General features: G+C 69.4%; 36 protein-coding genes and 4 pseudogenes. 29 read left to right on the top strand and 11 right to left on the bottom strand.

Annotated features, from left to right (window positions below; all coding sequences use genetic code 11):
* The 3 genes and pseudogenes from ACIRF9_RS48885 to ACIRF9_RS48875 form a co-directional block, all read right to left on the bottom strand.
* Positions 1–192: pseudogene (locus tag ACIRF9_RS48885) on the bottom strand (hypothetical protein); the annotation flags it as partial.
* Between the two features lie 11 nt (positions 193–203).
* Positions 204–3,605 (bottom strand): AMP-binding protein, encoded by a 3,402-nt coding sequence (locus ACIRF9_RS48880; RefSeq protein WP_403836766.1) that lies wholly within the window; start codon positions 3,603–3,605, stop codon positions 204–206.
* On the bottom strand, positions 3,602–5,890 hold the full coding sequence (locus ACIRF9_RS48875) for a pyridoxal-phosphate dependent enzyme (RefSeq protein ID WP_403836764.1): 2,289 nt from the start codon (positions 5,888–5,890) through the stop codon (positions 3,602–3,604). The genes ACIRF9_RS48880 and ACIRF9_RS48875 overlap by 4 nt, the downstream gene beginning before the upstream one ends.
* A 217-nt stretch (positions 5,891–6,107) precedes the next feature.
* On the opposite strand from ACIRF9_RS48875, the gene ACIRF9_RS48870 reads away from it, so the two are divergent.
* The gene (locus ACIRF9_RS48870) at positions 6,108–7,055 is read left to right on the top strand and encodes a kinase (RefSeq protein WP_403836762.1); all 948 of its coding nucleotides are present in this window, start codon (positions 6,108–6,110) and stop codon (positions 7,053–7,055) included.
* Here the strand turns inward: ACIRF9_RS48870 and ACIRF9_RS48865 are convergent.
* Together ACIRF9_RS48865 and ACIRF9_RS48860 are read right to left on the bottom strand one after the other, a co-directional pair.
* Positions 6,995–8,527: an argininosuccinate lyase gene (locus tag ACIRF9_RS48865; RefSeq protein WP_403836760.1), complete on the bottom strand. Its 1,533-nt coding sequence runs from the start codon at positions 8,525–8,527 to the stop codon at positions 6,995–6,997. The two genes, ACIRF9_RS48870 and ACIRF9_RS48865, sit on opposite strands and share 61 nt — an antisense overlap.
* Before the next feature lie 13 nt (positions 8,528–8,540).
* On the bottom strand, positions 8,541–9,107 hold the full coding sequence (locus tag ACIRF9_RS48860; RefSeq protein WP_403836758.1) for a helix-turn-helix domain-containing protein: 567 nt from the start codon (positions 9,105–9,107) through the stop codon (positions 8,541–8,543).
* Positions 9,108–9,956: 849 nt separating this feature from the next.
* On the opposite strand from ACIRF9_RS48860, the gene ACIRF9_RS48855 reads away from it, so the two are divergent.
* The 7 genes from ACIRF9_RS48855 to ACIRF9_RS48825 all read left to right on the top strand — a co-directional run bounded on the left by ACIRF9_RS48855 (position 9,957) and on the right by ACIRF9_RS48825 (position 16,765).
* Positions 9,957–10,904 carry a chlorinating enzyme gene (locus tag ACIRF9_RS48855; protein ID WP_403836756.1) on the top strand — a complete coding sequence of 316 codons (948 nt, stop codon included), beginning with the start codon at positions 9,957–9,959 and terminating at the stop codon, positions 10,902–10,904.
* Between the two features lie 12 nt (positions 10,905–10,916).
* Positions 10,917–11,186, top strand: a complete 270-nt coding sequence (locus tag ACIRF9_RS48850) for a phosphopantetheine-binding protein (protein ID WP_403836754.1) — start codon at positions 10,917–10,919, stop codon at positions 11,184–11,186.
* Between the two features lie 13 nt (positions 11,187–11,199).
* Positions 11,200–11,961 carry a thioesterase II family protein gene (locus tag ACIRF9_RS48845; RefSeq protein ID WP_403836752.1) on the top strand — a complete coding sequence of 254 codons (762 nt, stop codon included), beginning with the start codon at positions 11,200–11,202 and terminating at the stop codon, positions 11,959–11,961.
* Positions 11,954–13,540: an amino acid adenylation domain-containing protein gene (locus tag ACIRF9_RS48840; protein ID WP_403836750.1), complete on the top strand. Its 1,587-nt coding sequence runs from the start codon at positions 11,954–11,956 to the stop codon at positions 13,538–13,540. The genes ACIRF9_RS48845 and ACIRF9_RS48840 overlap by 8 nt, the downstream gene beginning before the upstream one ends.
* Positions 13,537–14,010, top strand: coding sequence for a YbaK/EbsC family protein (locus tag ACIRF9_RS48835; RefSeq protein WP_403836748.1), 474 nt, complete (start codon positions 13,537–13,539; stop codon positions 14,008–14,010). The genes ACIRF9_RS48840 and ACIRF9_RS48835 overlap by 4 nt, the downstream gene beginning before the upstream one ends.
* A complete protein-coding gene (locus tag ACIRF9_RS48830; protein WP_403836746.1) occupies positions 14,007–15,188 on the top strand; it encodes an acyl-CoA dehydrogenase family protein in 1,182 nt (393 codons plus the stop codon). The genes ACIRF9_RS48835 and ACIRF9_RS48830 overlap by 4 nt, the downstream gene beginning before the upstream one ends.
* A 77-nt stretch (positions 15,189–15,265) precedes the next feature.
* The gene (locus tag ACIRF9_RS48825; RefSeq protein WP_403836744.1) at positions 15,266–16,765 is read left to right on the top strand and encodes a cation:proton antiporter; all 1,500 of its coding nucleotides are present in this window, start codon (positions 15,266–15,268) and stop codon (positions 16,763–16,765) included.
* Here ACIRF9_RS48825 and ACIRF9_RS48820 read toward each other — a convergent pair.
* Both ACIRF9_RS48820 and ACIRF9_RS48815 read right to left on the bottom strand, forming a co-directional pair.
* Entirely contained in the window at positions 16,750–17,337 is a 588-nt protein-coding gene (locus tag ACIRF9_RS48820; RefSeq protein ID WP_403836742.1) for a tyrosine protein phosphatase, read from the bottom strand. The genes ACIRF9_RS48825 and ACIRF9_RS48820 overlap by 16 nt on opposite strands.
* The gene (locus ACIRF9_RS48815) at positions 17,337–17,933 is read right to left on the bottom strand and encodes an MBL fold metallo-hydrolase (RefSeq protein ID WP_403836740.1); all 597 of its coding nucleotides are present in this window, start codon (positions 17,931–17,933) and stop codon (positions 17,337–17,339) included. Before ACIRF9_RS48815 ends, ACIRF9_RS48820 begins: the two co-directional genes overlap by 1 nt.
* A gap of 203 nt (positions 17,934–18,136) precedes the next feature.
* Here ACIRF9_RS48815 and ACIRF9_RS48810 point away from each other — a divergent pair, with 203 nt between their 5' ends.
* From ACIRF9_RS48810 to ACIRF9_RS48775, 8 genes are all read left to right on the top strand, one after another.
* Positions 18,137–18,277, top strand: a complete 141-nt coding sequence (locus tag ACIRF9_RS48810) for a hypothetical protein (RefSeq protein ID WP_403836738.1) — start codon at positions 18,137–18,139, stop codon at positions 18,275–18,277.
* A 302-nt stretch (positions 18,278–18,579) separates the two neighbouring features.
* Positions 18,580–20,700, top strand: a complete 2,121-nt coding sequence (locus ACIRF9_RS48805) for a putative PEP-binding protein (RefSeq protein ID WP_403836736.1) — start codon at positions 18,580–18,582, stop codon at positions 20,698–20,700.
* Positions 20,697–21,677 carry an ABC transporter ATP-binding protein gene (locus tag ACIRF9_RS48800; RefSeq protein ID WP_403836734.1) on the top strand — a complete coding sequence of 327 codons (981 nt, stop codon included), beginning with the start codon at positions 20,697–20,699 and terminating at the stop codon, positions 21,675–21,677. The genes ACIRF9_RS48805 and ACIRF9_RS48800 overlap by 4 nt, the downstream gene beginning before the upstream one ends.
* Complete coding sequence (locus ACIRF9_RS48795; RefSeq protein WP_403836732.1) at positions 21,674–22,441, top strand: ABC transporter permease; 768 nt, start codon at positions 21,674–21,676, stop codon at positions 22,439–22,441. The genes ACIRF9_RS48800 and ACIRF9_RS48795 overlap by 4 nt, the downstream gene beginning before the upstream one ends.
* Complete coding sequence (locus tag ACIRF9_RS48790) at positions 22,428–23,252, top strand: ABC transporter permease (RefSeq protein ID WP_403836730.1); 825 nt, start codon at positions 22,428–22,430, stop codon at positions 23,250–23,252. The genes ACIRF9_RS48795 and ACIRF9_RS48790 overlap by 14 nt, the downstream gene beginning before the upstream one ends.
* 29 nt (positions 23,253–23,281) lie before the next feature.
* Entirely contained in the window at positions 23,282–25,201 is a 1,920-nt protein-coding gene (locus ACIRF9_RS48785; protein WP_403836728.1) for a RiPP maturation radical SAM C-methyltransferase, read from the top strand.
* 33 nt (positions 25,202–25,234) lie between these two features.
* Positions 25,235–26,326: a hypothetical protein gene (locus ACIRF9_RS48780; protein ID WP_403836726.1), complete on the top strand. Its 1,092-nt coding sequence runs from the start codon at positions 25,235–25,237 to the stop codon at positions 26,324–26,326.
* Positions 26,323–28,536, top strand: a complete 2,214-nt coding sequence (locus ACIRF9_RS48775; protein ID WP_403836724.1) for a peptidylprolyl isomerase — start codon at positions 26,323–26,325, stop codon at positions 28,534–28,536. Before ACIRF9_RS48780 ends, ACIRF9_RS48775 begins: the two co-directional genes overlap by 4 nt.
* Positions 28,537–29,474: 938 nt before the next feature.
* Here ACIRF9_RS48775 and ACIRF9_RS48770 read toward each other — a convergent pair.
* A complete protein-coding gene (locus ACIRF9_RS48770) occupies positions 29,475–30,089 on the bottom strand; it encodes a hypothetical protein (RefSeq protein WP_403836723.1) in 615 nt (204 codons plus the stop codon).
* Between the two features lie 136 nt (positions 30,090–30,225).
* Positions 30,226–30,351, bottom strand: a complete 126-nt coding sequence (locus tag ACIRF9_RS48765; protein WP_403836770.1) for a WYL domain-containing protein — start codon at positions 30,349–30,351, stop codon at positions 30,226–30,228.
* Positions 30,352–30,432: 81 nt separating this feature from the next.
* On the opposite strand from ACIRF9_RS48765, the pseudogene ACIRF9_RS48760 reads away from it, so the two are divergent.
* From ACIRF9_RS48760 to ACIRF9_RS48745, 4 genes and pseudogenes are all read left to right on the top strand, one after another.
* Positions 30,433–31,298 (top strand): annotated as a pseudogene (locus ACIRF9_RS48760) (aldehyde dehydrogenase family protein).
* A 219-nt stretch (positions 31,299–31,517) separates the two neighbouring features.
* Positions 31,518–32,051: a 2,4'-dihydroxyacetophenone dioxygenase family protein gene (locus tag ACIRF9_RS48755; RefSeq protein ID WP_403836721.1), complete on the top strand. Its 534-nt coding sequence runs from the start codon at positions 31,518–31,520 to the stop codon at positions 32,049–32,051.
* Between the two features lie 74 nt (positions 32,052–32,125).
* Positions 32,126–33,097, top strand: a complete 972-nt coding sequence (locus tag ACIRF9_RS48750; protein ID WP_403836719.1) for a helix-turn-helix domain-containing protein — start codon at positions 32,126–32,128, stop codon at positions 33,095–33,097.
* Between the two features lie 103 nt (positions 33,098–33,200).
* Positions 33,201–33,473 (top strand): LacI family DNA-binding transcriptional regulator, encoded by a 273-nt coding sequence (locus tag ACIRF9_RS48745; protein WP_403836717.1) that lies wholly within the window; start codon positions 33,201–33,203, stop codon positions 33,471–33,473.
* Here ACIRF9_RS48745 and ACIRF9_RS48740 read toward each other — a convergent pair.
* Positions 33,383–35,809 carry a SpoIIE family protein phosphatase gene (locus tag ACIRF9_RS48740; RefSeq protein WP_403836715.1) on the bottom strand — a complete coding sequence of 809 codons (2,427 nt, stop codon included), beginning with the start codon at positions 35,807–35,809 and terminating at the stop codon, positions 33,383–33,385. The two genes, ACIRF9_RS48745 and ACIRF9_RS48740, sit on opposite strands and share 91 nt — an antisense overlap.
* A 179-nt stretch (positions 35,810–35,988) precedes the next feature.
* On the opposite strand from ACIRF9_RS48740, the pseudogene ACIRF9_RS48735 reads away from it, so the two are divergent.
* From ACIRF9_RS48735 to ACIRF9_RS48715, 5 genes and pseudogenes are all read left to right on the top strand, one after another.
* Positions 35,989–36,467, top strand: a pseudogene (locus ACIRF9_RS48735) (LacI family transcriptional regulator); the annotation flags it as partial.
* Between the two features lie 469 nt (positions 36,468–36,936).
* Positions 36,937–37,848 (top strand): HAD family hydrolase, encoded by a 912-nt coding sequence (locus ACIRF9_RS48730; RefSeq protein WP_403836713.1) that lies wholly within the window; start codon positions 36,937–36,939, stop codon positions 37,846–37,848.
* A gap of 130 nt (positions 37,849–37,978) precedes the next feature.
* Positions 37,979–38,878: a hypothetical protein gene (locus tag ACIRF9_RS48725; RefSeq protein ID WP_403836711.1), complete on the top strand. Its 900-nt coding sequence runs from the start codon at positions 37,979–37,981 to the stop codon at positions 38,876–38,878.
* Between the two features lie 473 nt (positions 38,879–39,351).
* Positions 39,352–40,005, top strand: coding sequence for a transposase (locus ACIRF9_RS48720; RefSeq protein WP_403836709.1), 654 nt, complete (start codon positions 39,352–39,354; stop codon positions 40,003–40,005).
* Complete coding sequence (locus ACIRF9_RS48715; protein ID WP_403836707.1) at positions 40,002–40,799, top strand: transposase; 798 nt, start codon at positions 40,002–40,004, stop codon at positions 40,797–40,799. The genes ACIRF9_RS48720 and ACIRF9_RS48715 overlap by 4 nt, the downstream gene beginning before the upstream one ends.
* A 113-nt stretch (positions 40,800–40,912) precedes the next feature.
* On the opposite strand, the gene ACIRF9_RS48710 is transcribed toward ACIRF9_RS48715, so the two are convergent.
* Entirely contained in the window at positions 40,913–43,180 is a 2,268-nt protein-coding gene (locus ACIRF9_RS48710; protein ID WP_403836705.1) for a PQQ-binding-like beta-propeller repeat protein, read from the bottom strand.
* 249 nt (positions 43,181–43,429) lie between these two features.
* On the opposite strand from ACIRF9_RS48710, the pseudogene ACIRF9_RS48705 reads away from it, so the two are divergent.
* From ACIRF9_RS48705 to ACIRF9_RS48690, 4 genes and pseudogenes are all read left to right on the top strand, one after another.
* Positions 43,430–43,721 (top strand): annotated as a pseudogene (locus tag ACIRF9_RS48705) (transposase); the annotation flags it as partial.
* A gap of 26 nt (positions 43,722–43,747) precedes the next feature.
* Positions 43,748–44,101 carry a group II intron maturase-specific domain-containing protein gene (locus tag ACIRF9_RS48700; RefSeq protein WP_403836768.1) on the top strand — a complete coding sequence of 118 codons (354 nt, stop codon included), beginning with the start codon at positions 43,748–43,750 and terminating at the stop codon, positions 44,099–44,101.
* 82 nt (positions 44,102–44,183) lie between these two features.
* Positions 44,184–45,464 carry an IS701 family transposase gene (locus tag ACIRF9_RS48695; RefSeq protein WP_403836703.1) on the top strand — a complete coding sequence of 427 codons (1,281 nt, stop codon included), beginning with the start codon at positions 44,184–44,186 and terminating at the stop codon, positions 45,462–45,464.
* Between the two features lie 262 nt (positions 45,465–45,726).
* Positions 45,727–46,116: a hypothetical protein gene (locus ACIRF9_RS48690; protein ID WP_403836701.1), complete on the top strand. Its 390-nt coding sequence runs from the start codon at positions 45,727–45,729 to the stop codon at positions 46,114–46,116.
* The last annotated feature ends 252 nt before the right edge of the window (positions 46,117–46,368 follow it).

Below are 46,368 nucleotides of genomic sequence, written 5' to 3'. Positions count from 1 at the left end.
GATCCCCACCGGCCGGCCGGCGCACCCCGACTCCCGCAGAGCGGCAGCCCACTGCGACGACCACGAGTCCAGCTCGGCATAGGTCACCTCACGCCGGCCGCACCGCAACGCAACGCGGTCACCACACCGCACCGCCACAACCGAGAACGCATCAACCAGGGTGCCCGCTTGAGTGGTGCTGGAAGTCGACATGGGGCGTCCTTTCATGAAATCCACGTCAGGAGACTGTCTTGGAACGCGTCGCAGATCTGCCGGGCTGTGTCCGGGGCGACGAGCGCGCGCTGGCGGACCAGCCGGAACACCAGACGGTCGCCGTCGCGGGCGCCGTAGAGGCTGAGGGCGAACCCCACGTCCCGCGGGGGGATGTCGATGGCCGACACCTCTACCCCGCCGATGGTCTGCCGGCAGCCGCTCCAGGGAACGGAGAAGCCGTCCGGCAGCAGGTCGTCCGCGGACTGCTGGAAGGTCAGGGTGCTCTGGAAGAGCGGGTTCTGGCCGTGCCTGCCCGGGCCCAGCGCCCGCACCAGTCTGGCGAAGGGAACGTCCGCAGCCGCCATCGACGTGCGCAGCTCCCGCCAGGTGCGCTCCTCCAGTCCTTTCGGCCCGTCGCCGTCGGTGAAGTCGCCCAGGACGGGGATCAGATTCACCAGATAGCCGACGGTGCCGGCGAAGCGTGCCTCGGTCCGTCCGTGGTGCGGGGTGCCGATGACCACCCTGGGGTGGCCGGTGGTCAGGTGGAGGGCGCGCAGGTAGGCCGCTGCAATGCTGGTGAAGGGGGTGATGCCGCGGGCCCGGGCGTGTCCGTACAGAGCGGCGGTGAGCTCGGGGCCGAGCTCGAAATCGGTGAGGCCGGCCGGGTTGCGGCGGCGGACGGTGGGGAGGGGCCCCGGGAACAGCACGTGGTCGCTCAGGGGGTGCCACTTCTCGGCGAGCTCCCGGAGCTTGGCTTCGGCGCGAGGGTCGGCTGCCGTGCGTGCCTCGACGCGCGCCCAGTCGGCCGCCGTGGCCCCCTCGGACGCCGGGGACGGAAGGCAGCCGGGGCCCAGCAGTTCGGTCATGATGCGCGCCGCGACGATCCGCAGCGACCAGTAGTCGACGACAGCGTGGTGGCAGACGAGGAGCAACGTGGTGGTGTGCGGGGTCAACGCGACGATGGCGCGGACGAGAGGACCCTCCGTCAGGTCGAACCGCTGGAAGGCGGACTTCTCCAGGTAGTCGCGGACCTGCTTCGGATCGTCGTCTGAGAACTCCTGCACGAGCCAGTCGAAGCGTGCCCCCGCGCTGATGACGGCCGAGCCCGTCCCCATGGGGCCGAATGCGGCGCGCAGTGACGGGTACGCGGAGACGACGTCGGCGACGGCGTGGCGTATCTGCTCCGGTGCGATGCGACGCGCGAAGCGCACGGCGAAGGGGAGGTTATTGGCGACGTCCTCGGTGTGCAGGCGGTCGTAGAACTGGAGTTGGATCTGCCCCTGCGAGAGCGGGCCGCTCGCGTTGCCGGCCTCGATGGGGGCGGCCGTGGTGACCGGGCCGGCTGTCTCGCCCGTCTCCGCCGGACCGGTCGACGCCGGTGCGAGTGGCTCGGAGACAGCCGTGGTGATCTCGTCCAGGGACAGATGGCCGAAGAACAGCGAGGCTTCCACCGGGCGCCCCAGCTCTCGCTCGACGGCGCCCTTCAGGGCGACCAGGGCGAGGGAGTCGTATCCCAGGGCGGCCAGCGGCAGCCGGCAGTCCGTCTCGTCGGGCAGGTGCCCGAGCCGCCGGGAGACCTGGGCCCGCAGCACCTCCCGTACGGTGCCGGTCCCGCTGGGCGGTGCGTCGGACGGTCGGCCGGACGCGGAGCCGGCGGAGTCGGCCGACGAGCGTCCGAAGGTCCTGAGCATGCCGTCGAGCAGGAGTCGTCGCGTCTCCGACCGGCGGATCTTGCCGCTGGATGTCCGGGCCACCGCGCCCGGCGGCACGAGCACGACGTCGGCGACGTCCAGGCCACATTCGGCGGCGACGGCCCGGCGCACGGCGGTGGCGAGGGCTTCGACGAGCACGGCGGCGGTGTCCCCGCCCTTCCTGAGGCGGGCGACGGCCTGCCGTCCGACTTCCAGGACGACGACCACCGTGCGTAGCTCATCGTCGAGTTGGAAGGCGGCGGCACCTCCCGCGCGCAGATCGTCCCCGGCGGCCCAGGCCGCTGCCTCGATGTCGTGTGCGTGGTGGTTGCGGCCGGCGACGATGATGACGTCTTTGGCCCGGCCTACGACGTACAACTCGCCGTCGACCAGCGCTCCGAGGTCACCCGTGCGCAAGAAGGCGCCAGGGCGTCCGGGGATCTCGGTGTGGAAGACCTCGGCAGTGGCGTCGGGGGCGCCCCAGTAGCCGAGGGTGACGCTCGGTCCGCTGAGGCAGATCTCGCCCACCGTGCCGTCTGTCGCGGGGAGGCCTTTGTCATCACGGACGACGAGGTTCGTCCCGGGTTCCGGTCTGCCACAGGAGACCAGGGTGATGACACTGCTCCCGGTGGCCGGATCCCCGGAGGGGACCAAAAGCCCCTGCTCGATCACTCGCCGGTCGAAGGCGACGGTGGCAGGCGCGGCCGAGGACGGGCGGCCGGTGACGAACAGGGTCGCCTCGGCCAGCCCGTAGCAGGGCAGAAACGCCCGGGGGGAGAAGCCGTGCCGGCCGTACAGGCCCGCGAAGCGGTCCAGGGTCCGGTGGTCGATGGGCTCGGCCCCGTTGAACGCGACCCGCCAGGCACTCAGGTCGGTTCCGTCGAGCGCCTCGGGGTCGTAGCGGTCGGCCAGCAGCCGGTAGCCGAAGTCGGGGCCTCCGGAGCAGGTGCCCCTGTAGGCCGCGATCGCCCGGGGCCAGGCGAGCGGGTCGTGCAGGAAGGAGAACGTGTCAAGGAAGACCGCTTCCAGCCCGAGGTACAGCGGGACCAGCGCCGTGCCGATCAGGCCCATGTCGTGGTACATCGGCAGCCAGCTGACGACGATGTCCGTCGGCCGCAGCGCGAAGCCGGCGGCGATGGCCCGTTGGTTCTCGACCAAGTTGCGGTGACCGACCATCACCCCCTTCGGGCGGCCGGTCGATCCGGAGGTGTACTGGAGAAAGGCGAAGCCGTCGGCCGGGGGAGCGGGCAGCGTGCGCGGCCGGTCGTGCGCGGCCGCTCTCAGACTGTCGACGGTGTGGAGCGCGGCCGTCGGCGGCGCGGCGCCCGACGGGTCGGCCAGCCGATCCATCAGTTCCGGGACGGTGAGCACATGTGTCGCCCCGCAGTCCCTGACCACGGAGTCGATACGGTCGGTCCGCGCCCCCGGCCGGGGCGGATACAGCGGTACCGCCACTACGCCGATGCGCAGACAGCCGAGCAGCGACACCAGGTAGTCAGGACCCGGCGGCAGGAGCAGGACGACTCGGTCGCCGGGGCCGGCCACGGACGCCAGACCGGCTGCGATCTCCAGCACTGCCTGCCGCAAATCCGCGTAGCGCAGCTCGCGTTCGACCGTGAGGTCCGGGCGGATGAACCGGCAGGCGATTGCTTCTGGCCGCCGCTCGGCCCAGTGCTCCACGGCGTGCGGGACCGACGCGAGGGCGGGATGTTCCCACGTCATGACAGGGCATCCCCTGGACGCGGATCATCGGCCACCACGAGCTCGATCCGGCTGTGGGCCTCGTCGCAGACCTTGGTGGCCTCCTCGTACGAGTCGCCGTGGGCGATCACGTATCCGAGCCGGTCGTAGGCGTCCTGCGCCGGGCGGACCGTCGTGCCGGGGCTGGCGGTGACGGTGACCTGGGCGACTCCCTCGACGACCGAGGCCTCCGCTACGCCGCGTACCTCCACCAGCCGGCCGGCGCGTGGGGCCAGCAGGAAACGGATGGCTGCGCAGCGCACTGCTTCGGCGTCTGTCCGCTGCGGCAGCCCGGTAGCGGCTCTGAGCTGCTGTTCCAGCAGTTCCACGCCGGTGGCCAGCCGGATCGCCTCGGTGATCATGCCGCCGGCCGGGCGGGGGTTGATCTCGATGACGGCGGGACCGCGCTCGGTCAGCCGTATCTCGGTGTGCGCGGCCCCGTGGCCGAGGCCCACCGCCGCGATGGCCTGCCGGACCGTCGCCTCGATGGCGGCGGCGACCGGGGCGGACAGCTGCGCGGGAAAGACATGCCCGCACTCGACGAAGTGGGGGAGGCCGCCGACCCTCTTCTCGGTGATGCCGACGCAGTGGACGCGGCCCTGTGCGCTGAAGGTCTCGACGCTGTACTCGGGTCCTTCGAGGTACTGCTCGACCAGCCCGGTGCGCGCGGTGGGCAGGCCGCGGACGTTGAGACGGGCGTCGAGCACATGCCGTACGTGGGCTGTCAGTTCGTCCTCGGTCCGGCACAGCAGCACGTCGTGCGAGCCGGTGTCGTCGACCGGCTTGACCACGCAGGGCAGCCCGATCTTGTCGCGGGCAGCGGCCAGTTGCGCGATGTCGGTCACCGCCGCGTGCCGCGGCTGCGGGACTCCGGCCTCGTCCAGCCGGCGGCGCAGCACGGCCTTGTTCCGGCAGGCGGCCACCGCGTCCGGCGCGTTGCCGGGCAGCCCCAGCCAGCGAGCGAGATCGGCCACGGCCTCGGCGTAGAACTCGCTGGTGGTGGTGACCCCCGCGAGTTCCTCACGGCGGAACGCATCACGCACGGCCAGGCGCAGGGCGAGAGGCGAGCCCGTGTCGCACGGCAGTACTTCGCATTCCGTGTCGTCCAGCCCCACGTACCTCTCGGGGGCGGCGGTGAGCAGGACGGGGGAGAAGCCCAGTTCGTGCGCGACGCTCAGCGCGAGCATGCCGCTGCCCGTGGTGTTGGACTCCACGAACAGCAGACGCCGCCGCTTCTCTGCGCTCTCCGCCATCGGCCCGCTGGTCCTGGACCAGCCCTGGACCACCTGGCCGGGCGCGGTGGCCTCCGGGACGGTGGCCAGGTCGAGGGCGGCGAGGTCGTGCTCGGACCAGTAGCCGTCGTCGTAGACGGTGTCCGTGTAGCGGTCGCCCCGGTCGGGGAGGATGCCGACGATGCGCGTCCCGGCGGGTGCCCGCCGGGCCAGGAACTTCAGGACCTGATAGACGGAGCCCGAGGTGTTGCCGGCGAACAGGCCCTGTTCGCTGACCAGATCGCGGGTGGCCTGGAAGGCCTCGCGGTCGTTGAGCCAGTGCACCTCGTCGATGAGCGAGCGGTCCAGGTTCTTGGGATGCAGGCTGTTGCCCAGGCCGCTCTGCAGGCGGCCGGGCCGGTCGGGTTGGCCGAACAGGACGCTGCCTGTGCTGTCCGCGCCCACCACCCGCAGATGCGGCAGCTCGGCGCGCAGCGCGCGGGCCGATCCGCACAGCGAGCCGCCGCTGCCCACCGAGCCGACCAGGATGTCGAAGGCGCCCAGATCCTCGATCAGCTCCGTGGCGAGCGCCCGGTATCCGGCGGGGTTGTCGGGGTTGTCGTACTGATCGGGCCAGAAGGCGCCGGGGAGTCCGGCCCTCAGTTCCGCCAGCCGTTCCAGTCGCGCGCTCTGCCAGCCGCCCCGGGTCATCGCCTCGACCACGTGCACCTCGCAGCCCAGCGCGCGCAGCTTGGCCAGCGTGATCCGGTCGATCCTCGGGTCGGTGACGATGTGCACGGGATGCCCCAGGGCGGTGCCGACCAGAGCCACGCCGAGTGCCATCGTCCCCGAGGAACTCTCGATGATGGGCGCGCCCTCGGTCAACGCGCCCAGCCGCTTGGCCTCCAGGAGGATGCTGCGCGCGACCCGGTCCTTCATCCCGTACAGGTTCTGTAACTCGAGCTTCGCGTACGCCTCGACCTGCGGTGAGTCCTCCAGCCGAAGGCGCACCACCGGGGTGTGTCCTATGGCCTCCACAACGTTGTCGAACAGCACGTGCTCACCACTCCAGGTCGTGGGGGGTCAAGGGCATGGCACCTGTTCGTCGCACGGCCGACTCGGCCGACCGCGGTGGATCCGTACGACAGCGTCTGCTCGCCGCACCGACCACGCTCGTACCATCATGGCAGACTGATCGTTCAGTAAACCAGACCGTGCGGACGTGTGATCCGCCTCTGGAGGTCCCGATCGGCGCGCAGTGAGGAGTCGGCACGTGGACGAGACCGTGGGAACAGCCGAGCATCCGGACCTCGGTAAGGGGCGCGCCGGAGTGGGCACGGCCTTCGGAACCTTCGGCGAACTGCTTCAGGGAGTCCTGTATGAGAACGGCCTCGACTTCCTGGTGACCTTCCCCATCTCCCGGTTTTCGACCGCCACTTTCCGGCCAGGGTCGGAGAGCGAGGAAGTGCAGGTCGTTCCCGCGGGCAAGCACAAGTCGCGGTTACTGGCCTCGCGTCTGCTGCGGGCGTTCGGCCATCACGGCGGCGGGCTGTTGGAGGTGGCCAGCGACCTGCCCGTGGGCAAGGGGTTCGCCAGTTCGTCGGCTGATCTGGTGGCGACGGCCCGCGCCGTGGCGGATGCCTTCGGGACGAGGCTCGAGGAATCCCGGATCGAGGCGCTGCTGCGAGACATCGAGCCATCGGACGGTGTCATGTATCCGGGAGTCGTGACCTACTATCACAAAGAGGTCCGACTGCGAGAACGGCTGGGATTCCTCCCTCCGCTGACGGTCGTCGGGCTCGACGAGGGCGGCATGGTGGACACGGTGAGTTTCAACCGCCGCGTCAAGCCGTTCACCGACGCCGACAGGCGCGAGTACGGCGACCTGCTGAGCACTCTGTCTCAGGCCGTACGGGACGGAGACCTGTACACCGTGGGCGCCGTAGCCACCCGCAGCGCGGAGATGAACGCCAAGCTCCTGCCCAAAAGCCAGTTCGAGGCTCTGCGGGTCATCTGCCGCAAGGTCGGCGGGCTCGGGCTGGTCGCCGCTCACAGTGGCACGACGCTGGGCATCCTGCTCGCCGAGGAGCCGGAGTGCGGCAGTGGCCTCGTCGAGCGCACGCGAGCGCTGTGCGAGGCCCTGCCGGGGACCGTGACCGTCTACCGCTCACTCAGCCCGGACTGGGCCGGCGCCTCCGCCGCGAGCTCGCTGTCCGCCTGAACCGCGGACTCCCGGACCGTGCGGGCGCGGGCCTGCCACTGACGCGTCAGCCGGGCCAGTTGCTCTGCCTGCTCTTCGAGCAGGGCGGAGACGGCGGTCGGCTCCGAGGAACCGGAGGAACGTCGGCGGCCCATCTCCCGGTCCGGGTCGAATGCCTCGCGCAGCATCGGCAGCGGGTCGGCCAGCGCATGGCCGTGCCGTGCGGCCGCCTCGATGAGCAGGTCCGGGCGGTGCTGTGAGGGCAGCAGCCCGGCATCCCGGGCGGCCGTGATGTACTGCCCCGCGACCACCTGGGCGGTACGCCAGGGGATCCTGTGGTCCAGCGTGAGCCGGTTGGCCAGCGAGAATCCGCCCAGGTGCTCGCTCTCGCACGCGGCCCGCATCCGGTCGGTGCGAAATGCCAGCCGGTCGAGCACCACACGCAGCAGCTCCAGCATCGCCCCGAAGCCCGACATGGCCGTCTCCAGCTGGGCGCTGCTCTCCTTGGACACCTCGACGGTGTTGCTGTAGGTCACGGCTCGCTGGGTGGTGGCCACGTCGACGTACCACGACGTCAGATGGGCGGCCTTGCCCCGGATCCGTTCCAACACGGGGTAGTTCTTCTTCTGCGGCATCGCCGAGGAGATGCCGGACAGTTCGTCGGGTAGCTCGCAGAACCCGTAGGCCCCGCTGGCCCAGGCCATCAGGTCCGTGACGAACCGGCTCGTCACGACGCCGGTCGTGGAGCAGGCGGCGGAGAGGTCCAGCAGCCACTCCCGGGAGGCGACGCCGGTCAGCGCGTGCGGCTCGGCACCGGTGAACCCGAGTAGCCGGCTCATGCGCTCCCGATCCCAGTCCAGCTCCTGGCCGGACATGGCCCCGCTGCCCAACGGGCAGGCGTCCAGGCCGTCGTAGACCCGGCCGAGCCGGTCCAGGGCGTGCAGCAGCCGCCCGGTCAGCGCCGACAGCCAGAACGCCGGGGACACCACCTGGGCGGCCTGCAGATGCGTGTAGCCCGGCATCACGTCGTCCACATGCTCGCCGGCCCGCCGGTGCGCGGCCTCGGCGCACCTGAGCAGCCCGCCGGCCGCGTCGATGGTCAGCCTGCGGCCAAACATCAACTGGGCCGTCGCCTGGAGGTCGTTACGGCTTCGGTCCACGTGCCAGGCGGGTACGGGCGCGTCCAGGCGTCCCAGAACGAACCGTTCCAGCGCGAAGGAGATGTCGGACATGCTGGCCCGCAGACCGGCGGCCAGCCGATCCCCGGTGGCCTCCTCCAACGCCCGGCCGAGTTCGGTTACTTCACGGGCGGTGAGCACTCCCATCCGCCGGTACTCCAGTAACAGCACCTTCTCCAGGTGCACATAGTGCGGTAGAAGGCAGCGGGCCTCGAACCTGAACTGCGGTTCGAGCACGGTCCGGTGCAGCACGTCGGCGGGACCGCTCGTGATCCTGCCGGTGAGTTCCGCGGCGGAGTTGTCCTGGTCGTCCATCGGGCTCCTTCGGTCATCGGGCGGGCGGGGGCGACGCGTAGCTCACGATGAGCAGGCAGCGGGCCGGACCTCCCTTGGCTTCGTAGAGATGCCTGGTGTCAGCCGGAAACTGGATGTAATGATGGCGTTCCAGGTCCTCCGGGGCGTCGAGAGGGCCGCAGCGCACCGCACCTTCCAGGACGATCAGGTGTTCGACGACGCCCGCCGCGTGCCGCTCGGACTCATATCTGGCCCCGGCGCCCAGGGACAGCATGTACGTCTCCGTGACGCCGCGCGCGGGCCACCGGCTGCACAGCTCTATCGTCTCCTCGCCGTCGTCCGGCCACTCGTCCTGCGCCGGCTTCAGCACCCGTACCTCGGCTTCGGCCGCGGGCTCCGCCAGGAGATCGCTGAACGACGTCCCCAGCGCGTTGGCGATCAACCACAGTGTCTGGATGGTCGGGTTGCCCACCCCCGCCTCCAGGCTGGAGAGCGTGGCCTTGGCGACTCCGGAGAGGCGGGCGAGTTCGGCCAGGGACAATCGGGCGCGGGCGCGCTGCTGCCGGAGATTGGCGGCGACGATCTGAGCGGCACGGTCCACGGATACTCAACAACCAATCGGTCTGGCCGGACGGCACGACGGCAGAAGCGATGATACGAGCCGCACCACCCCTACGGTCCCCGAAACCACGGGCCACATGGGCTGCACGGCCTGCACTGCTCCGGGCGCATCACTGGCTTCGCTCAGAGTGCCAGGGGCTCATCCCGGCCAACTTCGCGGCCCGAGCGGGTATTTCGAACGCTGCGGGCGTGTTGCGCCGCGTGCGCACCGACCCTGCTTCTGCGCCCCATGCGTCCGCTCCGCTCCGCGATGATCGCGCGGCGCGATGCCGTCTCTCGACTCGCCCCCGGCGAGAGCCCTGTCCCCGGTGGCGCCTTTGCGGCGTCAACGACGCTCGACCAAGGCCCCGGATGCGGATGCCACCTGGCCGAACGGCATCCCGGAGGAAGCCATTCGCCGAGGCCTCGGCACCCGGCTGTCCGCCTCGGGAGCGGCGACGAGCCGGCTGCCGAATTCCCGGGAGGGTGCACACGCCATGTGCTCATCAGGGACGCGTCCGACGTATGTGCGCGGTCCGGTTTCCCGCCACGCAGCCTCGCCCTGGAACGGTCGGCCGAAAAGTCGCTTGACTGGTGGGTGGCGGATGAAAGCGCTTTCGGTATCCAGTTCTCCTGCCGTACTCTCGCCACCGTGTCGATCACTGAGTGAACGTTGCTGCTGGCGTCATTCGTGGATGGTGAAACAGGGTCCTGACATCTCACGGAGAAATACGCAGAAAAGCGAAGACTCACGAGGAAAAGCGCGGTTCGCGCGGGGGACGTACCCAAGTACGCCTTTGCGTGTCTGTACTTGATCATCGCTCATCGGAGCGCCCTCGAAAGGCGGGGTATGGAACAGCAGACCGTCGACTTCACGCTCAGTGCCGGGGAGATCGAGCAGTTTCACCGCGACGGCTTCATCGGGCCGTTCGACCTCTACGGCAAAGAGGAGATGGAGGCCAACCTTCGGGCCTTACGGCCGAAGCTCATCAACACCAAGACCTCCATCTACAGTTCCGACAACGCTGTCTCCGGCAGCACCAATCTCGCGAACTACGACCGTCACCTGGACGTAGACTTCCTGGCGCAGCACATCACCAGGCCGGAGATCACGGACCGGGTGTCCAGCCTCCTCGGCCCCGATGTCCTGTGCTGGCGGACGGAGTTCTTCCCCAAGTACCCGGGCGACGAGGGAACGGACTGGCACCAGGCCGACAACTTCTCCAACGTCGCCGGCACCAAGCACCCGCAGATCGTCTGGCCCGAGGACGCGGCGTTCGGCGGCACCATCACCGTCTGGGCGGCCTTCACCGACGCCACGGTCGAGAACGGCTGTCTGCAGTTCATCCCCGGCTCGCACACGACGATGAACTACGACGAGTCCAAGACCATGGAGTACAACGCGGACTCCATCAACCAGGTGGAAAAGGACGGCGTCCGGCGCGGCTTCTTCGGCTACGACTACCGGCAGCTGCAGAAGGACCCGAACTGGAGCCCCGACGAGTCGAAGGCCGTCTCGCAGGTCATGCGGCAGGGCCAGTTCATCATCTTCTGGTCGACGCTGATGCACGCCTCGCACCCGCACAGCGGTCTGACCAACCAGATGCGCCTCGGCTTCGCCGCCCGTTACCTGCCAACGTCCGTGCGGGTCTACCCCTATTCCACGGAACTGGAGGAGTTCGGCGGAGCGGCCAGCCTGGAGAGGTTCGGCAACGTCCTGGTGTCCGGCGAGGACACCTGTGGTCACAACCGCTTCGTCGAGACCACGGTCAACGGCTACCGCTTCCCCACGCGTTAGGAGGGCCGCACCATGAGCGACACGACACAGCAGGAGGACATCCTGCCCTGGGTGATCGACTCCTGCCGCTCTCTGGGGCTCGAAGTCGGCGGAGCCGATGACGACTTCTTCGACGCCGGCGGCAACTCACTCACGGCGATGCGGCTGATCGCCCGGGCCGAAGAGAAGTTCGGGGAGGACGTGCTTCCCCCCGACGACCTGTTCGAGCACAGCAGTGTCCGCGAAATCGCCTCCTGTCTTGCGAAACACCGGCAGGCGGCGGAAACGGCCGACGAGGCGTAGGAGAACCTGGACGGTGCCATCGCTCGGCGGCGACAGGTGGGTCCTGTCCCTCAAGCGGACGTCCGGCGACCCGGCCGTCAGACTGATCTGCTTCCCGTACGCCGGGGGCAGTCCCGACCTGTTCCGCAGCTGGGCCGGAGCCGTCGGCGATCGGGTGGAGCTGCTCGCCGTCGCGCTGCCCGGCCGTGGCCGCCGTATCAGGGAACCGCTGTACCAGGACTGGGAGACGCTGCTGGCGGACACGTTCGCAGCTCTCTCCCCCTATCTCCAGGAACCCCACGCCTTCTACGGGCACAGCTTCGGCGGACGGCTCGCCTACGAGCTCGCCCACCTGACCGCCGTACGGCATCCGGGACGGACCCGACACCTGTTCGTCTCCGGCTGCCGTAGCCCCGACGTCCCGCAGGCCCGGCCCTATCTCCACCAACTCTCCGAGACCGCCTTCCGCGACGCGCTGCGCGAGATGGGCGGCACCCCGGCGGAGGTGCTGGACAACCGGGTGATGATGCGCCTCCTGCTGCCCACCGTACGCAGCGACATACGGCTGGCAGAGCTGTGGGAGGACCGTCACAGCAAGGGCGTCGACGTGAAGCTCACGGCGATGTACGGCCGTGAGGACCACATCGACGGCCGGGCGAGCATGCGCGGCTGGCGCTCGTACACCAATAGGGAGTGTGAGCTGATCGAGATGCCGGGCGGGCACTTCTTCCTGGAGACGCACCGTCGGACTCTGCTGAACGTCATCAACGAGCGCCTTGGGGTTCAGGATGCATGAGCTGATCGTCACCGAACGCGCGCAGGCGATCCATCGCATGGTCAACAGCACCGACGCGCCGTACCCGGACGATTGCGGCGTGAAGGAGCTGTTCGAGGCATGTGCCGAGGAACACCCCGGCGCCACCGCGGTCGTGCACGCAGGCCGTGCCCTCACCTACCGCCAACTGAACAGCGCGGCCAACGCGTTGGCCGCGCGACTTCGCCAGACGGGCGTGCGGCCCGGGGACACGGTGGCGGTGTGCCTGGTGCGTTCCCCCGAACTGGTTGTCGCTCTGGTCGCGATCATCAAGTGCGCCGCCGTCTATCTCCCACTCGACGCGGCCTGGCCGGACGAACGGCTGCGCACCGTCCTCGGCCAAGCCTCGTGCCGCTGGACGCTGAGCGACGCGCCGCACACCCTGGCCGAGCGGTTCCCCGAGTGCCGCGCCCTCGGCGTGGACGAGGCGGAGGCTGCGGACGGCCACGTCGAGAACCCCGCGCTGAGGGTCGATCCTGACGATATCGCTTACATCAACTTCACCTCCGGCTCCACCGGCGTCCCCAAGGGCGTGCCGGTCCGGCACCGGAGCATCGCCAGGCTGGTGTTCGGCGCCCGTTACGCGCACCTGGGTGAGCGCACGACCCTGCTTCACATGGCGCCGGTCACCTTCGACGCTGCCACCTTCGAGATCTGGGGCGCTCTCCTGCATGGCGGGACCTGCGTCCTGTATCCCTTCTCCTTCGTACGCCTGTCGAAGCTGCGCCAAGTGATCGAGGCGCACGGCGTCACCGTCCTCTTCCTGACCACGGCGCTGTTCAACACCGTGGTGGACGAGGCGCCGGAGACGCTGGATGGCCTGGAGACCGTCCTCACCGGGGGCGAGGCACACTCCCTCACCCATATGAGCCGGGCCGTGCGACGCTACGGCCCCGGCCGCGTGGTCAGCGTCTACGGCCCGACGGAGTGCACCACGTTCGCCACCTACTACCCCGTCCCCGACCCGATCCCCACCCACACAGCGCTGCCGATCGGACTGCCCCTGCAGAACACCCGTCTCTACCTTGTCCACGACGGGCACCTGTGCGAGCCGGGCGAGCTCGGCGAGATCTGCCTGTCCGGCCCGGGACTCTCCCCGGGATACCTCCACGCGTGGGGGGCCACCCGCCGGCAGTTCATCGAATGCGAGATCGACGGAACCGTCGAAATGCTCTACCGAACCGGCGACCGCGGATATTTCCTGGACGACGGCAACGTGGTCTTCAAGGGCAGGCTGGACGACCAGGTGAAGGTGAACGGCTATCGCATCGAGATCGGCGAGGTCTCCCACCACCTCGACAGACACCCGGACATCAAACAGAGTTACGTCACCGTCAGCGGCGATACCGCCGGACAGCGGACCCTGCTGGCATTCATCGTGCCTTGCGGTGAGGACTGTACATCGGATGCCATACGAGAATATCTCGGCGAACACCTTCCCGTGTACATGATTCCGGCCAAGATCCATTTCTGTGGATCTCTGCCGCTTTCCGCCACCGGTAAGGTGGATCGCCACGCTCTCATGTCACTTCACGCACCATCAGGGGTCACCTCTTCATGAGCATCAGTAAGCGCGCCCAGCAATTCCAGGACATTCTCCGCGAGCGCGGCCTCGACCTGACGGTCGTCGAACTGCCCGTGTCCACACGCACGGCTGATGACGCGGCACAGGCCCTGGGATGCGGAAAGAACCAGATCGTGAAGTCGCTCGTCTTCCGTGCCCCCGCGACCGACCAGCCGGTGATGGTCCTGGCGAGCGGCCCGAACCGAGTCAACGAGAAGACCATTTCCGAGCTGGTGGGCAGTGAGATCGGCAAGGCCGACGCCGACTTCGTCAAGCGGGTGACCGGCTTCGCCATCGGCGGCGTCCCCCCGCTGGGACACAAGCAGCCGCTGACCATCTACGTCGACGAGGACCTGATCGGGTTCGACGAGACCTGGGCCGCCGCCGGAGCGCCCAACGCGGTGTTCAGGATCCCCGGCAAGATCACCGACATTCTCCCCGCCCACACCGTGGTCTCGGTGAAATGACCGAGGCTCCCCCGGCGGCGGTCGGAGACAACCGGTCCCCCGACGGACACCGCGCCTTCCGCGCCCGGGTGCGCGAGGTGCTGGACGGCGTCGTCCGGCCGAACGCCCCGGCGTGGGAGGCGCAGGGGCGGATCAGCCGGGAGGGATGGCACTTGCTGGGCAGGGAGGGGCTGCTCCGCCTCGGACACTCGGGCGAGGACTTCCTCTCCAGCGCGGTTTTCCTGGAGGAGTTGGGCGCCACCGGGTACGCAGGGATCCGCGCGGCCGTCGGCGTGCACGCCTACATGGCCGTGTCCTATCTCCGCCTGTGGGGCACCCCCGAACAGCGCAGCGCCTACCTGCCGGCCGTCGAACGGGGGGAGCGGATAGCCGCGCTGGCCATCACCGAGGTGGGCGCCGGTTCCGATCTGCGCCACCTGAACACCCGCGCTGACCCTCGGGACGACGGTGTCCACACCGTCAACGGGGAGAAGTCGTATGTCGCCAACGGTTCCCGGGCCGACTTCTTCGTCACTCTCGCCCGAACCGGCGCCTCTTCCTCCTCCCGGGGGCTGACCGGAGCCAGCCTGTTCCTCGTCGACGCCGACAGCCGCGGAGTGCGCCATGAACCCCAGCCGATGCTGGGCTGGCACGGCGCCGATGTCTGTCGTGTGACGTTCACGGATGTCGAGGTGCCCGCCGACCGACTGCTCGGCCGACGCGACCGCGCCCTGACGTACCTCATGCGCGGGCTGGACTTCGAACGGCTGGTCGCCGGACTGCTCGCGGTGGGAGGCGTCAGGTACACCCTGGAGCTGCTCAACGGCTTCGTGCGGCAACACCGGGTGGGCGATGCTCCGTTGAGCGCAAAGCAGGCCGTCCGGCACCGGATCGCCGAACTCGACGCCGAGTTGGACCTCGTGAGCCAGTACGCCCTGCATGCGGCCCGGCTGCACAGCAGGGGCGCCCTCGACACCCGCACCGCCTCCATTCTCAAACTGAAGTCCACCGAACTCGCCGTGGCCGTGGCGCAGGCGTGCCTCCAGTACCACGGTGCGGCGGGCTACAGCGAGGACTCGGCGCCCGCCCGTCTCTACCGCGACGCGATGGCGGGGACGATCGCCGGCGGAGCCAGCGAACTGATGCGCGACATGATCTTCGAGTCCACGGAGCTGCCGCCTCGCACATCCTCCGTCTGAGAGATCCCGGCAGTCCCCCCGCTTTGTTCTCGTGCCCCGCCCGCCACTCTCGGCCCACGTGAAACGGAGTTGTGGAAGTGTCAGAGACATTCACCGAACGCTCCAAGGCGGGCAAACGGCTGTGGATCGCCGGCGTGACCGTCACGGTCCTTCCGCTCGCCATCATCGGGTTCGTCGCCGCCGGCGTCGGGGGCGGCCAGACGGACGGTCCCGCCGCCCCCGCCCACCGCCTGGACGCCACAGGCCATTTCTTCCTTGCGGCGGCTGTCATCCTGACGGCGACGCATCTGGGAGGCATTCTCCTCTCCGGTCTCGGCCAGCCACGGGTCATCGGCGAGATCTGCGCGGGCCTCGCGCTCGGACCCTCGCTGTTCGGGCACTCCGCCCCGGACGCGGCCCAGTGGCTCTTCCCCGCTCCGTCGGTGCAGTTACTCAACGGGCTGGCTCAACTGGGGCTGGTTCTTTTCGTCTTCGGGGTGGGCCGGGAGATGGCCGGCATGCGCCTGCGCGGCGCCGCTACCCAGGCTGTGTTGGTCAGCCAGGCCTCGCTTTTCATCCCGTTCGCCCTCGGTACAGCGGCCGCCGTGCCGCTTGTGGACGCCTTCGTCGGCCGCAGCGGTTCCCCGCTCGCCTTCGTCCTCTTCCTCGGGTGCGCGCTGAGTATCACCGCTTTCCCGGTGCTCGCCCGGATCCTCGCCGACTTGGACATCATCCACAGCCGTCCCGGTCAGCTCAGCCTCTTTGCCGCAGCGATCGGCGACGGCGGCAGCTGGCTTTTGCTCGCCGCCGTCCTGGCGGCCGCCCATGGTTCCGGTACCGGCGGGCTGTTGTTCAATACGGCCGCCATCGTGGTCGTCGCCGTCGTCTTCCTCGGGCCTGTGCGTCTGCTGCTCGCCCGGTGGTTGGGCAACGGCGCCCGCGCCGGCTCCACCGCGGTCGCCGTCCTCCTCGTCTCCGCCGTCACCGCAGCCGCTGCCATGACCGCGGCCATAGGGGTCCACCAGTTGATCGGCGCCCTGCTGGTCGGCCTCGCGTGGCCGAGAAGCAACGGCAAGGCGGCCGCGGTCGCCGAACGTCTCACGGTGACGGCGAAGACGGTGCTGCTCCCGTTCTTCTTCTTCGGCTTCGGCCTCACCATCGACTTCGGCGCGCTGGGCTGGGACAGGTCGGTGCTGGTGACGCTCCTCATGCTGCTCGCCCTCGCGATCGTCGGCAAGATCGGCGGTCCGTTCCTGTGCGCCTGGATGACGGGGATGGAGTGGCGTCCCGCTCTCGCTCTGGGCTTCCTGCTCAACGCCCGGGGACTCACCGAACTCGTCGTCATCCAGATCGGTTACCAGGCCGGACTCATCGACGAACGGCTGATGGGCATCCTCACCCTCGTTGCCCTGGTCACCACGGCTCTGACGACTCCGTTGCTGCGCGCCATCGGCTTCGCTCGCGTCGGCAGTCGTCCCGCGACCCCGGGCACCGCACAGCAGGACGGTGCACACAGGCCCCTGCTGGCGCCGTCAGGACATGCCCGGGTCACCCCGGGCGACGGCGGTTTCGAGGCCGACGATCATCGGTCCGGCTGATGGTCAACCTGGGACAGCCGGTCCACAGGCCCGGCCCCGCGGTCCCGGCCAGGATGCTGCCCGCCCCGCGAGACCAGGCGGAAGAACTCCAGCGTCCAAGCGCGCTGTTCCTCGGTGTCCGGCACCCTCGTCCCCCGAGCCCGTTCCATGGCCGTCCAAGCAGTCTCCGGCGCCATGCCTTCCAGGATCATCAGGCAGACCGCGATCAGGGAGGACCGTCCGATGGCACAGCGGCAGTGCGCAACGACATGGGCGCCGCCCCGCAGCTCCTCGGCGAGTTCCCGCAGTACCGGCAGCACGACGCGGACCGACGGGACCGTGAAGTCGGGAATGGGCAGCGCGACGAACCGCAGCCCGGCGGCCTCGGCGAGGCGGGGCTCGTCGGCGAGCCCCAGTTCGGTGCGTTCGTCGTCGGGGAGGGCACAGACGACGACGTCGGTGCCGGCGCCACGCAGGGCCACCATGTCGCCGGCCAGACGCCCGTGGCCGCGAGGCCGGGCCATGGTGCTCAGGCGTCCCGGTCCTCGCAGACCGGCGACGGTATAGAGGGTGGGGGTGGACGGCTCGGTCATCAGGCGGACGACCCCGGCGCGAGCCAGCGGTAGCGGCCGCCGCATTGGTCGGCGAGCCAGCCGTTCAGGCTGCCCAGGCCCCGATCGTTGACCTGCCCGTCGTGGATGCCGTAGGCCCGTTCCGGATCGACGGCGCGGACGAAGTCGATGGCCTCGTCCGTCTTCATCCATGACCCCTGCAGGGGGACCAGCAGGGTCTCCACCGGTCGGTCGGGACGGTGAAGGGAGTCCCCAGGATGGTAGAGGTGGTCCTCCACGAGGTAGCCCAGGTTCGCGCAGTCAGGGAGGGCGCCGTAGATGCGGGCGTGCTGCCCGCCCTGGGCGGCCACCCGGAAGCCTGCCGCGGTGAACTCTTCCCCGGCGACGACGCCGGTGAAGTCCAGGCCCGGGATCCGCGCCGACTTGGGGGCGTAGACGGGCACGCCCAGCCCCTTCAGCCGCAGCAGGTCGATGTGATCGTCGTGTTCGTGGGTCACCAGGACCGCGTCTGCGCCCGAGAGTGCCTCGGGCTCGCTCCAGACGCCGGGATCGATGATCAGCGTGCCGCCGTCGTGCTCCAACCGGACACAGGAATGAGCGTACTTGGTAATCCGCACGACATGAGCATAGCCCGCAGGCGTTGTCGGCCTCTGCGGGAATGGCCGGAAAATTTCGGTCGGCCGCTACCCGGGAGTGTTCCCGGTAATCAGCGGCATTTAGATGATGTGTGCTTTTCGGGACAGTCGATATCTAGTCAACTTGCTTATGAACATGCAGAGTTCATCTTGTGGCAAGAGAGGACTGCTGTTAGCGTCGGATCATGGACATATCAAACTCGAACGTCGAGGAGCTCGCCGACCTGGCCGAGCTGGAATTCTCTCCGATCGCCCCGGAGGAGGCCGCCGACCTGGACGACCGTGTGTACCTGCTCGGTGTCCGCCCGGAGTTCGTGAGCCGGTAGCGTCCGCGCGTCGATCCGCCCCCGGCGCTGCGGGGGCCCGTTGACACCAGAGGTTCACCACCGGAAACGGTGCCGGACCTCGCCCTCGGGGGATGGGGATTCAGTACGTGGTCATGGATCATCTGCCGGTCGCTCTTCCCGCTGGTTCAGTACTGCGGCTGCCGGTCGATGCCGTTGACGCCACGCTCCGTGAGGCGATCGCCGAGCTCGATCCCGACGGTCGTCTAGGGAGTGGGGAGCGTCCCGTCTTCCTGACAGCCTGGCTTCCCTGCCTGAAGGGAAGCTGTCTGTCGTTTCTCGGTATGAGCCCTGCCAGTCGACAGTGGCTGGCAGGGCTTGCCGGTGCCGGCTTCGCCGCGCAGCGCAGGGCCGAACTGGTGGCCGCCCTGGCCGTCGCGGATCCCGACGCCGTATTGCCGGACGACCCCGTCGAACAAGTGATCGCTGTGGTGCGGGCGTTGGTCAGAGCCGAGCCCGGTGCGGCCAGGTTGGAGCTCGGACGGCAGCCGCTGTGGTGCGGCCCCGACTCAGGCAGCGGTCTGGCCCACTCCTGCGACCTGTCGACCGGCCGGCCGGTCGTGACCGGCTCCTATCTCGCCGGGGGGTCCGGAGCCCAGCTGCTGACAGCGGGTGGCGTGGATCTCGGCGAACTCATCGATACACAGCCGTGGGGCCCCGAGTTGCGGCAGGCGGTGCACGCCGCCGAGACCGAACTCGGCTGGCCGGTCCGAGTGGAGTTCGTCGTCGAACACGGCAGGGCCCACATCGTCAGCACCACCCGAGCCTCCCTGCACGGCGCCGCTCTCCTGCGCGCCGTGGCCACCCGGTACGAACGCGGCCGGCTGACCCCCGGGCAGGCAGCGTCGCTGGTGGATCCCCTGGACGTCGAGCAGGCGCGTTCCATGACCGGGCCGTCCCTCGACCTGCCCGTGGCGGCGCGCGGTCTCGGAGTGTCTCCCGGCATCGCTTCCGGTGCCGTCGTCTTCAGCGCGGCCGAGGCCGTTGCCGCGCGGGCCGGGGGAGAACAGCCGGTGCTGGTCCTCACCGAGTCGAAGCCGGCGGACCTCCCGGGTCTGCTGGCCGCGACGGCCGTGGTCACCGAGCGAGGCGGACTGACGTCGCACGCCGCGGTCGTGGCGCGCGGCCTCGGGCTGCCGGCCGTCGCGGCCCTCGTCGACGGCGTCCTGGACGCCGACGCCAAGACGCTGCGCACCACGCGGGGCGACACCGTCCGGGCCGGCGATCCGGTCACCGTGGACGGCCGCACCGGAGTGATCCACCTCGGCGGCCGCAAGCAGTCCTCCGCCGAGCGACGGGCTGCCCTGGAACTGCCCGGCTGGCTGGACGACGCGCTGTCCGCGCTGCCCGGCATCGCGGTGCGCGTGAACGCCGACACCGGCGCCGACGCCACCGCTGGACGGGCGCTGGGCGCGAGCGGGGTGGGACTGTGCCGGATCGAGCACATGTTCCTCGGCGAGCGCCACCAGGTGCTCCAACGGGTCCTGATGGCCCGGCCCGGCCCCGACATGACGGAGGACCTCGCCACCCTGCACACCCTCCTGCGGACGGAGATCACGGACGTCCTCGCGGCGATGGACGGACTGCCCGTCACGATCCGCCTGCTTGATCCCCCGCGCCACGAATTCCTCCCCGACCTGACAGAACTCTCCCTGACCGCGCAGGCCACGGGCGCGCAGGCCGACCGGGACCGGCTCGACATCACCCGCCGCCTGCACGAGCACAACCCCATGCTCGGGGTGCGCGGCGTGCGGATGGGCGTCCTGCTCCCGACGCTGACGGCCGTACAGATCAAGGCACTGGCGCAGGCGACGCTCGCGCTGCGCCGCGACGGCCGCGACCCGCGGCCCGAACTCCTGGTCCCCATGGTGAGCGCCCCGGCGGAACTGGACTTCGTCCGGGGCATCCTCGACGACGTCTGTGCCCACCTGGGAACCTCCCCGGCCGAGGCGGGCATCTCGCTGGGCGCCATGATCGAGACCCCGCGGGCCGCGCTGCTGGCCCGGTCGATCGCACGCCGAGCGGACTCCCTGTCCCTGGGCACCAACGACCTCACCGCACTCGTCTGGGGCCTGTCCCGCGACGACGCCGAACAGCATCTGCTGCCCGCCTACCAGGACCTGGGCCTCATCGACGCATCCCCCTTCGCCCGACTGGACGTCGAAGCCGTCGGCACCCTGGCACGCCAGGTCGCCGAGGAGGCACGAGCCGTACGCCCGGACATCACACTCGGCGTCTGCGGCGAACAGGCGGCCGACGCGGCGGCCGTGCGGTTCTTCACCGAGGCGGGCTTCGACCACATCTCGTGCGCGCCGCCACGCGTCCCCCTGGCCAGGCTCGCCGCCGCACATGCCGCCCTCGCCCGAAGAGCGGCAGATGTTCACCCGATGGAGGCAGGACGTTGAGCGAGCCGGCGATCGCCGTGGAACACCTCGGCCGTAGCTTCACCGACCGCGGACGCGAGATCGTGGCCCTGCGGGACGTCAGCTTCCAGGTCGGAGCCGGCGAGATCGTGGGCCTGCTCGGCAGCAACGGAGCCGGCAAGACCACCCTCACCAAGATCCTCGCCACCCTGCTGCTGCCCAGCACCGGCACCGCCCGTATCTTCGGGCACGACGTCACACGCGATCTGCGCACGGTACGCCGGATGACCGGCGTCGTGCTGGGCGGCGACCGCGGCCTCTACGCCAAGCTGAACGGCCGCGACAACCTGCGGTTCTTCGCCATGCTCGCCGGCGTAGGCCGACGCGGCCTGAAAACCAAGCTGGACGCCGCGCTGGAGGAAGTCGGCCTGGGTGCCGCGGCCGACCGCGCGGTGGAGACGTACTCCAAGGGCATGCGCCAGCGACTGCACATCGCCATCGGCATGATCGCCGAGCCGCGCGTGCTGCTGCTCGACGAACCGACTGTGGGTCTCGACCCGGTCGAGGCCGACCGGCTGCGCGGCACCGTCGCAGCACTGCGCGACACCGGAGTGTCCGTTTTGCTCACGAGCCACTATCTGCTCGACATCGAACGCCTCGCCAGCCGGGTGATCATCCTCGCGGACGGCACCCTCGCGGCGGACCTGCCGGTCGAGGAGTTCGCCCGCCAGGCCGGCTATACCGCCACGGTGATCGTGCGCGGCACCGGCAGCCCGCCCGACGGTGGCGCGGTGTCGTCCCGAGACATCGCCGTCGGCGGTGTCGACGTGGCCGACGGGGCGTGGACCCTCAGGCTGCACGTCCGTGACTGGAGCGTCGGTTCGTTCGGTCTGCTGGAGCAGGCGCTGGCGCACGTCAGCGTCATGGACGTGCGGATCGAGCCGGTGCGGCTGGAGGACGTCTACTCCCACGTGGCCGCGCGTCTGGCCGCCGGCAGCCAGGTCGGTGGAGTGCGGTGAGCGGCGCCCTGTGGATGTTCGTGACCGCGTTGCGCATGGAACAGCGGGCCATGCAGCGCAATCCGTTGCTGCTGGTCAACTCCGGCATGCTCCCCGCGGTGTTCCTGATCATCGCGGTGGAGACCGGTCGCCCCGACCCCGACGGCGCGGCCGAGCTCCTTGTGGCCGTGATGCTGACCGCGCTGTGGGGCTCCACGGTGTGGATGAGCGGAGGGGTCCTGCGCCGCGAGCGCAGCTTCGGCACGCTCGCCCGCTGTGTCTCCGGAGTCTGGTCGCCGTACCTGGTGCTGCTGGGCAAGAGCCTGGGCGCGACCGTCACCAGCGTCGGCGCGATCCTCGTCAGCACCGGCGTCACGGCGGTGGCGCTGGGGCTGCCGCTGGGGGTGTCGCACCCGGTGTGGATCGTCGTGTCGCTCATGGTGCTGGTGTGCTCCGCCACCGCTCTCGGGGCGCTGGTGTCCTGCCTCTTCCTGGTGACCCGCAACGGGCTGGTGTGGTCCCACGCGTTGATGTACCCGGTCTTCGCCGTGGGCGGGCTGCTCATCCCCACCCACGCGCTGCCCGCCTGGCTGCGCTGGGCACCCGATCTGCTCAGCCTGCACTGGATCAAGGACTGTCTGGTCGACGCGGCCACCGGCGGCGTCTCGGTCGCCCCGCTGGGTGCGGCGATGCTGCTGACGCTCGCCTACTTCTTTACCGCGGGCCTCGCCTACAGCCGGTCCGTCGAGAGGTCTCGCAGGGAGGGCACACTTGACCTCGCTTGACACCGCCCCGGAGCACGGCGCCGTCCCGGCCCGCGCCTTGCCGGCCTGGCGGGCGGCTGAGGCCGCCCGTATGGGCTGGCTCGAGTACCGCGCGCTCCAGACGCCTGCCGGCCTGCTCGGCGCGACACTGCCGCGCGGGGTTCTGCAGATCCTGTTCTTCACGACGCTCGCAGGCGTCCTCGCCGGTCCCGGACACCGCGAGTACGCCTTTGCCGGTTCGCTCGTGCTGGCGTTGAGCAGCACCAACGTCAACGGTGTGGTCGCCGTGCCCGTCCTGGACAAGCAGTACGCCACCTTCGCGCGGGTGCGCACCGGCGCGCTGTCGCCCACCGTCACCCAGATCGCCCGGGCGCTGCCCTATCCCGTCATGGGCTGGAGCCTGCTCGTCGTTCAGGGCGCGATCGCGGCGCCCCTGCTCGGTATGACGGACTTCGCCCTGCGGTTGCTGCCCTGGGCGTGGGTGTACGCGCTGATCGCGCTGACGCTCAGCGTGCTGGGGCTCGCGGGAGCGACGATGACCGTTGGCAAACGGGCCGACGTGGTGGCCCCGAACGTCCTGTCCTACCTCGTCATGCTGTGCAGTGGCGCGATCGTCCCGCCCGGCCGGGTGGGATGGGTGGACGCGATCGGTCAGGTGCTGCCGGCCCGGCACGGCCTGGACGCCGTCCGCGCGGGGATGGACGGCCGGCCCTGGCTCGGCGACCTGGGCCTCGAGGTCGCCGCCGGCCTCGGGTTCACCGTCCTCGCCGCCTTGTCGATCCTCCACCAGGCCCGGCGCGCGAGCAGACACGGCCACGACGACTTCGAGTGACCGACGTGCCCACACCCGAGGGGAAACCGATGAGCCTCATCCGCCTGCCTCTGGCTGTGCGGACCGAAGCGGACCATGAGGAATCCGCTTCGCCGCCCAGCAGAGCCCTGCGCGTCGCCCTGGTGAACATGCCCTGGGCACGCATTCACGCGCCCTCCATCCAGTGCGGACTGCTGCAGTCGATCACCCGCAGGGCCGGCCACGAGTGCGACAGCCACTACCTCAACATCGAGTTCGCCTCCTTCTTCGGCAGCAAGGCCTACGACGGAATCGCAAACATCGCCTCCGAGCGGCTCCACCTGATGGGGGAATGGCTGTTCTCCTACGCCGCATTCGGCGAAGTGACCCCGGACGACGACTACTTCGCCGCGTACCCGGAGGTGAAGTCCATCTGGGACGAGCTCACCGGCAAAGGCCTCGAGGATCTCGTGGAGTTGCGCCGTGAGAGGCTGCCGGACTGGATCGCCGAATGCGCGGCCAGACCGGTGTGGGGGGAGTACGACGTCATCGGATTCACCTCCACCTTCCTGCAGAACACGGCGTCGCTCGCACTGGGGAGAAAGATCAAGGAATTCCACCCGGGCGTGACGCTGGTGTACGGGGGTGCCAACTTCGACGGGGAGATGGGGGCCGAGTACGCGAGGAAGCTGCCCTGGCTCGACTACGTGGTGGCCGGCGAGGGCGATCTCGTGTTCCCCGCACTGTTGAAGAACGTCGCCGACGGCACGGACACCCCCATCCCCGGAGTCCTGCGGCATGCCGCCACGGACGTACCGCCGACTGCCGACGCCCAGCGCCCGCAGGTCCTCGACGACCTTCCCACTCCGGACTACCGGGACTACTTCGCCTGGGTGGAGCGCTTCGACCGCGCCCGGCTGCTGGGCCGGACCCCCGTACGGCTGCCGGTCGAGTTCTCCCGGGGATGCTGGTGGGGCCAGAAACACCACTGCACCTTCTGCGGCCTCAACGCGCTCGGCATGGCGTACCGCTCCAAGTCCGGTGAGCGCGCGTTCACCGAGCTGAAAGCCCTGCTGCGCGACTACCCGGTGGTGCATGTCGACACCGTCGACAACATCCTCGACATGGGGTACTTCTCCTCGCTGTGCGCGCAGCTTGCCGAGGAGCACTGGGACGTGAACCTCTTCTTCGAGGTGAAGGCCAATCTCACCCGGGAACAGGTCGCGACCCTGAAAAGCGCCGGAATACTGCGCATCCAGCCCGGCATCGAGAGCCTCAGCACCCATGTGCTGCAGCTGATGCGCAAGGGCGCGAGCAAGCTGATCAATATCCGGCTGCTGAAATGGGCTGCTTACTACGGGATCGACGTGGCCTGGAACATCCTGGCGGGATTCCCGGGAGAGACCGAGGAGGACTACACCGAACAACTGCGCCTGCTCCCGCTGCTGCACCATCTCCAGCCGCCCGGAGGCTGTGGCAGGATCTGGCTGGAGCGCTTCAGCCCCTATTTCACCGACCCGTCCTTCCCCATCGACAACCTCCGGCCCCGGGCCAGCTACAGCCACGTCTATCCGGCCTCGCTGGACCTCGAGAAGATCGCGTACTTCTTCGACTACGAAGCGTCCGGCACGGTGTCCCACGAGACGGTGGCCGCGCTGAACGCCGCCGTCTCACACTGGCAGACCCGGTTCACCGAGGCGAAGCCCAGCCTTGTCTACCAGCGGCTGCCCGGGAAGCTGACACTGATCGACCGCCGGACCGACCAGCCCCGTCGGGCTGTCCTCACGGGCTGGAAGGCGGACGTCTACGAGGCCTGCGGCGACGCGCCCCGGGCAGCGGCGGCTGTCTCCCGCCAGGTGGCGGCGCAGGGCCTGGCCGTCACCGATGACGACGTGACGGCCTTCCTCGAACAGTGCTGCCGCGCGGGCGTGATGGTGTCCGACGACGGCAAGTACCTCGGGCTCGCGCTGCCGGAGAACCCCAGCTGGTAGCCGTCGCGGACCCGTGTCAAGGGAGGAGAGCGCATGACAGCAGCGGCATCGGCACGCGACAGAGTGCGCCTGGGCAGGAGCATCGCGTCCCGCCTGGCCGCGTCCACGGAGGCTCCCGCCGCGTTCGTCGCCGGGAGTTCGGTGGTCGGACTGGGCAGCGCCACCAGCGACATCGACGTCTATCTGGTCGGCTCCCCGGCGGAGGAGAAACGGCAGCAGATGTTCGCCGACACCATCCGTGTCGACGTACAGCATGTCCGGCTGGACACCCTGGAGTCGCTCGTCGACCGGGTCCTCGGCACGGACCTGCGCTCGGACCATGCGGGCCGGACACTGTCGGACCGTGAGATCGCGCTGACAGTCCGATTGTTCACGGGTGACATAGCGACCGACTCGGGCGCGCTGGCCGCGCTGCGCAAACGGCTCGACGAACACCCTCTGCGGCTGTCCCGGCTGGTCATGAACGCCTGGATACTCGCCGCGTTCTTCGCGGCCGAGGACTGTCTCGGACTCCAGCGTTCGGACGACCCGAACGACCTCGACGCGGCCGCGCTCGCCGGCCGGCGCGGTCTGGTCTGCGCGGGCAAGGCGCTGGCCGCAGCGGGTGGGGACCTCTACTTCGGCGAGAAATGGGTGTGGCGGCAGCTCGCTCGCAGCGGCCCCGACGGTTTTCCCTTCGCAGAGTTCCAACGGCTTCTGCGGGACGACCCCCTGGCCGTCGACCCGCAGGCCGGCTTGACCGCGCTGACGTCGTTCGCGCAGACCTGTCTGATCGCCACAGCCACCCTCGGCTGGCAGGGCGTCGAGGTCTCCCACTGGCCGGCCTGGCCGGCGGGGAGTGGTCCGCTGCGGAGGTCCCCGACGTTCTTCCCGCGCGCCTACGACGACACGGTGACACTGGTCGAGCCCGCCGGCCGGCACTTCCGCCTGACGCCCGACGTGGCGCTGGTCTGGGGCCTGAGCCACGGGCTTTCCGCCCAGACCGTCACGGAGCATGCGCTGAGTCTGTCGAAGGAGGCGCCGGCGTTCGCAGCGCTGACCGAGAAGCGGTGCCGGCGCATCACCACCGAGTTGCGGGAAGCGGGGCTGCTCACAGAGCAGGGCGGACAGTGGAGAGCGATGTGAAGTTCCGTCAGAAACGCAGCACCACCCTCGACCTCGCCCTCGCGCTGCAGCGCGAGCTGATCGGGCGCACCGGTTCCTGGGAGCCCAACTTCCTGCCCAGACCGGTCACCCCGCAGACGGACCTGTTCCGTGACGGACTGCGGTCATGGGCGAGGGTCGTCGGCTCCGGCCTCCCCGCGTTCCTGGCCGCCGCCCGCCGGCCGGAGGACCTCATCGCCTTCGTCGACGACGACCGCCTTCGCCCCGGCACGGAACTCCTCACCACCGCGCTGACCGCGGCGGCCCCGACCCTCGCCGAGGCGCTCCCCGCGTTCGAGGAGATCCGCAAGCAGGCGGCCGCGGAGATCAACGACTTCCTGGCGCCCGAGCGTTACCTGGCTCCCCTCTGCGCGGCGCTGGGCACGGCCGAGACCGAGCGGACGCTGGACCTCCACCTCGTGCCGCTCGCCCCGGCCCCGCCCGCCACGGGCTTCCTGATCGACGCCGGCAAGGTCACGGGCATCTACGTCGACTGCCGCCGCTTTCGCGGATCGACGCTCGCGGACGCCGTCCTGACCATGCTGGGCTGGGCACAGCTGAAATCGGGGGCCATCCCCGAGGGCCACCTGTCCACCGAGCTGGTCCGTCGCCTGCCCGGCAGCGCTCCCTACCAGCGTCGGCTACGCGTCATCCTCACCAAGATCCTCGTGGAGATGACCGCAGGTCATCTGGTCCGCGCGCTGGACCCCGCGCACCGCCCCTGCGCCGACGTGCTCGGCGCCAAGTGGCGCTACGCGCGGCTGTACTCCGTGGCCGAACGGCACTGGCCCCGCCACCTCGACGGCGACATCGACCGCGACGAAGCCCTGACGCTGATCGCCGCGGAACTTTCCGCCCACAGTCCGCGGTGGTTCGTCGACTCCGTCGACCCGTCCTCGCTTGCCGCGGACTTCTACCTCCTGGAGTGGCTGACCGCGGCGGGCGACCGCACGGCCAGATCACGGCTGTTCCGCTGGCTGCCCCACCTGTGTGCAGAACTGGCAGGACACCTGGACAACGTGATCGGCAACGAGCTCGGGCACTATGAACGAGCCAGGACCCAGCACTATCCGCGGGAACTGGCCGACTTCATCACGGAGATCAACCAGGGCGACAGCCGCGTCACATGGCAGCGGCTGCGCCGCGAGAGGGGCCACGGTCTGGCGCTGCGGCTCGCCACCGAGGCGTTCGCCGGTCCGGGCGTGGAGTTCGGCGGAGAGGCGTGGGCTCCGGTGGCTGCCATGATGCGGCGCTACGTCCAGCACGAGCTGCCCGACCGGGTCTTCGTCGATCAGTGCTTCACCTTGGAGCACAACAACGGCTCGCTCTTCGACAAGTACCACGACACGACGACCACGCGTGTGGTGCTGGACGCCCAGGCGGCGACCGATCTCGACACGCTGCTGACCCATGCCTCGGCCGAAGTCCGGGAGCTGTGGCAGGCACACCGCCTCGACTCGGTGGAGGGCCATCCGGTATGGCTCGGGGCACACCCGGCCTCCCCGGCCGAGATTCCCGTGGATTCGTCGGGATGGAACGCGATGGGCCTGCACACCAGCACGCCCGGTACGGTCGGATGCGGCGACCGCAGCGACCGGAACGCGTTCGACCCCCTGAGCGACCCGCTGCGCGACTCCCCGGTACGAGTCCGCCAGACACCCGCCCGTCGACCCTTCTCCTCCTCCTTGAGGACCTACCGATCCCTGGCCGCAGTCCTGCACACCGAACGTGGCGACATCCACCTCACCCTGCGCCCCGATGAGACTCCCTACACTGCGGACAACTTCGTGGGCCTGGCGACCGGGAGCCGTACCTGGAGCGACCCTTTGACGGGAGCCACCGGGGAGGGGGGTTTCTACGACGGCACGGTCTTCCACCGCCGAGTGCCCGGGTTTGTCGTCCAAGGCGGCGACCGGCTCGGCACCGGGCACGGCAGCGCCGGATACCGGATACCCGACGAAATCCATCCGGACCGGGGATTCGAGCGGCCTTTCCAACTTGCCATGGCGAATCTCGGCAGGGACAGCACCGGCTCGCAGTTCTTCATCACCCTTGCTTCGGCGCCCCATTTGAACGGGCAGTACACGATCTTCGGCGAGGTAGCGGACGACCCCTCCAAGGACGTGGTCAGCGGCATTGCCGTGTCACCGACGGCGGTCCGGCTCGACCGCGTGACGATCTTGGCAACCTGAAAGCCGGGCCCGCTGGTGGAGCGGGGCGGTAGACGGGTGGGTGGCTGTTGATGCGGGAAAGACCGCCGAGTCGAGGTGGTGGCGGGCGCAGGTGACGGCGACGTTGGCGAGGCGGGCGTCGGTGCCGTTGACCGGTTGAGGGATCGGGCGGCGTGGGGGTCGGGCTGCGACGCCGCCGCCCGCGCCGACTGCACTCTCGTCACCTCCCAGCTCAACACGCTGCTGATCGCAGCCCGCCTGCACTCCAGCTCCTCCAGCAGGAGAACAACCTAAGCATTCACGTCGGCTCATGCGGTTCTCGCCAGCCCGCCGTTCTGTGCCAGGTGTCGGCACTTTGTGCTGGTGGCGCAGGCTATGTCTCGTTCTGGCCCACGCCGCTTCCCCCAGCACCAAGGCGAAGACGAGCGCACGGCGCATGAGGAACTCGGCCGGTACGCCGCCGGTCTGGGCCTGGACCAGATCATTCTGGTGGGAGGGGAAGAGGCCGGATGGATGCTGGACGGGGTCACCAGCGCCGACGCGAAGCCTGTCCATCTCCCCGATCAGGAATCCGCCGTGGACCTGCTCCACAGGACACTCCGCTCCGGCGACGTCATTCCACCTCATCGTGGACTGCCGTGGTCTGCCTCTGTCGATCGGCGTCTACGCGGCGAACGTCCACGACAGCCAGGCCACAGCGCGCCTTGGAATAGATCATCTAGACCACCGCCGGGGGCAGGCGGGAACTGCCCGAGTCACCTCGCCGGCCGAAACCGCGCATTCTACGCACCAGTTACGGCAATGTGGCCCTATCTCGGGCCTTGATCCCTCGAACGGGACAGTACTCTCGCCCTCGTTCGGCAGGGCGCGTATCACCCGTATCACCAAGGAAAGGGTCCCGGCTGGTGGTTCTCCACCGGGGTGAGGCCACAGCCCACCCAGCATCTCGGGAGCACTGATCAGGCCGCCCGGCTCCAGTCCGTCCGCCCAGCCCCGTCCGGCAGTGAGTCGGCTGCGCGAGTGTCCGCTGTCCGGCGCACGTTCACCTTCCCCAGCGCCGTCACCGGAGAAAGAGTGACCGTGACCTGCATCCCCGGCTGCACGGTCGACCACGCGAGCTGCCCCTCTTCGGTCCGCTGTGCGACACGGGCGGTCCGGAGGACTTCCGCTTCCTCGGCCGGGAGATCCGGTCCCTCCCTTTCTCGGGACTGCCGGCGAAGCGGCTGCCCTTCGTGGCGATTGAGGCTGTCGACGAGCCCTACATCGATGGTCATCAGCATCGTGCAGAAGCAGGTCGACTCGCTGCGCGAGGCCCACGCCCAGCTCGTCAACGTCCGCACCGCGTACCTCAACCCACCTGAGGTGGCAGCATCAAGACCACGGCCATCACCGAACGTGCCATCGCCGAGGTGGAGACGTTCCGCACCAAGATGCGGGAACTCGGCTCGTGCACCCCGGCCGTGGAGAAGCTCGCCGACGAGTTGATCGTCCCCATCATGGTGTGCGAGAGGCTGGGCAATCAGCGCCTCCACGTCGAACAGGCCCCGCTCGGCCCGGATGAATACCTCACTCACCGGCTCGACAGCCGGCGGATCGTCACGCACAGCGGGTACGCGCCCGCTGGCGATGCCTCGCGAGACAAAGAGAGCCGGGATCGGGAGGGGAGCAGTTCCGCCGCGCGCCCGGTTGGCCGGACCTGCGTCACCAGGTCTACGTCCGCCACTGGCCCCGCGCCACATCCCGGGCGACGAAGTACCAGCGGCGCCAGGTGTGCACGAGACGGTACGGGTCGACGCCCCTGACGCTGGCCTTCTCCGCCCGGGTCGCGTACGTCAGGCGGTTGCGCTCGCCCCCGGCGGCACGCGGTGGCGAGTTCCAGCAGCATGCCGCGCGCGATCTGCGGCTGGTCGAGCCTGGGTGTGTGCACGGACGCGGAGTCCATCCCGGTCAGCCGGTCCGCGATCCGCGGCGGGAGGCCTGCCGCAGTTCAGCAGCTGGCACCGGCCGCGGCCGCGACCGCGACGCGCCTCGCGGAGATCGTCGCGAAGCACCTGTCCGACGGCCTGCGCACGGTCCTTCCCGGCATGGCCCGGGGTTGGAGCGGCCGTCGTGCACGCGGCGGACGTGGTCTCCTTCACCGGTTCCACCGCCAACGGCCGGACCGTCGTCGCCGATGCCGTGGCCGAGGGCTTGCCGGTCCAGGCCGAGATGGGCGGGCTCAGCGCCGCCGTGGGGCTGCCCGACGCCCACGTCGAACGGACCGCGGCGACGATCGCCGCCTCCACCATGGGATACGCCGAGCAGAAGTGCACCGCTACCGGCCGGGTGATCGTGGTCGAGGACGAGGACCGGTTTACCGACGCCCTCGCCGCGGCCGTCCGCTGTCTGGCGGTCGGGGTTCAGACGACCCGCGCACCGCCGTCGGCCCGGTCATCTTCCGGCAGGCGCGCGAGGCCTTGGCCGAGACCCTGGACCGGGCGCGCAAGGCCGGTGGGCAGGTGCTCACCGGCAGGGAGAGCGGCGATCCGGGCTGGCTGATCACACCGTCCGTCGTGACCGGACTGGGTCCGGACGCGCCGCTCAACCAGGAGGAGGTCTTCGGCCCTGTCCTGTCCATCCAGCACACTCCCGACCCGCACGCTGCGGTCGAGCTCCTGAAAGCCACCCGATACAGCCTGGTCACCGGCCTCTACACCGGCGATTTGAGGCCACGCGCTCCGGCTGTCCCCCGCTTCGACAGCGCCATGGTCAAGGTCAACGGCCCCACCACCGGAGCCGGCTGACACGCGTCCTTCGGCGGCGAAAAGGCCTCCGGGTACGATCCCGCCGAGCTGGGCGCGTCCGTACGGGACCTCTACTCGCGGCACCTGGCCGCGACCGGCCTGCCCTGAACGCGGCATGTCCCGAATAGGCAAGGCCCGCTGTCCGCCATGGGAAAGACCTGTCGCTGATCACCGGGGTTCACTTGCGGCCACCCATGCGCGTCAGACAGGGAGCCGATCATGCCCGAAGCCGCCGACGGCGAGTTCTGGAAGAACCTCAAGCCGATCACGAACTCCTTCAAGCCGGACGCCTTGCCCGAGGTCTACCTGTCCCAGGTGGCGACCGACGACGACAAGTACTACGTGCCGTTCACCGAGACCGTCGGCTCGCGCCCGCTGTGGATCAACGTCAAGGACAACTCGTGGGCCGACATCCTGCGCGCCAAGGAAGCGGGACTGGTCAACCGGCATTACCACCCGCACGAGGTGTTCGCGTACACGATCTCCGGGAAGTGGGGCTACCTGGAGCGGCCCTGGACCGCGAGCGCCGGTGACTTCGTCTATGAGGCGCCGGGCGAGGGGCATACCCTGGTCGCCTACGACAGCGACGAGCCGATGAAGGCGTTCTTCATCGTCAAGGGACCCCTGATCTGGCTGGACGAGAACGGCGAACCCGACGGCTACTTCGACGTCCACGACTACATCGAGATGTGCCGCACGCACTACGAAAAGGTCGGCATCGGGGCGGACTACGTCAACTCCCTCTTCCGCTGACACCTCTTCGCCGTCGGGGTGCCGCCCGGCTACGCTCGGATCTCTGACGAGCGCGGCGGGAAAGGAGACCCCTGGTGACCGTACCCCGCGTCTCCCACGTCGTCTCCCGGGTGTCGACGCGGTCCGTCGACCCCGTCGAGCGGATCGCCTTCTGGGAGGAGTACAACGGGCAGGCCCTGGTGGGCCTGACCTGCTCGTCGTACTCGCAGGACGGCCTGTTGGCCACCCAGACGAACTACCGGCTGGGTGGTCTGAGGCTCGCCGAGATCACCGGTAATGAGCACGTCATCCAACGCACCCGGCGCACCTGCGAGGACCTCCCGAAGGACTCGGTCTTCGTCAGCCTGCTCACCGCCGGCCAGGCGGTCTTCTTCCACGAGGGCGGCTGCCTCACCGTCCGGGCCGGCGACCTGGTCCTCTACGACACGCGCCGCTCGTACCTGTTCGGCTTCCCGACCAGCATGCGCCAGCTGCTGGTGGACATCCCCCGCGAGACCTTCGCCGAGCGGTGCGTCTCCGGGGACATCTCCGCGCCCCTGCTGTTCGGACGGGGCGGGGCGGCACGCGCGCTGGAGTCGGTGCTGGCCGACTGGGCCGCCGGGCGTGGGAGCGGGGCTCCCGTGCGGACGGAGGCGACGGTGCTCGACCTGGTCCGCACCCTGGCGGCCCCGCGCCTCGGCGACGATCCCGGCCGTCCCGCGCTGCCCTCCCGGCTGGCCATGGCCCGGGACCACATCGACCGGCACCTGTCCGACCCCGGCCTGAGCGCGGAGCGGGTCGCGGAGGCGCTCGGCGTCTCCCCCCGGCACCTCAGCCGTATTTTCCAGCACAGCGGTGTCACCCCCGCCCGCCATATCCTCGACCGGCGCCTGGCCAGGGCACGCGAGCAGCTCACCGACCCGGTCTCCCGCCACCTCACCATCGCCGCGATCGCCCACCACTGGGGCTTCGCCAGCCAGGCCCACTTCACGCGGGTCTTCCGCGACCACTTCGGCCACACACCCGGCGAGGTCCGCTCCGGTGCGATGGACGGGCTCACGGGCTGAGGTAGCCCCCCACCCGGCCTGGGCACCCTCTGGCCGACGATGCCGGCGTACGCCGCCGGCGCCTTGCGGTCCTGACTCCGACAAGGGCATTCATCCACACGATATGAGGGCGTCTGCGGTCACGATCAAGAATGTCGCGCTCCGCGCCGGAGTGACCCAGCAGACCGTGTCGAACATCGGCACCAAGTGTCCGGTGGTCAGCCCCGAGACCCGCGACCGCGTCGAGCGGGCCGTAGCCGCCCGCTCAAGAGGCCCTCTATCCGGCCGTTTGTTTCCGCCGGACGGTCAATCGGGCAGTGGCTGCTCGGCCCAGATGGTCTTGCCCCGTTCGCCGTACCGCGTCCCCCAGTTCTGGGTGAGCTGGGCGATGAGATAGAGGCCGCGGCCGCCCTCGTCCGTGTCCTGGGCGCGTCGCACATGGGGTGAGGTGCTGCTGCCGTCCGACACCTCGCAGATCAGGCTCTGGTCCCGGATCAGTCGTAGCGTGATCGGCTCGCCGCCGTAGCGCATCGCGTTCGTCACCAGCTCGCTGATGATCAGCTCGGTGGTGAAGGACTGCTCCTCCAGACCCCACAGGGCCATCTGCCGTGCCGCCAGGTCCCTCGCGTGCCCGACCATCCTGTCCTGCTTGTCGATCTCCCAGGTGACATGGGAGTCCGGGGGCAAGCCGGTCGTCCGTGCCACCAGGAGCGCCACGTCATCGCGGTGGTCCGGCGGGAGCAGGTCACGGATCAGGGTGTCGCACACTTCCTCCGGTGTGGCCGACGCGGGGCTGTTGGAGAGGATGTCGTGCATGCGGCGCAGGCCGGTGTCCAGGTCCTGGGTGCGCGACTCGAGCAGTCCGTCGGTGCAGAGGACCAGGAGGTCCCCGTCGCCCAGGGTGATCTCGTGCTCCTCGAACACGACACCGCCGAGGCCCAGCGGTGGGCCGCCGGGCAGGTCGACGAAGACGGCTGAGCCGTTCGCAGACACGACCGCCGGTGGCGGATGTCCGGCGCGCGCCAGCCGGCAGCGGCGCGACACCGGGTCGTAGACCGCGTACAGGCAGGTCGCTCCCGTCACCAGGGACCCTTCGTCACCGCGCTCGTCGAGAAAACGGTTCATCTGGTCGTCCAGATGGGTGAGGAGCTCGACGGGGGAGAGATCGAGATCCGCGAGGGTGCGTGCGGCGCCGCGCAGGCGGCCCATGGTCACGGCGGCCTGTAGATCGTGTCCGACCACGTCGCCCACCACGAGCGCCACCCGCGCGCCGGACAGGGGGATCACATCGAACCAGTCCCCGCCCAGCCCGGTGTGCTCGCTGGCCGGCAGATAGCGGGACGCCGTCCGCACGGTGGACGGCGACGGCAGCCGCTGGGGGAGCAGGCTGTGCCGGAGGGTGCGGGCCGTCGTTCGCTCCCGGTGGTAGCGGCTGGCGTTGTCGACGCACACCGCCGTGCGGGTCACGATCTGCTCGGCCAGCAGCACGTCGTCGGCTTCGAACCGGCGTGGATTGCGAGAGCGCATGAAGACGGCGGTGCCGAGGGCGACACCCCGGGCGAGCATGGGGACGAGAAGCCAGGAGTGGACGGCCGGGCCGCCTTCCGCAGGCGGGTCGTACATCACGACGTCCGGACAGGAGCTCAGCTGCTCGTCCATGAGGAGGACGGACTCGCCTTTCGCCAGGGCGTCGAGGAACAGGGAGCCGGGCGCCGTCGCCGCCGCGTCGAGGTCACCCACCGGCACCGTCCCGGCCCCGCCCGGTCCCGGCTCGTCGGCTGCCCCGACGCGGGCGGCCCGGCGGAGCAGCCGAACGCGCGGCTGCCCGTCGTTGGTGAGCTCCTCGTCGGAGAAGACGGAGTCCAGCAGGTCGACGTGGCACGTGTCGGCCAGCCGCGGCACCGCGACCTCGGCGAGTTCCCGGGCCGTCTGCCAGAGGTCGAGGGTGGTGCCGATCCGGGTGCCGGCCTCGTTCGCCAGGACCAGCCGTTCGCGCGAGCGGACCCGCTGGGTCACGTCGGAGACCACATGGGCCAGCGCGATCACCGTCCCGGACGGATCCTTGAGCGGCAAAAGAGACTCCGACCACACGTACTCGCGCGGCGAACCGGGCACGGCATGCCCGACGACCTCGGTGCCGATGAGGGCCTCGCCGGTCTCCAGCACCTGCCGCTGCCGGGCCTCCAGGGCATCGAAGTCCATCAGGCCGGGCGGGGCCATCTCACGCATCGTGTGCCCGGTGTACGAGGTGTCCCGGAACACCCCGGCGCGCCGCTCCGTGAGGTTCTGGGCGACGAACCGGAAGTCCGTGTCGAAGAGGTCGATGTGGAAGGGGGTCTCGGTGAACAGCGACTTCAGCAGAGCCCGCCCGAACTCGTACGTCCGGAACACCTCCGTGCGCACCGCCTGCACGAGCCACTGGCGCTCACCGGTCACCGAGGTGAGGGGGCGTACGCAGACCTCGGCCTCGACCGGCTCGCCGTCACGCCGCCGCAGCACCAGCACCCCACGGCGAAGACCCTCGTCCCAGCGCCGGAGGACGTCCGCCACGGCCGCCGGGTCATGGAGGAGCATGTCCGCGCGACGGCCGAGAACCTCGCGGCCCGGGTGGCCGAGCATCGCCTGGGCGCCAGGTCCCCAGGCCACCACTCGGCCCAGGGCATCCAGCAGCGTCTCCGCCTCACCCCCGGGATCAGGCAGCTCACCGACGCCGCGGAAGGTGATGTCGCGCATCCTCACCTCGTGCACTCCGTGCCGGACCAGGGGTGTGAGAGTTGTGCGGTGATTATGTAGTAGATCGTACCTACGGCGGTGGCGAGCGTCCTCGGACGTTCCGCCGAAGCAGGTCTCGCTGCGACAGACGCGAGGCCTCTCCGCGATCTCGATGGAAGGGCCGCTGAGGACCACGTAAGATCAAGCGGGTCATCGACGAGCTGGGCTACCGCCAGTACGCGAGCGCACGGGCCCTGGCCACGGCCGCACCAGACCCTCGGCCTGATCTTCCCGCCGGCTGGCAACCACCGTACCGGTATGCAGCTGGACTCCATGGGAAGTGTGGTGGAGACCGCGGCGGCCTTCGGCTGGGACAACGCCGAACTCGCGGCGGCCTGCGTCCACCATCTGGCGGACTTCTGCCATCGCCGGACCGCCTTCGTCAACCGTCCCGAGCAGCCGCTGCGGCGGGCCGGAAGCGAGTCCGTGCAGCGCGGCCTGGGCGACTTTGCCAAGGCCGCGGTCGAGCCCGGGCTGACGGTACGCACGTAGGAGATCCTGCACGACGACCCGCTCTCGGCGGCCCCTACCGCGGGCTCGCCCAGGCGGGCCGCCATGTGCCGCGCGAGTTCTCCGTCACCGGGTGGTCGCGGGCCGCTGTGCGGAGACGGTGACCCCATAGCTCACCGCCCCGGCACCTCTCCTCGCCCCGCCGGTCTGTCGTCCCCGTCATCGCACATCACTTCACCGGAGACCGAACCGCTCCATGATGCGGTTCGCCGTAGCCGCCACTCTCACCCCGTGCCGCGGCACCCACGTGCCCAGACAAAGGAAAAAGCCAGTAGAAGGTCCGCTATTTCCGCCACGGAAGAGACCTGTTGGCCGCACCAGGGATTTACCGGCAGCCAACCACCCGAACCTCAAGCCACTCACGCACTCGTTCAAGTCGGCCGCTCTGCCCGAGGTCTGTTTGTCTCAGGTGGCGACGAGGATCCGTCTGTTGCAGATCACCGACATCGACCCGGCGGCCCAGACGGTCCGGCTCGGCAAACGCCCCCGCCTCGTCTCGCTGGACCCCGCCTCCTGGACCGTGCTGCAACGCTTGCCTGGCCCACCGCGCGGCATGGCCGACGGCCAACCCGCACGTCATGGTTGCCAAAGGAACGAAGGCCGGGCGACGCCCGGCCTCAACTGCCCATCTCTCCCACGCTCTTGACCACTGCGGACACCTGCCCCGGACGATCCGCAGCACCCGCCTCCTCGACCTGGTGAACACCAAGGACCCCAAGCTCGTCGGAGCCGCCTTCGGCATGGCCCCGCAGACCACCCTGATCTACCTCGCCGACCACGCCGACCCTGGACGGGAAACCCACCTGCCCGAGATCACCGCCCGTGATCTACTGCCAATCATGCCGTTGCTGATGCTGGACCTCGACAACACCCTGGTCGACCGCGACGCAGCCTTCCACGACGCCGTCACCGCATTCCTCACAGAGCACCGCCTGCCCGACACGGACCTGACGTGGGTGATGACTGTCGACGCCAGCGGCTATACCGCCCGCCACAAGGTCGCCGCGGCCATGACCGACCGATACCGGAACAACGTGCCCGCCACGGCCATCCATGCCCTGCTTGACCGTGGCGCCGCCGATCGCGTTGTGCTGACCGACTCCTCCCGCGCAGCCCTGGACAAGGCCCAGGCAGACGGCTGGACCTGCGTGATCGTCACCAACGGCCGCACAGCCCAGCAGGAAGCCAAGATCCGCCGTACCGGACTCGACCAGCTCGTCCAGGGCTGGGTGATCTCCGAGGAGGCCGGCCGCAAGAAGCCCGAACCGGAGATCTTCCACGCTGCCGCGGATACCGTCGGAGTGCCCCTCACCGGCGCCTGGGTCATCGGTGATTCCCCGCATGCCGACATCGCCGGCGCCATCGCGCTCGGGCTTCGAAGCATCTGGGTGTCGAACGGGCAGCCATGGGCCCAGGACTCCTATCAGCCCACCCATGTCGCCGAGGACATCGCCACCGCGATCGACTACGTCATCAGCGCGGCGAGATAAGACACGACCAACCCTCTTCGTCCCCGACAGAGCCAAGCTCAGATTGTGGTGATGACGTGGCGTACGTGCTTGGCAGCAGTGTCTGGCCGATGCGGCACGTGGCCGCTCTCCACGCCGATAGAGTGAACTGGTGGACATCCTGGCGCTCGACGCGCTGAAGGGGGTCGTGTCCGCTGCGGTGGCAGGCAGCCCGCAGGAACGCTTTGCGGCCGGACTGTGTCTGGTGTCTTTCGCTGCGATGAGCGGAGGTGGCCTGCTCTGGCTGATGAGAAGGCGTGGCGCCGAGGCGCAGATGCGGGACTGGCTCGTGCAGTTGTGGGACACCGTCCCACACAGGTCGCAGCCGGTTGAACCGGATCTGCTGCAGGGCACACGCGGCCCGGTAACCATCGCCGGTCGTACCACGGCGGGTCCGGCCGGGACGTTGGCTGCTCCGCTGTCGGGCTCCGCATGCGTCTGGTACCGGGTTCGCGTTACCCGCGACGACGAGGAAGGATCGAACAGCGGTATCCGCCACAAGGTTGTCTACGAGGACCGCTGCGACCCCGATCTGGTGGCGGTCGCGGTCGCGGACGCCACCTCGGTCGCGCTGGACCCGGGACTGTGCGCCCGCAGCCTGGTTCCGGGCCGGGAACACGACCTGGTCGAACGCATCATCGAGGAGTGCACGCCGCGGCCCCCGGGCAGGCACCCCCTGACCCCCGGCCCGCACCTGGCGAGCCTGCGCGACACCGGCCGGGTCGACAACGCCGCAATCAAGCGCATGTCGAACACCCTAAGCTTCACCGTCACTGAGGATGTCGTCCGGCCCGACACCGACGTTCTGGTCATCGGGGGCGCCACTGCAGTCGGAAGGACGCTTGCGCTGACCGCCCGTGAAGGGCACCGCGACGGCGTAACCGCAATGACCCCCGTGCAGATCACCGGCCACATCGCCGCACGCCGCCGCCGGCAGAAGTGGCTGGCATTCGCGCTCACCGCCGCAACGTTGTTGTTCTGCACGTTCGGGATGCTTCTGCTGTCCCGGTAACGTTCTGGATCCGCTTCCGACAGGGGCACCGCCCGACCAGCCCCAGGTCGGGCGACACGGACTACGGCACCAGTGGGAGGTTGGCTTGGCGCACGGCGTTGTTGGACGACCGTGTCCCGTCGTATCGCCCTGTATGTCGCCGCGAGTGCCGTCGACCTTGCACGGCACCTGGCATGTTGCTGTCCTTGCCCCGGCCGAGGACCACCACCCGGGACACCAAGGCGGTGGACTTCACCGTCGGCTGATCGGCAGTGGCGCGAGCCGGCTTTGACTGCGCAGATCGCGCGGGCGAGTAATCCGGGCGGTACGACGGCGATGTGGGTGCGTGACCGCCTCGACGGCCTGTGGCGGGACGAGGACTTCGCCGACTGGTGCCCGCGCGACGGGCGTCCGGCGCTCTCGCCCGCGCAGCTGGCCACCGTCAGCGTGCTGCAGTTCTTGTCGGGCCTTTCCGACCGTGATGCCGCTGAGGCGTGCGCTGCCGCATCGACTTCAAGTACGCGCTCGGCCTCGATCTCGACGACCCCGGCTTCCACCACAGCGTGCTGTCCGACTTCCGGGACCGCCTGCTGCTGGAAGGCCGTGCTGACCGCCTGCTTGATCTCGCGTTGGCCCGGTTGAAGGAGGCCGGACTTGTCCGCGAGCGCACCACCCAGCGCACCGACTCCACCCACATCCTGGCCGCCGTGCGCGACCTGACCCGCCTCGAGTTGCTCACCGAGGCCATGCGTGCGGCCCTCGAGGAACTGGCCCGCGCAGCCGACCACGCGCTGGACGGCCTGGTCGATGAGGGCTGGGGCCGCCGCTATGGCCGGCCGGTGCGCCTGGGCAAGAACCCCGCCCGGCCCAAGACCCGGATGAACACCACGGGAGAAGATGCCCGCCGCCTGCTCGAACACCTGAGCCGGAACCATCCCGGCCTGCTCGGCGGCCCCAGGCCCAGGTTTTACGGCAGGTCCTGGTGCAGAACTACTACTGGGACCCTGCGGCCCGCCTGCGCTGGCGCGACGATGACGACAGCGGCCTGCCGCCCTCGGCCAGCCGGATCGTCTCGCGCTACGACCCGGCGGCCCGCTACGCACGCCGCGGGCAGGTCACCCGCTGGACTGGATTCCTCGCGCATGTGACCGAGACCTGCTCCGGCGACGGCCCGAACGTGATCACGGATGTGGCCACCATGCCGGCCACCAGCGCCGACACGGAGGTTCTGCCCAGCATCCATAACCGGCTGGCACACCGGGGCCTGCGGCCCGATCAGCACCTGGTCGACGGCGGCTACACCTCCCTGCCTCACCTGGAACAGGCCGAGCGCGAACACCGGATCACCCTCGTCGGACCGCTGCCGGCCAACTCCACCCGCCAGCACCGCCGGGGCGAGGGCTTCGCCCGCGACGACTTCCGCATCGACTTCGACCGCCGGGAGGTCACCTGCCCGCAGGGCCAGACCAGCGCCGGCCGGCACGGCCCCTACCCGACCTCCTCGCCGACCGCCGCCCCGCTAATCGTGGCCTTCACCAAGAGCCAGTGCCAGCCCTGCCCGGTCCGAGCGAAGTGCACCACCTCCCGCGATTCCGCGCGCACCGTGGGCTTCCCCCCACGCGAGCTGCTCGAACTCCAACTACGCAACCGCGCCGAGCAGCAAGAACCGGATTGGCACAAGCGCTACGCGGTCCGGTCGGGCATCGAGGGCACCATCTGCGAGTTCGCCCACGGCCACGGCCACGGCATGCGCCGCTGCCGCTCCCGCGGGCAGGCCAAAGCCCACCTGCAGCACGTCCTCACCGCCCTCGCCGTCAACATCGAACGCCTCAGTCGACAGTCTTGGGATGGACCAGCACCCCCGCGGCCGCCGACAGCCTTCCAGGACTATCTCGACCAGCACGGCGTCCCACGCCTGCGCTCCTGGCGAGCGGCCAGCTGACACCCGCAGCCACCAAGATCCCCGACAGAGTCAAGCTCACCATCAATCGGTCTGTGGCCGGTCCTGGCGTGCGGACAGGCCGCCGCATGGAATCCGTGCCGTGGCGTCTGCTGTCACGTCCGCACCGCGTACAGGTTGCCGTCGGTGCTGCCGAAATAGACCACCCCGTCGGCCACGGCTGGGGACGAGTACACGCGGCCGCTGGTGGCAAAGGCCCAGCGTTTCTTACCGGTTGCGGCATCCACCGCATACAGGTTGCCGTCCTTGCTGCCGACGTAGACCACGCCGTCGGCCACGGCTGGGGACGAGGTCGCGGCGCTGGCGTCATACGTGACGGCGCCCAGGTCAAAGGTCCAGCGTTTCTTACCGGTTGCGGTGTCCACCGCATACAGCTTGCCGTCGTTGCCGCTGCTGCTGCTGAAGTAGACCACGCCGTCGGCCACGGCCGGGGACGAGTACACGTTGGCGGCAAAGGTCCAGCGTTTCCTACCAGTTGTGGCATCCACCGCATACAGCCCACCGGCGTTGCCGCTGCTGCCGACGTAGACCACCCCGTCGGCCACGGCCGGGGAAGAGTCCACGACGCCGCCGATGGCAAAGGTCCAGCGTTTCCTACCGGTTGTGGCGTCCACCGCGTACAGGTCGTCGTAGCCGTTGGCGATGTAGACCACGCCGTCGGTCGCGGCCGGGGACGCATAGAGGACGGCGGCAAAGGTCCAGCGTTCCTTGCCGGTTGTGGCGTCCACCGCGTACAGCTCACCGGCATTGTCGCTGCTGATGCCGACGACGTAGACCACCCCGTCGGCCACGGTTGGGGATACATATATGGTGCGGCTGGTGGCAAAGGTCCAGCGTTCCTTACCGCTTGTGGCGTCCACCGCGTACAGGTTGCCGTCGGTGCTGCCGACGACGTAGACCACGCCGTCGGCCACGGCTGGGGACAAGTCCACGACGCCGTTGGTGGCAAAGATCCAGCGTTCCTTACCGGTTGCCGTGTCCACTGCGTACAGCTTGTCGTCGTTGCCGACGACGTAGACCACGTCGTCGGCCACGGCTGGCGACGAGTACACGGCGTCGCCGGTGGGGAACTTCCAAGGTGGTTCGGGGCCGTTGTCGGCGAGGATCTTCCAGGAGGTGAGGCCGGCTCCGGCGGTGAGGATGCCTGCCAGGCCGAGCAGGGCGCGCCGGGATATCGGGCCCCGGGGGTTGGGGGAAGGTTCGTGCAGCAGGGGTACGAGGTCCAGCTGTCCTGCGGTCGGGAGGGTACTGGCGGGGGTGGGGCGCGGTGGGGTTGGGGGGATGGGGTGGTGTTGTTCCGCGGTGCGGGGTGGCTGGGCCGGCGGGGGTGGGGGTGCTGCGGACGGGATGGCCGCCGGGGGAGCGGGGTCGGGTCCGGGTATCGCGGGCGGCGGGGTGGACGGTGTCGGTGTCGTACCGGGCGGTGTGGGTGGGGTCCGGGGCAGGGAGGTGGTGGTGTGTGCCTGGACGAGCCGGGCGACCTGGTCGGGCATCCAGCCGGGTTCGCTGAGCAGCAAGGTGGCGGCCGTCTCCCCGCCCCCGTCCTCCGGGCCGTCTGCGGGGGTCAGCCGGTCGAGCAGATGGGCGATGGTGGGGCGCCGGTCGGGGTCTTTGGCCAGGCAGGCGGCCACGATCTCGCGCAGCTCGGGCGGCAGGGGGGCGAGGTCGGGAGGTTCGTGGACGGCGCGGTAGTGCAGGGCGTGGGGGGTGCCGGTGCCGAACGGGCCGACACCGGTGGCGGTGTAGGCCAGCACGGTGCCGAGGGCGAAGACGTCGCTGGCCGGTCCGACCGGGTGGCCGGTGAGCTGCTCGGGGGACATGAAGCCGGGGGTGCCGATCGTCATGCCGGTGTGGGTCAGCGCGCTGGCCTCGCTCGCCACCGAGATGCCGAAGTCGATCACTCTCGGGCCGTCGGCGGCGAGGAGTACGTTGGAGGGTTTCAGGTCGCGGTGGACGATACCGACCGCGTGGATGGCCTCCAGCGCCTCGGCCAGCCCGGCGCCCAGCGCCAGCACCGGCCGGGCCGGCCACGGCCCCTGCCCGGCGATGGCCTCCCCCAGGGAGACGCCGGGCACGTAGACGGTGGCCAGCCAGGGAGGGGAGCCGTCCGGGTCGGCGTCGACCACCCCGGCGGTGAAGGACCCGTTGACCCGCCGGGCCGCGGCCACCTCACGGGCGAAACGGCGCCGGAAGTCACCCTCCCGGGCCAGATCGGGGCGCACCGTCTTCACCGCGACCGGCCGCCCACCGGGCGAGCGCGCCAGATACACCTGCCCCATGCCACCGGCGCCGAGCCGCGCCACGATCCGGTAGCGCCCCACCCGCCGCGGGTCTGTCAGCTCCAGGGCCTCGAACACCGCCACCCCATGCCTCCCTCTTGAACCTGCCCGTGAGTCCAACTCCACTCAACTACACCAAGAGTTAAGGTAGTTCACGCATTCCAGCACACGGCCGATGTCCTCAAGGCTGTCGATGACAGCATGGGCGCCTGCCGCCGCGAGTTCATGTACCTGCCCAAGTCCTGGACCACCGATGGGTGTGGGACTGTAACTGCCTCCAACAAAAGCGGTGTGATCATGTGACTGTCGGCTTGATCGCTCGTTGGTGTGAGCATGGGGGAGCGTCAGTCGCGGCCATGGATCGTGTCGGACGAACTGTGGTCGCTCATCGAGCCGTTGCTGCCGGAGCCGCCGCCGAAGCAGGTCGAGGGACGGCCACGAGTGCCCGATCGGCAGGCCCTGTGCGGCATCCTGTTGGTGTTGCACACCGGCATCCAGTGGGAGTACCTGCCTCAGGAGCTGGGCTTCGGCTCGGGTATGACCTGCTGGCGCCGCCTTGCGGCCTGGAACGGGGCCGGCGTGTGGGACCAGCTGCACCAGCTGCTGCTGGACAGGCTGCGGGCGAGGAACCAGCGGGACTGGTCGCGGGCCGTGATCAGCAACGACGCCCTGAACAAAATCAGTAGACGGGTGAAGTCCTGGCGATTACACCTGCATACCGAGGTCTCCGAAACGGACCTCGCCCGGCTGATCAATCCGGTCGTGCGGGGTTGGATGCAGTATTACGGCGTCTTCTACCGGTCGGCGTTGCATCCCTTCCTGGGGCGCATCAATGCCTACCTGATGCGCTGGATTCGCAAGAAGGACAAGCGGCTGCGGGGCCGAAAGAAGGCACAGGAAGCATGGAACCGGACCGTCATCCAGCGGCCCAGGTTCTTTGCCCACTGGGTCTGGGTATCCACGGTTTCCCGTCGTCTGGTGATCAGGGCAGCAAGAGCCGTATAACGAGAGATCGTTACGTGCGGTTCTGTGAGTAGGACTCCGTTAGGTCTTCCTGTTGGGCCTGTTCGGGAGCATGTTGGGTTGGGTGGATGCACATGAAGTGAATCGTGTTCGGGCGAAGTTGGCGTTGTTCGTGGCGGATGTGTTCGCCTCGGTGCCTCGGAAGGACCAGCGGGCCAAGGGCGACTGCTATCTGCGCGGACTGATGCTGGACGGCCGCCGCAAGTCCATCCAGGCCATGGCCTCGCGATTACCGGACGGCAACGAGCAGAACCTGCAGCAGTTCGTGAACCAGTCCACGTGGGATCCGGTGCCGGTGCAACGGCGGATCGTCGAACGGATGCTGCCGTTGATCGGTCCGACGGCTTGGGTGATCGACGATGTGTCGGTGCCCAAGGACGGCCGGATGTCGGCCGGGGTGGCCCCGCAGTACTGCGGGGCCCTGGGAAAGAGGGCCAACTGCCAGGTCGCGGTCAGCCTCCATGCTGCCACCGACACCGCCTCCTGCCCGCTGCAATGGCGCCTGTTCCTGCCCGAGGAGTGGGCGTCGGACACCGTTCGCCGGGGCCTCGCCCGGATCCCTGCGGGCGTCACGCACCGCGAGAAGTGGCGCCTGGCCCTGGACATGCTCGACACGCTCGCCGGCTGGGGCATGAGGCCGCCGGTCGTGGTGGCCGACGCCGCCTACGGCACCAACGCACACCTGCGGACCGCCCTGTCCGAGCGCGGACTCGCCTACGTCTTGGCCGTCCGCTCGGACGTGAGCGCCCACTCCTTCGACACGAAGCCTGTGGCCCCGGCCCGCAAGGGGCCGGTCGGCTGCTGGCCCCAGCCCCGCTACCGGCAAACCGCACCGTCCGTGGCAGCCCTGGCCGCCGCCCTCGGGCCAGAGGCATTCACCCCGCTCACCTGGCGACACGGTACGCGAGGGGAGTTACGCTCCCGCTTCGCCGCCGTGCGCGTGCGCCCGGCCGGCAAAGCTGTCGAGCGCCCGATCAAAGCCGCGGCCTCGGCCGGACAGGGCTGGTGGGACGGGATCCTGCCCGACTGCTGGCTGCTGGTCGAATGGCCGGCCGACGCCGAGGCGCCGACCGATTACTGGCTGTCCAACCTGCCGGCCGACACCCCCATCGCCGACCTGGTCCGTCTGGCCAAGGTCCGCTGGCGCATCGAGCACGACTACCGCGAACTCAAGCACGGCCTGGGCCTGGACCACTTCGAAGGCCGCTCATGGCCGGGCTGGCACCACCACGTCACCCTCGTGACCGCCGCCCACGCCTTCCTCACCGAACAGCGCCTGGCCCCAAAAGTCCCCGGGCCGGCCTCACCCTCTACCAGGTCCTCGACACCCTCCAGGACGTCCTGAGGTGCTGGACCGGCATCTGCACCACCTGCCACCAACCCCTGCCCAGCGGGTCACACCCAAGACCAAGATCGAGACAGACCTAACGGAGTCCTATGAGGGCCGAGGGCTGCAATGCCCTCGGCTACTCGACATCAGCTTGGTTTGGTTGTTCACACCTTCGGTGCCACCGTTGTGGTGCGGCAGGGTGAGGGCGGCGTCGACTGCGGCGCGGTCCTTCTCGTTCCCGCAGGCACCCCTCGAACCACACCACCAGGAGGAACCAGTGTCATACCCGCACCTGCTCACCCCCGAGGAGAAGCTCGCCGACGCGAAGAAGCTGTTGAGCCTCCCGCGTATCGTCGTGATGTGCGGCTCCACCCGCTTCATGACCGAGATGAACGAGGCCGATCTGCGGGAGAGCAAAGCCGGAAAGATTGTCGTCAAACCCGGCTGTGACATGAAGTCGCCGCACGAACTCTGGTCCGATCCTGTCGAGGCCGAGGCGCTGAAGGTTCGACTCGACGATCTGCACCGGGCGAAGATCCGGCTCGCCGATGAGGTGCTTGTAGTCGGCGACTACATTGGAGACAGCACCCGAGCCGAAATCGCCTACGCCCGGTCGCTGGGCAAGCCCGTGCGGTTCACGCACCCCGAAGTCGACCCTGGCGCCTGACCGCCCGCTGCCACCTCGACAACCAGGGTCGGCAGCCCGCCGCCTGACCGTCTCGCGGTGGCTTCGGGTGCCGCCCACCCCACACCCTCCGCGGGCACCCTTGGGAATTGATCACCTTGTGCCCACAACGGCACCAACTGGGCCTCTTGCAGGGTCTGTTACCGGTAGTTCGTTAAATCCGGCTGTAGAGGTCAATGCCGTGTCCGGTGGTGACCGCGTCGATCAGGGCCTGGAGCTCGGAAGGTGGGTCCT

The organism is Streptomyces sp. NPDC096132, assembly GCF_044763345.1.
Lineage (GTDB): Bacteria > Actinomycetota > Actinomycetes > Streptomycetales > Streptomycetaceae > Streptomyces.
Note: the sequence above shows the minus strand (reverse complement) of the source record. Positions and strands in the feature narration are given on the sequence as shown.

Bases quoted from the DNA above. Each gene is read 5' to 3' on its own strand.
- ACIRF9_RS48880 (WP_403836766.1), bottom strand. From the start codon at position 3,605: ATGACGTGGGAACATCCCGCCCTCGCGTCGGTCCCGCACGCCGTGGAG.
- ACIRF9_RS48865 (WP_403836760.1), bottom strand. From the start codon at position 8,527: ATGGACGACCAGGACAACTCCGCCGCGGAACTCACCGGCAGGATCACG.
- ACIRF9_RS48855 (WP_403836756.1), top strand. From the start codon at position 9,957: ATGGAACAGCAGACCGTCGACTTCACGCTCAGTGCCGGGGAGATCGAG.
- ACIRF9_RS48850 (WP_403836754.1), top strand. From the start codon at position 10,917: ATGAGCGACACGACACAGCAGGAGGACATCCTGCCCTGGGTGATCGAC.
- ACIRF9_RS48840 (WP_403836750.1), top strand. From the start codon at position 11,954: ATGCATGAGCTGATCGTCACCGAACGCGCGCAGGCGATCCATCGCATG.
- ACIRF9_RS48835 (WP_403836748.1), top strand. From the start codon at position 13,537: ATGAGCATCAGTAAGCGCGCCCAGCAATTCCAGGACATTCTCCGCGAG.
- ACIRF9_RS48830 (WP_403836746.1), top strand. From the start codon at position 14,007: ATGACCGAGGCTCCCCCGGCGGCGGTCGGAGACAACCGGTCCCCCGAC.
- ACIRF9_RS48820 (WP_403836742.1), bottom strand. From the start codon at position 17,337: ATGACCGAGCCGTCCACCCCCACCCTCTATACCGTCGCCGGTCTGCGA.
- ACIRF9_RS48810 (WP_403836738.1), top strand. From the start codon at position 18,137: ATGGACATATCAAACTCGAACGTCGAGGAGCTCGCCGACCTGGCCGAG.
- ACIRF9_RS48805 (WP_403836736.1), top strand. From the start codon at position 18,580: ATGAGCCCTGCCAGTCGACAGTGGCTGGCAGGGCTTGCCGGTGCCGGC.
- ACIRF9_RS48785 (WP_403836728.1), top strand. From the start codon at position 23,282: ATGAGCCTCATCCGCCTGCCTCTGGCTGTGCGGACCGAAGCGGACCAT.
- ACIRF9_RS48780 (WP_403836726.1), top strand. From the start codon at position 25,235: ATGACAGCAGCGGCATCGGCACGCGACAGAGTGCGCCTGGGCAGGAGC.
- ACIRF9_RS48755 (WP_403836721.1), top strand. From the start codon at position 31,518: ATGCCCGAAGCCGCCGACGGCGAGTTCTGGAAGAACCTCAAGCCGATC.
- ACIRF9_RS48745 (WP_403836717.1), top strand. From the start codon at position 33,201: ATGAGGGCGTCTGCGGTCACGATCAAGAATGTCGCGCTCCGCGCCGGA.
- ACIRF9_RS48740 (WP_403836715.1), bottom strand. From the start codon at position 35,809: ATGCGCGACATCACCTTCCGCGGCGTCGGTGAGCTGCCTGATCCCGGG.
- ACIRF9_RS48730 (WP_403836713.1), top strand. From the start codon at position 36,937: ATGGTTGCCAAAGGAACGAAGGCCGGGCGACGCCCGGCCTCAACTGCC.